General features: G+C 67.5%; 64 protein-coding genes (1 of these 64 running past the window's edge). 30 read left to right on the top strand and 34 right to left on the bottom strand.

Translation table 11 applies throughout. The annotated features are described in order from the left end of the window. Window positions 1-387, bottom strand: partial view of a glycosyltransferase family 2 protein gene (locus tag ACUVYZ_RS14670; RefSeq protein WP_439935187.1) — the 5' portion only. Its footprint begins 468 nt before the window's first position; the window shows 387 of its 855 coding nt (coding positions 1-387); its start codon is at window positions 385-387; its stop codon lies beyond the left edge, outside the window. Continuing rightward, window positions 384-1,640 (bottom strand): FAD-dependent oxidoreductase, encoded by a 1,257-nt coding sequence (locus ACUVYZ_RS14665; protein ID WP_439935186.1) that lies wholly within the window; start codon window positions 1,638-1,640, stop codon window positions 384-386. Before ACUVYZ_RS14665 ends, ACUVYZ_RS14670 begins: the two co-directional genes overlap by 4 nt. Before the next feature lie 267 nt (window positions 1,641-1,907). On the opposite strand from ACUVYZ_RS14665, the gene ACUVYZ_RS14660 reads away from it, so the two are divergent. Next, window positions 1,908-2,180, top strand: coding sequence for a hypothetical protein (locus tag ACUVYZ_RS14660; protein ID WP_439935185.1), 273 nt, complete (start codon window positions 1,908-1,910; stop codon window positions 2,178-2,180). On the opposite strand, the gene ACUVYZ_RS14655 is transcribed toward ACUVYZ_RS14660, so the two are convergent. After that, window positions 2,168-3,292, bottom strand: coding sequence for an FAD-dependent oxidoreductase (locus ACUVYZ_RS14655; RefSeq protein ID WP_439935184.1), 1,125 nt, complete (start codon window positions 3,290-3,292; stop codon window positions 2,168-2,170). The genes ACUVYZ_RS14660 and ACUVYZ_RS14655 overlap by 13 nt on opposite strands. Then, on the bottom strand, window positions 3,289-4,767 hold the full coding sequence (locus tag ACUVYZ_RS14650) for a phospholipase D-like domain-containing protein (protein ID WP_439935183.1): 1,479 nt from the start codon (window positions 4,765-4,767) through the stop codon (window positions 3,289-3,291). The genes ACUVYZ_RS14655 and ACUVYZ_RS14650 overlap by 4 nt, the downstream gene beginning before the upstream one ends. Before the next feature lie 74 nt (window positions 4,768-4,841). Here ACUVYZ_RS14650 and ACUVYZ_RS14645 point away from each other — a divergent pair, with 74 nt between their 5' ends. Continuing rightward, on the top strand, window positions 4,842-5,063 hold the full coding sequence (locus ACUVYZ_RS14645) for a hypothetical protein (RefSeq protein ID WP_439935182.1): 222 nt from the start codon (window positions 4,842-4,844) through the stop codon (window positions 5,061-5,063). Between the two features lie 172 nt (window positions 5,064-5,235). Here the strand turns inward: ACUVYZ_RS14645 and ACUVYZ_RS14640 are convergent, their stop codons facing one another. From ACUVYZ_RS14640 to ACUVYZ_RS14630, 3 genes are all read right to left on the bottom strand, one after another. Further along, window positions 5,236-5,907 carry a DUF6882 domain-containing protein gene (locus ACUVYZ_RS14640; RefSeq protein WP_439935181.1) on the bottom strand — a complete coding sequence of 224 codons (672 nt, stop codon included), beginning with the start codon at window positions 5,905-5,907 and terminating at the stop codon, window positions 5,236-5,238. 4 nt (window positions 5,908-5,911) lie between these two features. Further along, the gene (locus ACUVYZ_RS14635) at window positions 5,912-6,385 is read right to left on the bottom strand and encodes a GNAT family N-acetyltransferase (RefSeq protein WP_439935180.1); all 474 of its coding nucleotides are present in this window, start codon (window positions 6,383-6,385) and stop codon (window positions 5,912-5,914) included. 89 nt (window positions 6,386-6,474) lie between these two features. Beyond that, a complete protein-coding gene (locus tag ACUVYZ_RS14630; RefSeq protein ID WP_439935179.1) occupies window positions 6,475-6,945 on the bottom strand; it encodes a GNAT family N-acetyltransferase in 471 nt (156 codons plus the stop codon). A 174-nt stretch (window positions 6,946-7,119) separates the two neighbouring features. On the opposite strand from ACUVYZ_RS14630, the gene msrB reads away from it, so the two are divergent. Beyond that, window positions 7,120-7,686, top strand: coding sequence for a peptide-methionine (R)-S-oxide reductase MsrB (msrB, locus tag ACUVYZ_RS14625; RefSeq protein WP_439935178.1), 567 nt, complete (start codon window positions 7,120-7,122; stop codon window positions 7,684-7,686). Between the two features lie 143 nt (window positions 7,687-7,829). Here the strand turns inward: msrB and ACUVYZ_RS14620 are convergent, their stop codons facing one another. The 3 genes from ACUVYZ_RS14620 to ACUVYZ_RS14610 form a co-directional block, all read right to left on the bottom strand. Beyond that, the gene (locus tag ACUVYZ_RS14620) at window positions 7,830-8,117 is read right to left on the bottom strand and encodes a coiled coil domain-containing protein (protein WP_439935177.1); all 288 of its coding nucleotides are present in this window, start codon (window positions 8,115-8,117) and stop codon (window positions 7,830-7,832) included. A gap of 119 nt (window positions 8,118-8,236) precedes the next feature. Further along, window positions 8,237-9,463 (bottom strand): radical SAM family heme chaperone HemW, encoded by a 1,227-nt coding sequence (gene hemW / locus ACUVYZ_RS14615; protein ID WP_439935248.1) that lies wholly within the window; start codon window positions 9,461-9,463, stop codon window positions 8,237-8,239. A 76-nt stretch (window positions 9,464-9,539) separates the two neighbouring features. Next, on the bottom strand, window positions 9,540-9,860 hold the full coding sequence (locus ACUVYZ_RS14610) for a cupin domain-containing protein (protein WP_439935176.1): 321 nt from the start codon (window positions 9,858-9,860) through the stop codon (window positions 9,540-9,542). Window positions 9,861-9,893: 33 nt separating this feature from the next. On the opposite strand from ACUVYZ_RS14610, the gene ACUVYZ_RS14605 reads away from it, so the two are divergent. Next, entirely contained in the window at window positions 9,894-10,577 is a 684-nt protein-coding gene (locus ACUVYZ_RS14605) for a phosphoribosyltransferase (protein ID WP_439935175.1), read from the top strand. A 12-nt stretch (window positions 10,578-10,589) separates the two neighbouring features. On the opposite strand, the gene rdgB is transcribed toward ACUVYZ_RS14605, so the two are convergent. Continuing rightward, window positions 10,590-11,186 carry an RdgB/HAM1 family non-canonical purine NTP pyrophosphatase gene (gene rdgB, locus ACUVYZ_RS14600; RefSeq protein ID WP_439935174.1) on the bottom strand — a complete coding sequence of 199 codons (597 nt, stop codon included), beginning with the start codon at window positions 11,184-11,186 and terminating at the stop codon, window positions 10,590-10,592. A gap of 135 nt (window positions 11,187-11,321) precedes the next feature. Here rdgB and ACUVYZ_RS14595 point away from each other — a divergent pair, with 135 nt between their 5' ends. From ACUVYZ_RS14595 to ACUVYZ_RS14585, 3 genes are all read left to right on the top strand, one after another. Beyond that, complete coding sequence (locus tag ACUVYZ_RS14595; RefSeq protein WP_439935173.1) at window positions 11,322-12,101, top strand: TerC family protein; 780 nt, start codon at window positions 11,322-11,324, stop codon at window positions 12,099-12,101. Between the two features lie 24 nt (window positions 12,102-12,125). Then, entirely contained in the window at window positions 12,126-12,968 is an 843-nt protein-coding gene (locus ACUVYZ_RS14590; protein ID WP_439935172.1) for an EamA family transporter, read from the top strand. 128 nt (window positions 12,969-13,096) lie between these two features. Then, window positions 13,097-13,813: a DUF1045 domain-containing protein gene (locus tag ACUVYZ_RS14585; protein WP_439935171.1), complete on the top strand. Its 717-nt coding sequence runs from the start codon at window positions 13,097-13,099 to the stop codon at window positions 13,811-13,813. 17 nt (window positions 13,814-13,830) lie between these two features. Here ACUVYZ_RS14585 and rph read toward each other — a convergent pair whose 3' ends face one another. Beyond that, the gene (rph, locus tag ACUVYZ_RS14580) at window positions 13,831-14,550 is read right to left on the bottom strand and encodes a ribonuclease PH (RefSeq protein ID WP_439935170.1); all 720 of its coding nucleotides are present in this window, start codon (window positions 14,548-14,550) and stop codon (window positions 13,831-13,833) included. Window positions 14,551-14,652: 102 nt separating this feature from the next. Next, the gene (locus tag ACUVYZ_RS14575) at window positions 14,653-15,390 is read right to left on the bottom strand and encodes a PP2C family protein-serine/threonine phosphatase (RefSeq protein ID WP_439935169.1); all 738 of its coding nucleotides are present in this window, start codon (window positions 15,388-15,390) and stop codon (window positions 14,653-14,655) included. Between the two features lie 150 nt (window positions 15,391-15,540). Here ACUVYZ_RS14575 and ACUVYZ_RS14570 point away from each other — a divergent pair, with 150 nt between their 5' ends. The 5 genes from ACUVYZ_RS14570 (at window position 15,541) to ACUVYZ_RS14550 (ending at window position 20,048) form a co-directional block, all read left to right on the top strand. Continuing rightward, window positions 15,541-16,407, top strand: a complete 867-nt coding sequence (locus ACUVYZ_RS14570) for a YicC/YloC family endoribonuclease (RefSeq protein ID WP_439935168.1) — start codon at window positions 15,541-15,543, stop codon at window positions 16,405-16,407. Window positions 16,408-16,498: 91 nt separating this feature from the next. After that, entirely contained in the window at window positions 16,499-17,110 is a 612-nt protein-coding gene (gene gmk / locus ACUVYZ_RS14565) for a guanylate kinase (RefSeq protein WP_439935167.1), read from the top strand. A gap of 21 nt (window positions 17,111-17,131) precedes the next feature. After that, a complete protein-coding gene (gene rpoZ / locus ACUVYZ_RS14560; protein ID WP_333839540.1) occupies window positions 17,132-17,338 on the top strand; it encodes a DNA-directed RNA polymerase subunit omega in 207 nt (68 codons plus the stop codon). Between the two features lie 193 nt (window positions 17,339-17,531). Beyond that, a complete protein-coding gene (locus ACUVYZ_RS14555) occupies window positions 17,532-19,643 on the top strand; it encodes a RelA/SpoT family protein (protein ID WP_439935166.1) in 2,112 nt (703 codons plus the stop codon). A 123-nt stretch (window positions 19,644-19,766) separates the two neighbouring features. Then, complete coding sequence (locus tag ACUVYZ_RS14550; protein WP_439935165.1) at window positions 19,767-20,048, top strand: hypothetical protein; 282 nt, start codon at window positions 19,767-19,769, stop codon at window positions 20,046-20,048. 15 nt (window positions 20,049-20,063) lie between these two features. Here ACUVYZ_RS14550 and ACUVYZ_RS14545 read toward each other — a convergent pair whose 3' ends face one another. Next, the gene (locus tag ACUVYZ_RS14545) at window positions 20,064-20,336 is read right to left on the bottom strand and encodes a hypothetical protein (protein WP_439935164.1); all 273 of its coding nucleotides are present in this window, start codon (window positions 20,334-20,336) and stop codon (window positions 20,064-20,066) included. A 210-nt stretch (window positions 20,337-20,546) separates the two neighbouring features. On the opposite strand from ACUVYZ_RS14545, the gene ACUVYZ_RS14540 reads away from it, so the two are divergent. The 8 genes from ACUVYZ_RS14540 to ACUVYZ_RS14505 all read left to right on the top strand — a co-directional run bounded on the left by ACUVYZ_RS14540 (window position 20,547) and on the right by ACUVYZ_RS14505 (window position 27,342). After that, window positions 20,547-21,602, top strand: coding sequence for a tartrate dehydrogenase (locus ACUVYZ_RS14540; RefSeq protein WP_439935163.1), 1,056 nt, complete (start codon window positions 20,547-20,549; stop codon window positions 21,600-21,602). 104 nt (window positions 21,603-21,706) lie between these two features. After that, window positions 21,707-23,179 (top strand): sensor histidine kinase, encoded by a 1,473-nt coding sequence (locus ACUVYZ_RS14535; RefSeq protein ID WP_439935162.1) that lies wholly within the window; start codon window positions 21,707-21,709, stop codon window positions 23,177-23,179. 59 nt (window positions 23,180-23,238) lie between these two features. Further along, entirely contained in the window at window positions 23,239-23,730 is a 492-nt protein-coding gene (locus ACUVYZ_RS14530; protein ID WP_439935161.1) for a dihydrolipoamide acyltransferase, read from the top strand. Further along, a complete protein-coding gene (locus ACUVYZ_RS14525) occupies window positions 23,727-25,091 on the top strand; it encodes a sigma 54-interacting transcriptional regulator (RefSeq protein ID WP_439935160.1) in 1,365 nt (454 codons plus the stop codon). Before ACUVYZ_RS14530 ends, ACUVYZ_RS14525 begins: the two co-directional genes overlap by 4 nt. Window positions 25,092-25,378: 287 nt before the next feature. Next, window positions 25,379-25,600, top strand: coding sequence for a CsbD family protein (locus tag ACUVYZ_RS14520; RefSeq protein WP_333840819.1), 222 nt, complete (start codon window positions 25,379-25,381; stop codon window positions 25,598-25,600). Window positions 25,601-25,652: 52 nt separating this feature from the next. Further along, a complete protein-coding gene (locus tag ACUVYZ_RS14515) occupies window positions 25,653-26,222 on the top strand; it encodes a glycine zipper 2TM domain-containing protein (RefSeq protein ID WP_439935159.1) in 570 nt (189 codons plus the stop codon). A gap of 188 nt (window positions 26,223-26,410) precedes the next feature. Beyond that, window positions 26,411-26,659 carry a hypothetical protein gene (locus tag ACUVYZ_RS14510; protein ID WP_439935158.1) on the top strand — a complete coding sequence of 83 codons (249 nt, stop codon included), beginning with the start codon at window positions 26,411-26,413 and terminating at the stop codon, window positions 26,657-26,659. A gap of 71 nt (window positions 26,660-26,730) precedes the next feature. After that, window positions 26,731-27,342, top strand: a complete 612-nt coding sequence (locus ACUVYZ_RS14505) for a trimeric intracellular cation channel family protein (protein ID WP_439935157.1) — start codon at window positions 26,731-26,733, stop codon at window positions 27,340-27,342. Between the two features lie 41 nt (window positions 27,343-27,383). On the opposite strand, the gene ACUVYZ_RS14500 is transcribed toward ACUVYZ_RS14505, so the two are convergent. The 12 genes from ACUVYZ_RS14500 to ACUVYZ_RS14445 all read right to left on the bottom strand — a co-directional run bounded on the left by ACUVYZ_RS14500 (window position 27,384) and on the right by ACUVYZ_RS14445 (window position 36,648). Then, window positions 27,384-27,863 (bottom strand): DUF456 domain-containing protein, encoded by a 480-nt coding sequence (locus ACUVYZ_RS14500; RefSeq protein ID WP_439935156.1) that lies wholly within the window; start codon window positions 27,861-27,863, stop codon window positions 27,384-27,386. A 49-nt stretch (window positions 27,864-27,912) separates the two neighbouring features. Further along, complete coding sequence (locus ACUVYZ_RS14495) at window positions 27,913-28,683, bottom strand: tetratricopeptide repeat protein (protein ID WP_446033079.1); 771 nt, start codon at window positions 28,681-28,683, stop codon at window positions 27,913-27,915. Between the two features lie 174 nt (window positions 28,684-28,857). Beyond that, complete coding sequence (gene ehuA, locus ACUVYZ_RS14490; RefSeq protein WP_439935154.1) at window positions 28,858-29,634, bottom strand: ectoine/hydroxyectoine ABC transporter ATP-binding protein EhuA; 777 nt, start codon at window positions 29,632-29,634, stop codon at window positions 28,858-28,860. Beyond that, window positions 29,631-30,299, bottom strand: coding sequence for an ectoine/hydroxyectoine ABC transporter permease subunit EhuD (gene ehuD, locus ACUVYZ_RS14485; RefSeq protein WP_439935153.1), 669 nt, complete (start codon window positions 30,297-30,299; stop codon window positions 29,631-29,633). The genes ehuA and ehuD overlap by 4 nt, the downstream gene beginning before the upstream one ends. Then, window positions 30,296-30,958, bottom strand: a complete 663-nt coding sequence (gene ehuC, locus ACUVYZ_RS14480; RefSeq protein ID WP_439935152.1) for an ectoine/hydroxyectoine ABC transporter permease subunit EhuC — start codon at window positions 30,956-30,958, stop codon at window positions 30,296-30,298. Before ehuC ends, ehuD begins: the two co-directional genes overlap by 4 nt. A 28-nt stretch (window positions 30,959-30,986) precedes the next feature. Further along, window positions 30,987-31,865, bottom strand: a complete 879-nt coding sequence (ehuB, locus tag ACUVYZ_RS14475; protein ID WP_439935151.1) for an ectoine/hydroxyectoine ABC transporter substrate-binding protein EhuB — start codon at window positions 31,863-31,865, stop codon at window positions 30,987-30,989. 38 nt (window positions 31,866-31,903) lie between these two features. After that, window positions 31,904-32,836 carry an ectoine hydroxylase gene (gene thpD / locus ACUVYZ_RS14470; protein ID WP_439935150.1) on the bottom strand — a complete coding sequence of 311 codons (933 nt, stop codon included), beginning with the start codon at window positions 32,834-32,836 and terminating at the stop codon, window positions 31,904-31,906. An 88-nt stretch (window positions 32,837-32,924) separates the two neighbouring features. Next, window positions 32,925-33,323 (bottom strand): ectoine synthase, encoded by a 399-nt coding sequence (locus ACUVYZ_RS14465; RefSeq protein ID WP_439935149.1) that lies wholly within the window; start codon window positions 33,321-33,323, stop codon window positions 32,925-32,927. After that, on the bottom strand, window positions 33,320-34,633 hold the full coding sequence (gene ectB, locus ACUVYZ_RS14460; RefSeq protein ID WP_439935148.1) for a diaminobutyrate--2-oxoglutarate transaminase: 1,314 nt from the start codon (window positions 34,631-34,633) through the stop codon (window positions 33,320-33,322). The genes ACUVYZ_RS14465 and ectB overlap by 4 nt, the downstream gene beginning before the upstream one ends. Next, window positions 34,630-35,112 (bottom strand): diaminobutyrate acetyltransferase, encoded by a 483-nt coding sequence (gene ectA / locus ACUVYZ_RS14455; protein WP_439935247.1) that lies wholly within the window; start codon window positions 35,110-35,112, stop codon window positions 34,630-34,632. The genes ectB and ectA overlap by 4 nt, the downstream gene beginning before the upstream one ends. 150 nt (window positions 35,113-35,262) lie before the next feature. Then, entirely contained in the window at window positions 35,263-35,766 is a 504-nt protein-coding gene (locus tag ACUVYZ_RS14450) for a MarR family winged helix-turn-helix transcriptional regulator (RefSeq protein ID WP_439935246.1), read from the bottom strand. A 369-nt stretch (window positions 35,767-36,135) separates the two neighbouring features. Beyond that, window positions 36,136-36,648, bottom strand: a complete 513-nt coding sequence (locus ACUVYZ_RS14445; RefSeq protein ID WP_439935147.1) for a hypothetical protein — start codon at window positions 36,646-36,648, stop codon at window positions 36,136-36,138. 458 nt (window positions 36,649-37,106) lie between these two features. Here ACUVYZ_RS14445 and ACUVYZ_RS14440 point away from each other — a divergent pair, with 458 nt between their 5' ends. The 6 genes from ACUVYZ_RS14440 to ACUVYZ_RS14415 all read left to right on the top strand — a co-directional run bounded on the left by ACUVYZ_RS14440 (window position 37,107) and on the right by ACUVYZ_RS14415 (window position 43,701). Further along, window positions 37,107-39,188, top strand: a complete 2,082-nt coding sequence (locus ACUVYZ_RS14440) for an NAD(+) synthase (protein WP_439935146.1) — start codon at window positions 37,107-37,109, stop codon at window positions 39,186-39,188. 57 nt (window positions 39,189-39,245) lie between these two features. Continuing rightward, a complete protein-coding gene (locus tag ACUVYZ_RS14435) occupies window positions 39,246-39,701 on the top strand; it encodes a hypothetical protein (protein WP_439935145.1) in 456 nt (151 codons plus the stop codon). Window positions 39,702-39,872: 171 nt separating this feature from the next. After that, window positions 39,873-40,649, top strand: a complete 777-nt coding sequence (locus ACUVYZ_RS14430) for a sulfite exporter TauE/SafE family protein (RefSeq protein WP_439935144.1) — start codon at window positions 39,873-39,875, stop codon at window positions 40,647-40,649. A 15-nt stretch (window positions 40,650-40,664) separates the two neighbouring features. Continuing rightward, on the top strand, window positions 40,665-41,420 hold the full coding sequence (locus ACUVYZ_RS14425) for a phosphoadenylyl-sulfate reductase (RefSeq protein WP_439935143.1): 756 nt from the start codon (window positions 40,665-40,667) through the stop codon (window positions 41,418-41,420). Then, window positions 41,417-42,358, top strand: a complete 942-nt coding sequence (gene cysD, locus ACUVYZ_RS14420) for a sulfate adenylyltransferase subunit CysD (protein ID WP_439935142.1) — start codon at window positions 41,417-41,419, stop codon at window positions 42,356-42,358. The genes ACUVYZ_RS14425 and cysD overlap by 4 nt, the downstream gene beginning before the upstream one ends. Window positions 42,359-42,369: 11 nt before the next feature. After that, entirely contained in the window at window positions 42,370-43,701 is a 1,332-nt protein-coding gene (locus tag ACUVYZ_RS14415) for a sulfate adenylyltransferase subunit 1 (RefSeq protein ID WP_439935141.1), read from the top strand. A 3-nt stretch (window positions 43,702-43,704) separates the two neighbouring features. On the opposite strand, the gene ACUVYZ_RS14410 is transcribed toward ACUVYZ_RS14415, so the two are convergent. Beyond that, window positions 43,705-44,490: a DUF2460 domain-containing protein gene (locus ACUVYZ_RS14410; protein ID WP_439935140.1), complete on the bottom strand. Its 786-nt coding sequence runs from the start codon at window positions 44,488-44,490 to the stop codon at window positions 43,705-43,707. Further along, window positions 44,487-47,390, bottom strand: coding sequence for a tape measure protein (locus ACUVYZ_RS14405; protein ID WP_439935139.1), 2,904 nt, complete (start codon window positions 47,388-47,390; stop codon window positions 44,487-44,489). The genes ACUVYZ_RS14410 and ACUVYZ_RS14405 overlap by 4 nt, the downstream gene beginning before the upstream one ends. On the opposite strand from ACUVYZ_RS14405, the gene ACUVYZ_RS14400 reads away from it, so the two are divergent. Beyond that, entirely contained in the window at window positions 47,389-47,586 is a 198-nt protein-coding gene (locus tag ACUVYZ_RS14400; protein ID WP_439935138.1) for a hypothetical protein, read from the top strand. The two genes, ACUVYZ_RS14405 and ACUVYZ_RS14400, sit on opposite strands and share 2 nt — an antisense overlap. Window positions 47,587-47,726: 140 nt before the next feature. Here the strand turns inward: ACUVYZ_RS14400 and ACUVYZ_RS14395 are convergent, their stop codons facing one another. Genes ACUVYZ_RS14395 through ACUVYZ_RS14380 form a run of 4 tightly spaced genes read right to left on the bottom strand, consistent with a single transcriptional unit; the run spans window position 47,727 to window position 49,075 of the window. Further along, a complete protein-coding gene (locus ACUVYZ_RS14395; RefSeq protein WP_439935137.1) occupies window positions 47,727-48,083 on the bottom strand; it encodes a DUF2513 domain-containing protein in 357 nt (118 codons plus the stop codon). After that, window positions 48,073-48,222 carry a hypothetical protein gene (locus ACUVYZ_RS14390; RefSeq protein WP_439935136.1) on the bottom strand — a complete coding sequence of 50 codons (150 nt, stop codon included), beginning with the start codon at window positions 48,220-48,222 and terminating at the stop codon, window positions 48,073-48,075. Before ACUVYZ_RS14390 ends, ACUVYZ_RS14395 begins: the two co-directional genes overlap by 11 nt. Window positions 48,223-48,227: 5 nt before the next feature. Next, a complete protein-coding gene (locus ACUVYZ_RS14385; RefSeq protein ID WP_439935135.1) occupies window positions 48,228-48,611 on the bottom strand; it encodes a DUF6631 family protein in 384 nt (127 codons plus the stop codon). A gap of 20 nt (window positions 48,612-48,631) precedes the next feature. Beyond that, on the bottom strand, window positions 48,632-49,075 hold the full coding sequence (locus ACUVYZ_RS14380) for a phage tail tube protein (RefSeq protein ID WP_439935134.1): 444 nt from the start codon (window positions 49,073-49,075) through the stop codon (window positions 48,632-48,634). A 168-nt stretch (window positions 49,076-49,243) separates the two neighbouring features. Here ACUVYZ_RS14380 and ACUVYZ_RS14375 point away from each other — a divergent pair, with 168 nt between their 5' ends. The 3 genes from ACUVYZ_RS14375 (at window position 49,244) to ACUVYZ_RS14365 (ending at window position 51,325) form a co-directional block, all read left to right on the top strand. Beyond that, window positions 49,244-49,729, top strand: coding sequence for a hypothetical protein (locus tag ACUVYZ_RS14375; RefSeq protein WP_439935133.1), 486 nt, complete (start codon window positions 49,244-49,246; stop codon window positions 49,727-49,729). 200 nt (window positions 49,730-49,929) lie between these two features. Continuing rightward, window positions 49,930-50,373, top strand: coding sequence for a DUF6932 family protein (locus tag ACUVYZ_RS14370; protein WP_439935132.1), 444 nt, complete (start codon window positions 49,930-49,932; stop codon window positions 50,371-50,373). A 10-nt stretch (window positions 50,374-50,383) separates the two neighbouring features. Then, window positions 50,384-51,325, top strand: a complete 942-nt coding sequence (locus ACUVYZ_RS14365) for a hypothetical protein (protein WP_439935131.1) — start codon at window positions 50,384-50,386, stop codon at window positions 51,323-51,325. A gap of 92 nt (window positions 51,326-51,417) precedes the next feature. Here the strand turns inward: ACUVYZ_RS14365 and ACUVYZ_RS14360 are convergent, their stop codons facing one another. Both ACUVYZ_RS14360 and ACUVYZ_RS14355 read right to left on the bottom strand, forming a co-directional pair. Next, window positions 51,418-51,696 (bottom strand): BrnA antitoxin family protein, encoded by a 279-nt coding sequence (locus ACUVYZ_RS14360; protein ID WP_439935130.1) that lies wholly within the window; start codon window positions 51,694-51,696, stop codon window positions 51,418-51,420. Further along, on the bottom strand, window positions 51,671-51,949 hold the full coding sequence (locus tag ACUVYZ_RS14355) for a BrnT family toxin (RefSeq protein WP_439935129.1): 279 nt from the start codon (window positions 51,947-51,949) through the stop codon (window positions 51,671-51,673). The genes ACUVYZ_RS14360 and ACUVYZ_RS14355 overlap by 26 nt, the downstream gene beginning before the upstream one ends. Window positions 51,950-52,277 lie beyond the last annotated feature (328 nt).

Raw genomic sequence — 52,277 nt, 5'->3', positions numbered from 1 at the left:
GATCTCCACATCGGAGAAGGCGAGGACCGCCCGCGGGTTGCTCTCCAGGGCATCCACCAGCCGCGCCACGTACGCGGGTTGCAGCGGATCGTCGTGAAAGGCGAAGAACAGGTACTTCCCGTCCGCTGCGGCGAGAAGCTGGTTGACGTTGCCGATCCAGCCCCTTCGCCGCGGCTGCCGCAGCAGGCGAAAGCGCCGGTCGGCCGCGGCGAAACGGGCGCAGATCTCTGGAGTGCGATCGATGGAAGCGTCGTCCGAGACGAGGATTTCCAGGTTCGGATACGTCTGGGCGGCGAGGGACGCAAGGGTGCGCTCGATGAAGCGCTCGGCGTTCCACGCCGGAAGGCAAGCCACCACGGGCGGAGCGCCTGGGCCGGGGCGGCTCATGACTCCGCCTCGGTGCCCAGAATCCGCTCCGCCGCGAGGCTGGCGAAAAACGGCGCCGTGGTGAGCTTGCCCGGATCGACGCTGTGGTAGCCATCCATCGAGGTCACGCCGATGCGGGAGCGGTCGTGGAGCCGGCTGGCGGGATCGTCCACGTCGGTGGCGCCGTAGGCGACGATCGCCCCGGCATCCACCAGCAGGGGCTCCGATCGCCCGATGCCGGGATACCACGCGTCGATGGCAGCGAGCAGGCCTCGGGCCAGGGCGTCGCGCTCCTCAGCCGAGACTTCCCCCCGGCACGGGCCGTCCCAGTCGGCGGGCGGCGCCAGGGCGTGGCTCCAGCCGCGCAGCCCCAGGGGATACCAGGAGAGATAGGCGGTGCCGTCGGGGCGCACCACCACGTCGCCATATCGGCCCAGGACCATGGTAGCGGAAGGTGCGCCGTGGAGCGACCCGGGAAGGCGGGCGATCACCCGGTACTTGAGCCGGTGGACCCATCCCGGTTCCGCCGCAAGCCCCACGGTACGATCGATGGCCAGCCGGTTCTCCCACAGGGCGTTGACCACCTGGTCGGCCTCCAGACGCCACCGGCCGCCGGGATGTTCGCCCTCGATCCGCAAGCCCCCGTTGGCGCGGCCCACGGCCAGCACCCGATGCCGCGGTAGGAAGCGAATCCGGGGGGAGGCCTTCACTGCCTCCCGCAGCAGGGCGGCGAGCTCCCCGGTGTCGATGGCGCGCTCCTCGGTGCGGAAGGCGCCGGCGAAGCGCCCGGCGTCGAACCACCGCCCGAGCCGGTCGAGGGGACAAGGCGCGTAGAGGGTCTCGGGCCGCTCGCCCAAGTAGTCGTGCTCGGGCGCCTGGGCCAATCCTTCCCGGTAAAGGGACTGCACCGCGGCGTAGTGGTGATCCAGCGCCTCTACCGACAGCAGGGAATCGCGGGCGACCAGGTAGACAAAGGGGGTAGATCGGCGCAGCCGATCGGCGCGGCTGCCGATCCAGCGGGAAAGCAGGGCGCGAAAGCGCAGCGCCCCCATGAGCTGTAGCCGGGCGGTGGACAGGGTTTTGTCGGCGGCATAAATGAAACCCAGGTGGATCTTGCCCTCGTTGCGCAAGCTGGCCCGATTCATGGGCCACGGGTCTTGATCCACCAGGGTCACCGCTACGCGGCGGCGGGCCAGTTCCAGGGCGACGCCCACGCCCGTGAGCCCTGCGCCCAGCACCACGACCCGGGGACATCCCAGCGATCCGCCTGGCATGCCGATCCTCCCTTTTTTCCGGCGGGGAGCCGATCCCACCACTCCCACCCGCCGTTGCGGCGGCCCGTCCTCGCGGCCCGCCGGTCGGGGCTCGCCGCCGCCGCTCGGAAAGTCTTACCGGAACGGCGCGTTTCGGCTTCCGCCTTCACACTTGTTAACAGATTCTTCCCTGAAACCCGCCCGCTTTTGAGCTATCTAAAAATTACCAAGGTGTTTTTTCTACAGTTTCGGGAAATCCCATCGCCGCGCCTCGGGCGCCAGGAACCCATGTACGACGGCGACACCCGCGAAAAAACGGCGATCGAGCCACGGCGGCTCCTGGTGGAGATCGCCCGCCTGCAGGCCGCTTCCGCCCGGGTGCTGGCCCGGCGCCTGTCCATGCCCCTGGAGGCCGTGGGCGAGGCCTTGACCCGGCTGGAGGTGGCGGGCCTCATCCACGCGTCCTACCTGGACGGGGCCGACGACCAGTACAGCCTGAGTCCCGCGGGCCATGCGTGGCTTAAAAGACAGAAAGAGCCCGCCACTCCTCAACGGGCATAACGCCTGTACCGTTCCACGAAGCGGCGATCCAGCCACTCCTTCCAGCCCATACACCATCGCCCTTTCCAGTAAAAGGGACCCCAGGCGGTGAGGGCTTCCCCGTCCCCCAGGTTGAGGATGGAGAGGGCGAAGGCCTGGGGGCGGTAGCGGCGGAGCCCGCCGCCCGCCGCCCGCGCCAGAAGGTTTTCCAGCAGCACGCGGCCCTGGCGCACGCCGTACACGCCCAGTTTGGGCAGCCGGTGGTTTTCCAGGGCGGCGCAATCGCCCGCGGCGAACACCCGCCCATCGGCGACCGAGGAAAGGGTGGCGGAGACTTGAAGTCCCCCGTCTTCCGCCACCGGAAGCCCGAGCTGGGAAACCAGACCGGCGGGTTTCAGGCCGGTGGCCACCACCAGCACGTCCCATTTCGCGATGTGGCCGTCCTCGGACTCCAGCTCGCCTTGGCGCACGGCACGGGCACGGAAGTGAAACAGTACCTCGATGCCCCGCCGCTGCAGCGCCCGGAGCAACACCCGTCCGGCGCCGGCGGGATAGCCCGGGAGGAGGCGCCCGCCCTGCTCCACCAGGGTGATCTGCACCCGCCCGCCGCGGCGCCGCGCCAGGGCGTCCACGTTGGCGGTCACCTCGCCGCCAGTGGCGCCGCCGCCGATCACCGCCACCCGGACGAGTCGAGAGGGCCGGGCGCGGAAAGTCTCCTCCAGCCGCCGCCTGAGCCGCACCAGCCCCAAGATGGGCTTCACCGGCCAGACGTCGTGGAGACCCATCCAGGCGGGATCGGCCGCCACTTCGCTCCCCACGTTGAAGGACACGCAATCGTAGGCGAGACGCGCGCCGGAGGCGAGGATCACCTCCCGGCCTGTCCGGTCCAGGCCCACCGCCCGGTCCAGCACGAACCGGCCGCCGTTCGCCTCGATCACCGGGCAGGGATCGATCTGGTCGTCGTCCGGCTCGTACTGGCCGCCCAGCATGCCGGTGGCCATGCCGGAATACCACAGCCGGCCGGGATCCACCAGGACGAGCTCCGCGCCTCGGGCGCGGAAGGCCTGGGCGTTAAGCGCCACGTGCAGGTGCGCGTGGCCGGCGCCCACCAGCACCACCCGGCACCGGCTCACGGGTTTCCCGCCCGCCGGGAGGCAACCCCATCCGCGTCGCCGCGCCCGGCCTCGGAGCGGCGGCGCCAGAGCAGGTTCACAGAGCGCGCCGCGGCGGTGAGGCCGACCCAGAAGAGCGCCACCACCGCGGGCGCGGCGATGACATAGGGATAGCGCCAGGCGAGGAAGGATGCGGCCATCAGGACGGCGCCGATGGCAGCGAGGGCCCGGGCCTCGGCCGCGTCCAGGGGACGGCGCCCGCGCACCGCCGCGGCCGCCGCGCCCCCCAAGTGAGCCGCGTAGCGCACCGCCCCCCGGGCGCTGGAGCGGGCCCGCTCCCGCATGGCCTTGAGCCGCTGGCGGGGACTGGACAGCACCACCCGCTGCCGGGGCGAGAGGACGATCTCCGTCGAGCGGCGCAGGTCCTGCAGGAAGCGCGCTTCCATCTCTTGCGCCACGCCCGCGTCCTCGATGGCCACGTCCAGCTCCCAGTTGCCGAACCAACTGGAAAGGTTCAGGTTGGTGGAGCCCACCCGCGCCCAGCGCCCGTCGGCCACCGCGGTCTTGGCGTGGATCATGGGGCCGTCCCACTCGAAAACGCGGATGCCCGCTTCCAGCAGCGGGCGGTACTGGGTGCGGGACAGGGTGGCGATGACCGGCACGTCGCTCGAGCGGGGCACCAGCAGCCGCACATCGACCCCGTCCGAGGCGGCCTCCCGTAGGGCTTCCAGGTACACGGGAGTGGCCATGAAGTAGGCGTCGGTGAGCCACAGGCTGTGGCGGGCGAGGGCCGCCACCAGGAGATCCAACCGGTAGAGGTTGGCGGTGGCGGGGGTGGCGCCGATCACCCGCAGGGCCACCTCGCCCCGGGCCGGAATCGATTCCCGCGCCGGGATGAGGGACTCGGGGATGCTGCCGCCTGCGTCCTCCCAGGCTTCGGCGAAAGTCCAGAGGAGGTCGGCCACGGCGGGCCCGCGGATTTCCACGCCCGTGTCGCGCCAGGGCTCCCGGCCCCGGGCGGGATCGCCCATCCACGAGTCGCCGATGCAAAGACCGGAAACGAAAGCCACCTCGGTGTCCGTCACCAGAAGCTTGCGGTGATCCCTGGACAGGACGCTGAAGGCCGCGGTGAGCCGGGGTGGATTGCAGGGACGCGCCTCGCCCCCCGCTTCCACTAGGGGTTGAAACAGGCGGCTCCAGCCGGCGCGCAGGGACCCGAACCAGTCGTAGAGCACCCGCACCGCCACCCCCTCCCGGGCTTTGCGCGCGAGTAGCTCCACAAACCGGCGGCCGGTGCGGTCGTCATCGATGATGTACATCTCCAAGCACACCTGGCGGCGGGCGGCCTCGATGGCCGCCTCCCACGCCGGGTAGTTCTCCGTCGCGTCGCAGAGCACGCGCACGCGGTTGCCGGCGACGAGGGGCGCCCCCGCGGAGCGGGAGAACGCCTGGTCGGCGAGGACGCGGATGACGTCGAGGGATTCGGGGAGCGGCATAGAGGCCCGTACCGGGAAAGGGCATTATACTGGTCGCCGTGCGCCGCCCCGGGGCGCGCAGACGCCCCACGCACGTGCCCCTCGAGTCCCTCCCGCTGATGATGCTGGTGATCTTCGCCGGCTACGTGGTCTTCGGCATGAGGGGCTTCGGTGCGTCCCCCATCACCGTCCCGGTCCTGCCCCACTTCCTTTCGCTGCCCTTCGTGCTCGCCTTGTGCAGCGCGCTCGACCTGGCCCCGCCGCCCTGCTTCTCGGCTACCACACCCGCCGGGACGCCGACGGCAGGGAGCTGCTAGCGCTCCTCCCGTTCACCCTGGCGGGTCTCGCCCTGGGGGGTCACCCTGCTGGTGAATCTGCCTCGGGATGCCACCCTCGCCGGGCTCGGGCTCTTCGTCAGCGGGTACGCGCTCTATGCAGCCGCCCGCCGGCCCCTTGCCCGCACGCTAAGCCGCGCCTGGGCCGCGCCGCTCAATGGGATTCGCCGGCCGGCGCCTCGATGTCCGAGATGCGGCCTCCCTCGTCGAAGCGCACCAGGAGGAAGGGCCGCCCCTCCTGGCGGGCGAGCATGCGCGAGGGCAGTTCCTCCACCTCCAGGGACAGGTTGCGCATCCATGCGCGGGTGACGGCGCGATGATCCACCTCGAAGAGCTGGACCGCGCGCCTCAAGCACGACACGATCAGGTCGGGGCGCCCGGTGAAATCCAGGTCGAGGGGCGCCTCGTGGAGTAAGAAATAGACGGCGCCGCCCGCGCTAGGGGCGCGGTAATAGGCGTCCGCCCCGCACACGCCGGAAGCCGCCAGAGCCAGGGCGTGGCCGGCGATGTCCGCCAGGGGCAGCCGGGGCTCGATCAGCATGGGGATGTCTTGCCGCAGGCCGTATTCCCGCAATCGTTCCGCGTCGAGCAGAATCTCCTCGGGAAATTCCCCGAGGGGATCGGCCCAAGCCCAGATCCAGGTGTTGTCCTTTTCCACCTCGGTCCCCAGGAGCTGCAGCGGAAACACCCGGCAGCGGCCGAAATCCACCACGCCACGCTCCAGGCGGAGCCGCCCGCGGTGGTCTCCCAGGTACTCGGCCAGGGCCTGCTGCTTGGCCAGGGACAGGGCCAGGTGGCGGGCCAGAAGGTCCTTGAAGGTTTCCATCGGGCTAGCGATCGGGGGCGACCTCGCAAACCAGGTCATGGGCCATGCGGATTGCCATCTCCCGCCCCCCGTAGTAGCGGGGCGCGCGGGCGATCTCCCGGTAGCCCAGGGACTGGTAGAACTGCCGCGCCCCCCGGTTCACCGCCCTCAGCTCCAGGTAAACCACCTGGATACCGGCGGTGCGGCAGGAGGCTTCCAGCCACTCCACCAGGCGGCGCGCGACGCCTTGGCGCTGGAACCTGGGCCGCACGGCCAGCAGGTTCAAGTGGGCCGTTTCGTCGCCGAACTCCATGATGGCGAACCCCGCCACCCGGCCCTGGGCCTCCGCCACCAGGGCCATGGTCTCCCGGTGACGGATGCTGGCGGCGACCCGGGCCGGCGTCCAGGACCAGGTGAGCCCCGTTTCGATCAAGTCGCGGGACATAGCGGCAATCTCCGCGCTGTCCTTGGGCGCCGCGGGTCTGAGGAGCACGTCCATGGGTCAATCCAGGCCGCAGCGGTCGCGGCCGTTCGGATATGTTACACCTTCCTCCTGCACCCGGCCGGCCGCGCCTCGGGGCCCCCTTTTCACCCCAGCCGGAGGACGAAATTGGCCATCTCGGGGCGCTCCATCCAGCCGCGCTTCGCGTAGAAGCCGCGCCGGTACGCTTCCCGGTCCCGACCGACGAGCAGCATCAGGCGTGCGCAGCCCCGCCCGTGGGCTTCGGCGACGATGACCTCCACCAGGGAGCGTCCTACGCCACGGCCCCGGTACGCCTCTTCCACGAAGAGCTCGGAGATGTAGCCCTCCGGTCCGGGCAGAAACAGGTAGGGCAGCCAGTGCACCGAGCTATAGCCGACGACCCGTTCTTCCGCCTCGGCCACGTAAACCGAGTGGCTGTTGTCCGCCAGACAGGCCGAGAGGTGGCGGCGTACCCGCCGCTCGGTGGCCTCCCGCGGCTCCTCCCCGAGGTCGCCGAACCATTCCAGCGCTCGCAGGAGCACGGCGATGGACGGCGCATCTTCCAGCTTGGCTGCTCGAATACGGACTGCGCTCATCTGCACCTCCCCTTCTCGTTCCTGTTGCCGAACGGAAAACTCCATCGTCTCGCCCCCATCACCCGTGGGACACGGGGCCGCAAGCCCGGGCCCGCGCCCGCCGACCAAGGGGCATGGACCGGGAATTCGCCCGCTCGGCAGGCGGTCTTATTCGCAAAGCCCAACGGAGGAATCATGAAACGGCGTATGATGCTTAAGGCCTTGGCGGCCGCCCCTTGGACGCTCTGGCTGGCGCGTCCCGGGCTGGCGGCGCCGCAAGGGAGCGTCACCATGGGCGTGGAAGAGCTGCAGAGGAACTGGAAGGCCCTGCTGGCGGACGGGGCGGACGTGGCCCTCACGACCGAGCCGTTGCGACGCTCCGATGAGGAGTGGAAAAAGATTCTCACGTCGGAGCAATTCCGCGTACTGCGCCGGGAAGGCACCGAGCGACCCTTCACGAGCCCCCTGAACCAGGAAAAGCGCCCCGGCGTTTACGTGTGCGCCGGCTGCCGCCTCCCCCTGTTCACCTCGGCGATGAAGTACGACAGCGGCACCGGCTGGCCCAGTTTCTTCACCACGATCCCCGGAGTCTTCGCCACCAAGCGGGACTACAAGCTGCTGCTGCCGCGCATCGAATACCACTGCGCGCGCTGCGGCGGGCATCATGGCCATGTCTTCAACGACGGCCCGCCGCCCACCGGGGAGCGCTGGTGCAACAACGGCGTGGCGCTGCGCTTCATTCCCAAGATCGGGAAGGCCTGACTCCGTCCCAGCCGCTACCGTCATCGTCCCTCGGGACACGGTCTGACGGCGGCCAGCGGCAGCTCGGAAAGGGGCCTGAACCCCAGGGCGAGGGCCTCCTCCAGGCGATTTGCCAGGACGTGGCAGAGGGTGGATGGCGCCGGCTATTTCAACTTGGATAGGGCCGACTTGAGGGCCTCGTGGAACTCATTCCACGCCTTGTCCATGCCGGCCTTCAGCTCTTGCCAAGCGCCCTCGCTCGCCCGGCGCAGTTCGTCCAGCTTCTGGCGGGCCGCGTCCTGGCGGGCGCGCAGGGCCTGGATCTGCTGGTGATACTCGCTGCGCAGGCTCGCTTCGGCCTGTTCGGCCTTGGCCTTGAGCCGGTCGATCTCGGCCTTCCACTGGTCCAACTGGGTCTGAAGCCGCTTGATGTAGTCTTCCTTGGTTTCCATGGGTGCCTCCTCTCCATCTATTGAGCCTCCGGTAAATGGTTGACTAACCATTTACCGCTGTCCCCCCTCTCTCCCTCTGGGAGAGAGGGGGGAGAGGGCCGAGCGTCGTCAAGCATTTTTTAGGATGCTCGGTAAAAGGGCTCATGGGCCTGCCGCCCGGGCGCCTGGCCAGGGAGAAACAGGGCCAGTAAGTCGTTCAGGAACCGGCGGCCCAGGAGCGTCGGGGCGACGCGGCGATGGTCCCGCACCACCAACCCCTTCGTTTCGGCCAGATCCAGTGTAGGGATCACCGCGGCGAGGGGCAGCCCCGTGCGCTCCTCGAACAGGGCCAGCTCGAAGCCCTGGTTCAAGCGCAGGGCGTTCATCATGAACTCGAAGGGCAGCTCCTCCACCGACACTTCCTGGACCGCCTCGACCGGCGCGCCCTGCTCCACCCGCGCCATGTAGGTTTTGGGCTGCTTGTAGCGCCGGCTGCGCACGATGCGGTCGAGAAACGAGACCTTGGAGTGGGCGCCGGCGCCGATGCCCAGATAGTCCCCGAAGCGCCAGTAGTTGAGGTTGTGGCGGCACTCCCGGCCGGGCCGGGCGAAGGCGGAGGTTTCGTAATGGACGTAGCCCCGGGCGGCCAGGATCTCCTCCACCCCTTCCTCCATGGCCGCAGCGGCGTCCTCGTCGGGGACCACGGGCGGGTAACGGTGGAAATAGGTGTTAGGCTCGATGGTCAGGTGGTACGCCGAGACATGGGGCGCACCCGAGGCCGCCGCCGTCTCGACGTCGCGCCGGCACGCTTCCAGCGTCTGCCCGGGCAGCCCATACATGAGGTCCAGGTTCACGTGCTCGAAGGCGGCGAGGGCCAGCTCCAGGGCCCGGCGGGCCTGAGCCCCGTCGTGCACCCGCCCGATGGCCCGGAGCATCCGGTCGTCGAAGCTCTGGATGCCCAGGGAGAGCCGGTTCACGCCCGCGGCGCGGAAGCCCGCGAACTTCGCCGCCTCCACCGTGCCCGGGTTGGCCTCCAGGGTGATCTCGGCGTAAACGTCCAGGGGCACGCGGGCCCGAACGGCGGACAGGATCGCGTCCACCGCCTCGGGGGAGAGCAAGCTCGGTGTCCCGCCGCCGAAGAATACGCTATGGACGCGCCGGCCCCAGATCTCGGGCAGCGCCAGCTCCAGGTCCCGGATGAGGGCCTCGATATAGCGTTCCTCCGGAATCCCGCCGCGCACCTCATGGGAGTTGAAATCGCAGTAGGGGCACTTGCGCGCGCACCAGGGCACGTGAATATAGAGGGCGAGGGGCGGCAGCGCCTTAAGTTGCGGCCGGCGGGGAAGGGCCGGACCACGGGCGGTCATGGAAACCACGGCGGACACGGGGAAGATTCCTGGGGAAGAAACGCCCCCATTATAGGGCAGGCCCCCGAAGCCCCGGTCAGCCCTTCATCCCGTCCAGGCTCACCACCGGTTCGTCTCCCACCACTTCGGCATCGTGCAGCACGCCCCGGGGTACGGGCAGCAGGTCGCCTGGTCCCAGTACCACTTCGCGCCCCTGGACCGTCAGGCGGAAGCGGCCCGCGAGGACCGCGTCCATCTTGTCCACCTCGTGGGTATGGGGTGGAAAATAGGTCCCCGGAGGATAGACGTACCGGGTCACCCGGTAGCCCCGGGCCTCGATCTTGGCCCGCAGCCGCTCCTCGGTGAGGGGACCGTCCCGGGCCTCGTCCCAGCGTTCCACTTCGAGCGCCTTGGCCAATACACCTTCCGATCTCTTTGGAGACGTTCGATTATGACCGCCCCCATCGTCGACCTGGAACCCCTGCGCAACCGGGCGCCGGTGTTCGCCGACCGGGCCGAGGCGGGGCGGGTGCTGGCCAGCATGCTGGAAGCGTACCGGGGAAGCGACGCCCTGGTGCTCGCCATCCCCGCCGGGGGCGTTCCCGTGGCGGCGGAGGCGGCTCGCGCCCTGGGGCTCCCTCTGGACGTGGCGGTGGTGTCCAAGATCCTGCTCCCCTGGACCACCGAGGCGGGCTACGGGGCCGTGGCCTTCGACGGCACCGTTCGCCTGAACCAGGCCCTGGTGGACCAGTTGGGGTTGCCGGCGGAAGAGGTGGCCCGGGGCATCGCCGAGACCCGGGCCAAGGTGGAGCGCAGGCTCGCGCGCCTGCGGGCCGGGCGGCCTTTCCCGCCCCTCGCCGGACGGCCGGCGATCCTGGTGGACGACGGGCTCGCCTCCGGGCTCACCATGATGACCGCCGCGGAGGCCCTGCGGCGCGCCGGGGCGGCCGAGATCGCGGTGGCGGTGCCCACGGGGCATTCCCAGGCAGCCCTGCGAGTGGCGCCCTCCGTGGACCGCCTCTACTGCGCCAACCTACGAAGCGGCCACCGCTTCGCCGTGGCGGACGCCTATCGCCGCTGGTACGACGTCCCGGAAGAGGAGGCGCTGGCGTTGCTGCGGGAGGCGGCTTCGTGAACCAACCGGGCCTCAATCCGGCCTTTCCCGGTTGAGCCTCTCCACCAGCCGCGCCAAGGCCTTGCCCCGGTGGCTCACCCGGTTTTTTTCCTCGAGGGGCAGCTCCGCCCCCGTGCGGCCGAGGCGGGGGTCCAGGAACAAGGGATCGTAGCCGAATCCTCCCGTGCCCCGGGGGGCATGGACGATCTCCCCGTGCCATTCCCCCTCGGCGATGAGGGGCTGGGGGTCGTCGGCGTGGTCGAGTAGCACCATGACGCAGTAATAGTGGGCGCGGCGATCGGCCGCCCCTTCCAGCAGCGCCAGGAGCTTTTCGTTGTTGCGCACGTCGGAGCGGGGATCGCCCGCGAAGCGGGCCGAGTGCACCCCCGGCGCGCCGTTCAAGGCGTTCACGCAGATGCCGGAGTCGTCGGCGAGCGCCGGCAGCTCCGCCGCGCGGCTCGCGTGCCGGGCCTTCGCCAGGGCGTTCTCGATGAAAGTGACGTGGGGCTCCTCCGCCTCGGGGATGCCCAGGTCGGATTGGGACAGGATCTCGAAGCCCAGGGGCTCAAGGCAGCGGCGGATCTCCCGGATCTTGCCCGGATTGTTGCTGGCGAGAACGATCTTTTTCATGCGTCTCCGATTCGATCGAGAGGGCCGCCGCAAGGCGGTCGCCGGGCGGCTATGATACCCTCTCGGCCCGTGCCTCCGGGCAGCCGCTGGCCCGCCGCATCGAATCTCGCAGCAGAGAAAGGGGAACACGCCACCATGTTCGAATGGATCACCGACCCGCAGGCCTGGATCGCCCTGGGGACCTTGACCGCCCTGGAGATCGTCCTGGGCATCGACAACATCATCTTCATCTCCATCCTGGTGGGCCGACTTCCCCCCGAGCAACGGGGCAAGGCGCGGTTCCTGGGCCTGGCCCTGGCCATGGGCATGCGCATCGGGCTGCTCCTCTCCCTCGCCTGGATCATGTCCCTCACCGCGCCGCTCTTCACGGTTCTCGAGGAGGAGATCTCGGGCCGGGACTTGATCCTGGTGGGCGGGGGGCTGTTCCTGCTGTGGAAGAGCGTGCACGAGATCCATAACGCCCTGGAAGGGCCGGAGGAGGGAGAGAAAAGGGTCGCGGCGGCCACCTTCGGCGGCGTGCTCCTGCAGATCGCCCTGATCGACATCGTGTTCTCCCTCGACTCGGTGATCACGGCCGTGGGCATGGCGAGCCACGTGCCGGTGATGGTGATCGCCATCGTGCTGGCGGTGCTGGTGATGATGCTGGCCGCCGGGCCCATCAGCGACTTCGTCGACCGGCACCCCACCATCAAGATGCTGGCCCTGTCCTTCCTGGTGCTGGTGGGAGTGGCCTTGATCGCCGAGGGCTTCGAGTTCCACATCCCCAAGGGCTACATCTATTTCGCCATGGCCTTCTCAGTGGCCGTGGAGATGCTGAACCTGCGCTTGCGGGCACGCCGAGGAAAACCGGTGAAGCTGCACAAGGCCGCTTCGCCGGGAGGCGCCGGCGCGGAGCAAGCGGGCGGGAAAAACTGACCGCCTGCGCCGAGGCCGCGGCAAATGTCGTTAAGCGTCATGCTGGCCGTGCTCTTCGCCGCTTTGCTGCACGCGGCGTGGAATGCGCGCCTCAAGGCGAGCCCCGACCCGTTGCCGGAAGCCCTGGCGGTGGTCATGGGGGCGGGGCTCCTGGCGCTGCCGGCGGTCGTCGGGCTGCCCCCGCCTCGACCGGAGAGCTGGCCTCCCCTTGCCGCCTCCACCGCCCTGCACGTGGCCTATTTCGTCCTGGTGGCCCTGGCCTACCGCTCGGGGGCGCTCAGCATCGCCTATCCCCTCATGCGGGGCGTGCCGCCCGCGGTGGTGGCGGCAGGGGCGGCCCTACTCTTCGGCGAGACCCTGTCGGCACCCGGCTGGGCGGCGGTGCTCGCCATCGTGCTGGGCGTGCTCATGCTGAGCGGCGAGGGACTGCGGGCGCGGGCCACATCGGGCCGGGGCCTGGCGATGGTGGGAGCCAACGTGGCGGTGATCGTGGCCTACACCCTGGTGGACGGGGCCGGCGTGCGCGTCTCGGGAAACGCCATGAGCTACGCCGCCTGGCTCTTCGCCTTGACCGGCGTGGCGCTGGTCCCCCTATACGTAGGGCTGGTCCGGGGCCGCCTACCGGCCAAGCCAGGGCCCCGTTGGGGGCGGGTGCTGCTGGGCTCCGCCTGCACCCTGGGAGCCTACGGGATCGCCCTGTGGGCCATGACCCGGGCCCCCATCGCCCTGGTGGCGGCCCTGCGGGAAACCTCCATCCTGTTCGGGGCGGCGATGGCCGCCCGCTGGCTGCGGGAGCCGTTCACGCCCCGGCGCTGGATGGGGGTGGGTCTGGTGGCGGCCGGCGCCATGGCCACGCGCCTCGCCTGAAACTCGCGCACCGAGCGCTCCTTCGAGGGCCGCCTGAGACACCACGGACCGCGCGCATCCATCCTGCGGGAAGCGGATTAGCTTAAAAAGCTTGTATAAGGTGACGGCAAGCGGGATCATGGAATCCCATGAACCTGGTCCGCTACGCTATCTATTTCGCACCGGCCTTCGACAGTCCATGGTGGGAGTTTGGCTGCCGCTGGCTTGGCCGCGATCCCGTGACAGGGCAACGCCTTGCGCCACCCGATTTCGCTGGCCAGCTTCCGGACTGGGAAGCCATCACGGAAGTGCCCAGACGTTACGGGTTCCATGGGACCCTCAAGGCGCCCTTTGTCCTGGCGCCCGAAAGCAGCGAACGGGAGCTCTACGCCGTGGCTCGGGTCGTAGCAGGCAGCCGAAAACCCTTTCGCCTGCCGCCCTTGCGAGTGGAATGCCTGTCGGATTTCGTCGCGCTGCGGCCGAGTCATGCCTCGGTGGCCTTGGAGCTCCTGGCCGAGGAATGCGTGATTCACTTCGACCGGTGCCGGGCGCCCCTTTCGGAGGAAGAGCGGGAGCGATGGCGGGAGGTGGGGCTCACTTCCTGGCAGGAGAAGCTCTTTACCCGCTGGGGTTACCCTTATGTGTTCGACCAATACCGCTTCCACATGACCCTCACCGGGCCTTTGCCGGAATCTCGGCGGCAGTCGATCGTCGATCTGCTGCAGCCGGAGGTCGAGCGCCTGAACGCCGACCCCCCGTGGGTAGATGCGATCTGCGTGTTCCGCCAGTCGCAAGAGAGAACGCCGTTCCGGATGGCGGCCCGACTCGGTTTCGACGGAAGTGTGGAATTCTTTGAGGGCGGCTGAAGCCCGAGACAGCCTCGTCAGCTCCGCCGCAGAACCTCTTTCTGAATAGCCACAAGCCGCTCGATGCCCGACTGGGCGAGATCCAGCAGCTCGTTCAGTTGCCCCCGGGTGAAGGGCTCCCCCTCCGCGGTGCCCTGCACTTCCACCAGCTTCAATGCCCCTGTCATGACGACGTTCATATCGGTGTCGCAGGCGGAGTCCTCCAGATAGTCCAAATCCAGGATCGGCACCCCCTCGTAGATGCCCACCGATACCGCCGCCACGTGGTCCTTGATGGGCCAGGCGTCGATCATCTGCTTGGCCAGCATGTATTCCACCGCGTCCCACAGGGCGACGAAGGCTCCCGTGATGCTGGCCGTGCGGGTGCCGCCGTCGGCCTGGATCACGTCGCAGTCGATCTGGAGGGTGCGCTCCCCGAGCCGGGAAAGATCCACCACCGCCCGCAGCGCCCGACCGATGAGCCGCTGGATCTCCTGGGTCCGCCCTGACTGGCGGCCCCGGGCCGCCTCCCGGTCAGTGCGGGTGCCGGTGGAGCGGGGCAGCATCCCGTACTCGGCGGTGAGCCACCCCTGGCCCTGCCCCTTGAGGAAGGCGGGCACTTTTTCGTCGATGCTGGCGGTGCACACCACCTTGGTGTCGCCGCATTCGATCAGCACCGACCCTTCGGCGTGCTTGGTGAAGCGGCGGGTGATACGCACCGGGCGCAGCTCATCGGGTCGGCGCTGGCTGGGTCGCATGGAGGAAATGTTCGAGAGCTGTCCGATAGCGCTAGGGCAAAGCGCCGGGATTGGACGGCGCGGAGCCGGCAAAATTCGCATTATAGTTCCGTGCCGAGCCCTCTATCCCAGCCAGCGGGCGGCGAGGAGGGTCACGTTGTCCGAAGCGGCGCCCCCTTCCATCTCGGCGGCCTGGGCCACCGCCGCCACCGCCTCCTCCAGGGGGTAGTTGCACAGGGCCGCGGCGAACTCCTCCTCTGGGAGCTGGCCCCACAGCCCGTCGCTGCAGAGAAGCACCACGTCCCCCGACCGGAGGGCGACGGGAGCGCCGATTTCCACGTATGGGGCCTCCCAACCGCCGAGGCAGTTGGTGAGGACCCCCCGCTCGGCAAGGAACACGGGGTCGGCGGCGGGAAGGACTCCCTGGTCGAGCAGCTCCTGGACCAAGGAGTGGTCCCGGGTGCGCGCCACCACCGAGCCCTCCCGCAGCAGGTAACCGCGGGAATCCCCCGCGTGGGCCCAGTAGGTCGTGCCCTCCTGCACCAGGCACGCTACGCAGGTGGTTCCCGGAGGGTTCCACAGGAGATGCTCTCTGGCATAGGCCTGGATGTCCTCGTGGGCTGCGGTCATGGCCTGGCGGAAGAACTCGGCCGGGTCGGCCAGCCGGGGAGCGGCAGCGGCCCGGTAGGCGCCGAGGAGGCGGTCCACCGCCAGCTGGGCTGCCACTTCGCCCCGGGGCGTTCCTCCCATCCCGTCGGCTAGGACCAGCAGGAGGGAGCCGTCGCTACGGGTATAGGCGGCCCGATCCTGGTTGATCCGGCGCCCGCCGAGGAGGCTTGCCTGGGCGACTTCCACGTTCATCGGGGCGTTCTCATCTTGGGATCGGACCGCAAGGTGGAAGGGAGCAAAGGCGGACGTCGGTGGGAGGCCGAAGTTATGGTATCGTTGCGCTCTGAAAATTCTGAATTTTTCCGTCCCTCGAGTAAAGCGCGAAGCGCCAGCGGCAAAAGCATGATCGCCAGCATGACGGGGTTCGCCGTCGCCTCCCGGGAGCTGCCCGAAGCGACCCTCAACGTGGAAGTGCGCTCGGTCAATCACCGCTTCCTCGACATCCAGACCCGGCTTCCGGACGAGCTGCGCAGCTTGGAGTCGGAGGTCCGGGAGCTGCTGGCCGGCCGGCTCACCCGGGGCAAGGTGGACTGCCGGATCGGCCTGGTTCCCAAGCCTGCGCTCCAGCACGGCGCGGCCCTCAACGCCGAGGCGCTGGAGCGGTTGAAAAGCCTGGAGCTTTCGGTGCGCTCCGCCTTTCCCCAGGCTCCCGGGCTCACCGTGAGCGACGTGCTGCGCTGGCCCGGCGTCTTCGACCAGGCGACCCTCTCCGCGGACACGGTGCGGGAGCCGTGCCTGGCCCTGCTCGAGCAGGCGCTCAACGACCTGGTGGCGGCCCGGCGCCGGGAGGGGGAGAGGCTCAAAGAGCTCCTGCGCGAGCGGGTCGCCCGGATGGAGGCGCTGGTGGAGGAGGTGACGCCCCGCATCCCGGCCCTCATCGCTGCCTACCAGGAGCGGCTGTCCAACCGGCTTCGGGAAGCGATGCTGAACCTGGAGGACGAGCGCATCCGCCAGGAGTTCATGCTGTTCGCCAGCAAGATCGACGTGGACGAAGAGCTCAGCCGGCTCACCGCCCATCTCCAGGAAGTGAAGCGGGTGCTGGCGAGCGGCGGCCCGGCGGGCAAGCGCCTAGACTTCCTCATGCAGGAGCTGAACCGGGAGGCCAACACCCTGGGGGCGAAGTCGGTGGACGCCGAAGTCTCCCGCATCGCCATGGAGCTCAAGGTGCTGATCGAGCAGATGCGCGAGCAGATCCAGAACATCGAGTGAGCGTAAAGACGTAAGCCGTGAAGCCCATGCCGTCGACCCCCTTTAACCCCGGCGCCTTCGACCTCCGCCGGCGCCCCCTGCCCCGCGCCCGATGAGCGGCATCCTCTTCATCGTCGCCGCCCCCTCCGGAGCCGGTAAGACCAGCCTCGTCGCCGCGTTGCTGGAGCGGGACCGAAACCTGCGCCTCTCGGTGTCTTACACCACGCGCCCGCCCCGGGAAGGGGAGGTGGACGGCCGCCATTACCACTTCGTCGACCCGTCCACGTTCCAGGAGATGCTGGAGCGGGGGGAGTTCCTGGAAAGCGCCGAGGTCTACGGCAACCGCTACGGCACTTCCCAGGCCTGGGTGCGCCGCCAGCTCGAAGCCGGGACGGACGTGCTGCTGGAGATCGACTGCCAGGGGGCAGCCCAGGTGCGGCGACTGATGCCGGAGGCGGTAGGTGTCTTCATCCTCCCGCCCTCGATGGAGGTGCTCAAGCGCCGGCTGGAAAAGCGGGGCACGGAACCCCCCGAGGCGATCGCCCGGCGGCTGGCAGCCGCCCGGGCGGAAATGGGCCGTGTCGGAGAATTTGACTATGTTATTATCAATAACCGGTTTGACGAGGCGCTCGATGACCTGGCCTCGGTGGTACGGGCCGAGCGGCTGAAGGTGGCACGGCAGCTCGAGCGCCACCGCCCGCTGATCGAGTCGCTCACGAAATAAGGCTTTGAGGATAAAAGGGAAATGGCTCGTATCACGGTCGACGACTGCTTGAAGCACATTCCGAACCGTTTCGAATTGACGCTGGCCGCCACCTATCGGGCGCGCCAGATCGCCCATGGCGCCGCCCCTCTGATCGAGGGGCTCAAGGATAAGCCGACGGTCATCGCCCTGCGGGAGATCGCCGCCGGCAAGGTGGGGCTGGAGGTCCTCAACAAGGGGCAGTTGTAGCGCCAGCGCAGCGGTTCGACGTTCCCCGCTCCCCTCTCTCGCGCTCAAGGATCGACCGACTCCCGGCTGGGTCCCATGGAAGGTTCGTTGCAGCTCCCACGTTCCGGCGGCTGCCGCGGACTGCCGGGCCGCATCGGCGGCACTGCGGAACCGTCCGGCGGGCGGCGATTGAAAACGACGGGCGAGCGTTGACATGGCGGAAGCGGAACTCCTGTTCAAGGAACTCTCCGGATATCTCAAGCCGGAGGACGTGGTTCAGCTCGAATCCGCCTACCACTTCAGCAAGGCCGCCCATCACGGCCAGTTCAGAAAGAGCGGCGACCCGTACATCTCCCATCCCCTCGCGGTGACCCAGATCCTGGCGCAGATGCGCTTGGACGCCCAGGCGCTCACCGCGGCGCTGCTGCACGACGTGATGGAGGACACCAAGGTCACCAAGGCCGAGATCGCTTCCATCTTCGGCAACCCGGTGGCCGAGCTGGTAGACGGGGTCTCCAAGCTCGACCGCATCGAGTTCCAGAGCGCGGAGGACGCCCAGGCGGAGAACTTCCGCAAGATGCTACTCGCCGTCTCCCGGGACGTGCGCGTCATCCTCATCAAGCTGGCCGACCGGCTGCACAACATGCGCACCCTGAAGTCGGTGGAGCCCGAAAAGCGCCGCCGCATCGCCCGGGAAACCCTGGAGATCTACGCCCCCATCGCCAACCGCCTGGGGCTCAACGCCATCTACCAGGAGCTGCAGGATCTCGCCTTCCGCCACCTCTATCCCAATCGCTACAAAGTGCTCGCCAAGGCGGTGAAGGCGGCCCGGGGCAACCGGCGCGAAGTGGTGCACAAGATCCAGGCCACCCTCCAGCACAAGCTCAAGGAGGCCGGCATCGATGCCGAGGTGCACGGGCGGGAAAAGCACGTCTACAGCATCTACAAGAAGATGCGGGAGAAGTCCCTCTCCTTCGGCCAGGTGCTGGACATCCTCGGCCTTCGGATCATCGTCAAGGACATCCCCTCCTGCTACCTCGCCCTGGGCGTGCTGCACGGGCTCTACAAGCCCATTCCCGGAAAATTCAAGGACTATATCGCCATCCCCAAGGCGAACGGTTACCAGTCGCTGCACACCACGGTCTTCAGCCCCCTGGGCACCCCCATCGAGGTGCAGATCCGCACCCGCACCATGCACCGCATCGCCGAGAGCGGCGTGGCCTCCCACTGGCTGTACAAGACCTCGGACGCCGAGTTCAAGGAGCTGCACCAGAAGACCCACCAGTGGCTGCAAAGCCTGCTGGAATCCCTCTCCGAGTCCCGGGACTCGGTGGAATTCCTCGAGCACCTGAAGGTGGACCTCTTCCCGGACGAGGTGTACGTGTTCACCCCCAAGGGCAAGATCCTGGCGCTGCCGCGGGGGGCCACGGCGGTGGATTTCGCCTACGCCGTACACACCGACATCGGCAACCGCTGCGTCGCGGCCAAGATCAACTACGAGCTGATGCCCCTCAGGACCGAGCTCAAGAACGGGGATCAGGTGGAGATCATCACCGCGAGCCACGCCAAGCCCAATCCCTCCTGGCTCAACTACGTAGTGACCAGCAAAGCCCGTTTCGAGATCCGCCACTTCCTGCGCACCATGCAGTACGAGGAGTCGGCCGAGCTGGGCGAGCGGCTGCTGGCCCAGGCCGTGACTGCCCTGGGCGGCAAGCTGGAGGACATTAGCGACCAGCAGTGGGACAAGCTGGTACGGGAGACCAGCGCCAAGTCCAGGCAGGAGATCCTGGCCGACATCGGCCTCGGCAAGCGGCTGGCGGTGGTGGTAGCGCGCATGCTGGTCGCTCCCGGCGGCGAGGCCCAGCGGGGGGAGATGCCTTCCGCTGGCGCCATCACGCTCCTCGGCACCGAGGGCATGGCGGTGCAATACGCCCGCTGCTGCCGGCCCATTCCCGGCGACCCGATCATCGGCCTGATCAAGAAGGGCCAGGGCCTGGTCATCCACACCCACGACTGCCCGATGATCGGCAAGACCAAGGGCGACCCGGAGAAGTGGCTGGACGTGCAATGGGACCCGGGCATCACCCGCTCCTTCGGCGTCACCATCCGGCTGGTGGTGGCCAATCAGCGCGGGGTGCTGGCCAAGGTGGCGGCGGAGATCGCCGAAGCGGGCAGCAACATCGAGAACGTGAGCATGGACGGGGAAGGAGCCTACACCACCATGAACTTCACCCTGCAGGTGAAAAACCGCATCCACCTGGCCAGGGTGATGCGCAGCCTGCGCCGCATCCCCGAAGTGGCCCGCATCACCCGGGTCAAAGGCTAATCCCCTCCTCTGCCACTTCCCACCTGACTTAGGTCAATGACGGCCGCCCAACGTGCGGGTATTGTCGCCGGCGCTCGCGGGGTGGCTTGCGCCCCGGGGCAATCCCCATTCGAGGAGGAGACCATGCAAAAACCGTTGATTGCGATGATGTTCGCGGGCGCCCTGAGCCTTGCCGGATGCGCTGGCTTCGTGCCCCAGGATAAACCCGCGCTTTCCGTGGAGGCCCAGACGGCCCTGCTCCAGGCGGAGCAGGACATCAAGTTCGCCGAAAGCCGCAAGGGGGACACGACCGCCGCCCGCAAGTCCTACCAGCAGGCCCAGGAAGCCGCGGCCAAGGGAGACGAGGCGGCGGCCATCAAGCACGCCTGGGAGGCCAGCCAGGCGGCCGTCAAGTCGGTCAAATAGGCCGTCGGCCCCGCTTCAGCGCGCCTCCCGCTCGATCCGCTCGCGCATGCCGCGCTCGCGCTCTTCCAGGGCGGGCGCGGCTTCTTTCGCCCGCTCCAGCGCCCGGCGCTCTTCGCGGAAAATCTTCCGCTGGACGTCCTCGGACTCCATCCGGGGGACCGGGGGACCGCTGGGGGGCCGGGGCTTGTCCTCGCACCCGGCAAGCGCCGCGGCGAGCACGAGCATCGCCCCCAGCGCCCGGCGCGTGAGGGCGCTCCTCGGGCCGGCTTCGGTGCGGTGCGTTTCCATGATTTTCATTATAGAGGCCCGGACCCGGCGTCCCGACCCGCGCCGCGCCGGCTATAATACGCGATCACGAACCGGCCCGCGGGGCTCAGGTGCGAGCCGCGCGGCCTTTTCCCCGATGGTACCCCAACCCGACGGCTCCGGCGGTCCCGGTGCGGCCCCTGCGACCCGAACCTCGCCCCGTTCGCAGCCCGATCAAGCGAGAGAGGAACCATGCCCAAATACAAGATCGCCACGATCCCCGGCGACGGCATCGGCAAGGAAGTGGTGCCGGAAGGCATCCGCGTGCTGGAGGCCGCCGGGCGCAAGTTCGGCATCGAGTTCCAGTGGGATCACTTCCCCTGGAGCTGTGAGTACTACACCCGTCACGGGCGCATGATGCCCGAGGACGGACTGGAGACGATCCGCCGCCACGACGCCATCTATCTCGGCGCGGTAGGCTTTCCCGGCGTTCCCGACCACGTGTCCTTGTGGGGCCTGCTGATCCCGATCCGCCGGGGCTTCCAGCAGTACGTGAACCTGCGCCCGGTGCGGCTCATGCCCGGCGTGCCCTGCCCCTTGAAGGACAAGAAGCCCGGCGACATCGATTTCTGGGTGGTGCGGGAAAACAACGAAGGGGAATATTCTTCGATCGGGGGCCGCATCTACGAGGGCACCGAGCACGAGGTCGTGGTGCAACAGAGCACTTTCACCCGCCGGGGAGTGGACCGCATCCTGCGCTATGCCTTCGAGCTCGCCCGCCGCCGGCCAGCGAAGCACGTGACTTCCGCCACCAAGTCCAACGGCATCTCCATCACCATGCCCTACTGGGACGAGCGCTTCAAGGCCATGGCGGCCCAGTACCCGGACGTGCGCGCCGACCAGTATCACATCGACATCCTGAGCGCCCACTTCGTGCTGCACCCGGAATGGTTCGACGTGGTGGTGGGCTCCAACCTCTTCGGCGACATCCTGTCCGACCTGGGGCCCGCGGTGACCGGCACCATCGGCATCGCGCCGTCGGCGAACCTCAACCCCGAGCGGGAATTCCCTTCCTGCTTCGAGCCGGTGCACGGCTCCGCCCCGGACATCTACGGCAAGAACATCGCCAACCCCATCGGCCAGATCTGGTCCGGTGCCATGATGCTGGAACACCTGGGCCACGCGGAAGCGGCACAAGCGATCGAGCGCGCCATCGAAACGGTGGTCGCGGAAGGACCGCGCACCCGCGACATGGGAGGCACCGCCTCCACCGCCGAGGTGGGCCAGGCCATCGCTTCCGCGCTTTGAAAAGCCGCGCCCTCCCGTTGGCGCTGAACGGCGGCGCTGCTACCATTTGAGCGCCCTTCCGCTTCCGAGCGGGAGGGCGTTCTTGCCCCTCTATATCCTTGCCCATGCGGGTCCGCTACCCCAAGTCGTTCCTCGCCCTGCTGTTCGTCGGGCTCACCCTGGTCGCGCTGCCCCTCATCTTCGCCCTGGTCAACAACGCGGTGGCGATCGACCGCCTCACCAACCAGGGACAGAAGGCGGTCTACGAGGCGACGCGCCTCATCCAGGAGAGCCGGGCGCTCTCCGAGTCGGTGACCGGCATGGAGCGGGTCGCGCGCCAGTACCTGGTGCTGCGCGACCGGTCGCTGCTCGACGGCTATGGGAACTTGCGGGAAGGATTCCTGAGAAGCGCTCGCCTGCTCCAGCATTCCCGGCTGGCCGAGGGGCAGCGGGCGTTGCTCGCCGAGATGGTCGAGCGGGAGGAAGCCATTCACCGCCAGCTCGCGGCGCTGTCGCCGGCCAACCCGGAAGCAGCGGCCAAGGACCAGGAAGCGCAGCAGCTCCAATGGATCGCCGTGGCGTTCGAATCCCTGTCCCAGGGGGCGCAGAAGCTGGTGATCCACAGCAACGAGGTGATCGACCGGGAAGTGGAAACGCTGCGCCAGATGTCGCAGAAGGCCTACGAGATCATGATGCTACAGATGCTGGCGCTGGTGCCGGTGGCGATCTTCCTGGTGGTGGGCTTTCCCCTGCTCATCGTGCCCCCCATCCGGCAGCTCGCCCAGGGCATACGCACCCTGGGCGAGGGACGGTTCGATCTGGAAATCCGGGTCGACGGCCCTCAAGATCTGCGCTACCTGGGCCAGCAGCTCGACTGGCTGCGGCTGCGGCTGATGGAGCTGGAGGAACAGAAGAAAAAGTTCCTGAGCCACGTGTCCCACGAGCTGAAGACCCCGCTCACGGCGCTGCGGGAGGGCTCCGACCTGCTGGCGGATGAAGTGGTGGGCAAGCTCAATCCCGAACAGAAGGAGATCGCCCGCATCCTGCGCCAGAGCAGCCTCCAACTCGGCCGGCTGATCGAGGACCTGCTCGCCTACAGCGCGTCCCAGTTCCGGAAGGGAAAGCTCAACATCAAACAGGTTAAAATGAGCGACGTGGTAAAGAGCGTCGTCAACGATCATAAACTGGCGCTGCGCGCCCGCTCGATCCAACTGGAACTCGACTGCGAGGCCGTGTACGTGTCCGGCGACGAGGAGAAGCTGCGGACCGTGGTGGACAACCTGGTTTCCAACGCCATCAAGTTCACGCCCGAGGGCGGCCGCGTGCGCGTCGAACTGCGCCGCGACGACGACGCGGCAGTACTGGACGTGATCGACGACGGGCCCGGCATCCCGCCCGAGGAGCGGGAGCGGGTGTTCGCGCCGTTTTTCCAGGGCCGCGCCCAGCAATCGGCGGCGGTCAAGGGATCGGGGCTGGGGCTGTCCATCGTCAAGGAGCACGTGCTGGCCCATGGCGGACGGGTGGAAGTGGTGGACCGCGCCGCGCCGGGGGCTCATTTCCGGGTCACCTTGCCCCTCAACCCATGGGTCGGCGCGTGAAGCCGGGGTCGCGGCTTTTCCTGTTGGCGGCGGCGCTCGCTCTTGTCGCAGGCTGCGCCGTGCCTCCGCTCGGCGAGGGCGAGCGGCCGGAGCCGGTCATCCCCGGCCTCACCCGCCCCGTCAGCGACGTGGAGGCGTTGCTCGACTACTACGAGCGCTTGACGAAACTCCAGGGACAGGAGCTGGCCAAAGAGTACGAGCGGGTCCGGCAAACCTACGCCAGGGCCCGCAGCGACTATAACCGGCTCCAGCTCGCGCTCCACGGCGCGCTGCCCGGAGCGGGCCCGGAAGATCAGATCCAGAGCCTGAACCTCCTGGAGCCCCTGGTGAAGTCGAACGACCAGAGAAACGGCGACCTGCGGCGGCTCGCCCTGCTGCTGCACGGCCTGATCCAGGAGCACCGGCGGCTCGCGGAAGGCTTGAACGCGGCCAGCCAGAAGGCCAAGGAAGAACAAAAGCGCGCCGAGGACCTGCAGCAGAAGCTCGACGCCATCAAGAGCATCGAAAAGAACCTGATCGAGCGCGAACAGCAGATGCGCAAGCAGCGATGACCAGCATTCCCCAGCGCATCCTGGTGGTGGACGACGATCCCGGCATCCTGCGGCTGCTCACCCTGCGGCTGCAGTCGGCAGGCTACGCCGTCACCTCGGTGGAGAGCGCCGAAAAAGCCCTCTCGGCCATCGAGGCGGCCCGGCCCAATCTGGTGATCACCGACCTGCGCATGGGCGGCATGGACGGCATGGCCCTGTTCGACGCCTTACACCGGGCGCACCCGACCCTGCCGGTGATCATTCTCACCGCCCACGGCACCATTCCCGACGCGGTGGCGGCCACCAAGCGCGGTGTGTTCGGCTACCTCACCAAGCCGTTCGAGGCCCAAGAGCTGCTGGAGCAGGTGGCGAAAGCGATCAGCGTCTCCGGCGGTGTTTCCGCCGGTACCTCCGCCCTGGGCGATCGGGAGTGGCGCAGCGAAATCATCACCTGCAGCCCCCTGATGGAGGACCTGCTGGCCCAGGCCCGACTGGTGGCGGCGGGAGATGCCAGCGTGTTCATCCAGGGCGAGTCCGGCAGCGGCAAGGAACTGCTCGCCCGGGCCATCCACAAGGCCAGCGCCCGGGCCCAGGCGCCCTTCGTCGCGGTCAACTGCGGCGCGATTCCCGAACAACTCCTGGAATCCGAGCTGTTCGGCCACGTGAAGGGCGCCTTCACCGGCGCCACCCGCGACCACAGCGGACTGTTCCAGGCGGCCCACCAGGGCACCCTGTTCCTGGACGAGATCGGCGACATGCCCCTCACCCTGCAGGTGAAGCTGCTGCGGGTGCTGGAAGACAAGCAGGTGCGCCCGGTGGGGTCCACCCGCAGCATCCCGGTGGACGTGCGCATCATTTCCGCCACCCATCGGGATCTGGAGGCCCTCAAGAACACGGGCAACTTCCGTCAGGACCTGTACTACCGGCTGAACGTGGTTTCCCTCACGGTCCCTTCGCTCGCGCAACGGCGCGAAGACATCCCGCTCCTTGCCACCTACTTCCTGCACCGCCTGGCGAACAAGTACCGCAAGGCGGTGGCCGCTTTCGCCCCCGAGGCGATGGAGCTCTTGGCCCAGGCCTCCTGGCCCGGCAACGTGCGGCAATTGCAGAACGTGGTGGAGCAGACGGTGGCCCTCGCCACCAGCCCCATCATACCCGCCACCCTGGTGCAGAACGCCATTCAGCACGAGCAGGACGAAATCACCTCTTTCGAGGTGGCGCGCACCCGTTTCGAGCGGGAATACCTGGCGCGGCTGCTCAAGATCACCGGCGGCAACGTGAGCCAGGCGGCCAAGCTGGCGAAGCGCAACCGCACGGAGTTCTACAAGCTGTTGCAACGCCTGCAGCTCGACCCGGCCCTGTTCAAGCGGCCCAGGGACTGAGCCGTCCACCCCGTCCGGCGATTCCGGGAAGGACTCTTTGCGTCCGGCCCGTCGTTGGCCGGCGACTTTAAAAACATGCTCTAAGTCAGCGTGTTACAAGAGATTTGCGGTTGCGCTGTCGCCGATCGACGACAGTTCTCCGCTTTGGTCCCGCCAGAAAATTCCGCCCTTTTAAAACTAACTCAATGATTGTTAAAAAAATGCTCCCCCTTGGCACGCCCCTTGCCATAGCTTGGTGGCTGGAGGCCTGCGAGGCGCCAGCGACTGAGATCAGGGAGCACCAAAAAATGGCCATCGACGTCCTAAACAGCAATTGGAAAGAAATCCGCGCCCACGCCAAACAGTGGTGGGGCGAGCTGACCGAAGACGACCTGGATGAGGTGGAAGGCCGGCGCGACCGGCTGATCGATCTGCTGCAGCAGCGTTACGGCCATACCCGCGAGGAAGCGGAGGTGGACGTGGAACGCTTCCTGGTGCGCGCCAGCAGCTTCATTCGACCCAATCACTGAAAAGTCGCGGCAAGGCACGGCTTCCGGAGGCAAGAGGGACAGTGGGGGCGACATGGTGAACAACAACAGCAGCCTGCTTTACCCATTGATGATCATCGCGGCGATGGCGGTGATCCTGTTCAGCATCGTGGGCATCGCCACCATGACGGGTCACCTACCCGCGGCCTTCTCGGAAGTCCAGGAAGGGCAGGCGACGAGCAGGACGAATGCGGCGGCGAGGCCGGACGCGCCGAAGCCGGCCGCCGCCAGGACGGCGGCGCCTGCGCCCGTCGCGAGGGCGGCCCCCTGCCCGGACTGCGGCGTGGTCGAGTCCGTCACGGCTTCCGAGGTCAAGGGACAGCCGTCCGGGGTGGGCATGGTGGCCGGCGGTGTCACCGGCGGGGTGATCGGTAACCAGATCGGCGGCGGCAGCGGCCGTACCATCGCCACTATCGTGGGCGCGGCGGGAGGCGCTTACGTGGGCAACGAAATCGAGAAAAACGCGAAGAAAACCACAGTTTACCGGATCACGGTGCGCATGGACGACGGTACCACCCGCACCTTGACTCAAGAGACGCCGCCTGGATTCGGTATCGGCGAAAAGGTGCGCATCGTGGATGGGCGCCTGGTGGCAAGAGGTTGAGGCTACTTAGGTAAAAGGCACCTGCAGGGAACTCAAGGCAAGCGAAAGGAATCCCAGCACGCAGAAGCGATTCTTCGGCGAAGACAAGGAACCCCCAAGTTGGCCCGCTATTTTCTCCTCCGGCGGGCTTTTTTTTGGAGCGTCAATGGACGCCCGCGCGGTGCGCGGGTGCTAACCCGGAGTCACCCATGAAAGCCTTGCGCTTTTTCATTCTCGTGAACGTCGCCCTGCTCGCCGCCGGGTGCGCCGCGACCCAGCCGAGTCGTCCCAATGTGAACTTGTCCGGCTATCCGCCGGCCTTCCAGGAAGGTTATGCCGACGGCTGCCACAGCGCCCGAACCCTGATCGGCGTGCGCAAGGACGAGGCCCGTTTCAAGAACGACAGCCTCTACGCCCAGGGCTGGCGGGACGGCTACGACATCTGCAGTAAGCGCTGATTTTCACCCAGGAGTCTTTCCACCACCGGGACCGGCCAGGCCGTACAATCTCGGCCCTGGGGGTAAAAACCGTGAACGAGGGGCTCTACGCCATCGGGCTGTGCGCGGTGGCAGTCAACGCGGCCACCGGCGTGCTGGAAGCCGGAAGGAAGCCCATCGACCTTTTCGGCATGGTGGTGGTGGCGCTCGCCGCGGCCCTGGGCGGAGGCACGCTCCGGGACCTGCTGCTGGATCGCCCGGTGTTCTGGATCGCCGATGTCTCATACCTGTGGACCGCCGTGGCCGCCGGGCTCGCCACGTTCGTCCTGGTGAGGCGCCTGCGGCTGCCCCTCAACCTGTTCCTCATTCCCGACGCGCTGGGGCTCGCCTTGTTCACCGTGCTCGGCACTCAGATCGCCCTGGCCATGGAGATGGACGGGTTCGTGGCCAGCTTGATGGGGGTCATCACCGGTGTCTTCGGCGGGGTGCTGCGGGACGTCCTGTGCAACGAGGTGCCGTTGGTGTTCGGCGGCGAGCTTTACGCGACGGCGGCCTGGGCCGGCGCTCTGCTGCTGGTGGCCTTGAACCACTTCGGCATAGACGCCAACGCTTCCGCGGCCCTGGCCACCGCAGCCGTTCTGGCCCTGCGCCTGGCGGCGATCCGCTGGCGCATCCGGCTGCCCATCTTCGTCGCCAGGCGCTAGCTGTGACGGTTCGAGGGCCGCTCCACCCTGTGCCGGATCTTCTATATCAAGTAAGCGGTCACGAACACGCCCACCATGGTGAACGCCAGGGCGAGCTTCGCCAGGGTGCCGAGCAGGAGCCCTACCCAGGTTCCGATTCCGGCGCGGGCGGCCCGGCTCCAGTCGCTGCGGGTGAGATATTCGCCGATCACCGCGCCGACGAAGGGTCCCAGCAACAGACCGGGCAGGCCGAAGAACACGCCCACCACGGTGCCGACGGCGGCGCCCGCCACCGCCCGGGCGCTCGCGCCGACCCGCTCCGCCCCCAAGGCGCTCGCCACCAGGTCCACGAGGACCGCCGCCAGGGTGAGTGCCGCCAGGACGGCCACGGTGACGACGCTGACATGCTGAAAATCGTCCATCCAGGCGGCGAGCAGCAGGGCGGCAAAGACCAGGGGAACGCCCGGCAGCCCGGGGAGCACGGTGCCGAGAAGGCCTGCCACCACCAGGGCGATCACCAGAAGCCAGAGCCAGACGTTCACCGCAGGACGCCCCGACTCACGACGCTGCGCTCAATCCATGCAGCGGGAATCACCACCCGTACGGATAGCCCCAGGGATAGGGGCCGAAACCGATCCCGTAGGACCACCCCCGATGCCATGGCCGGTCGTGACGGTCCAACCAGACGTGGGTGCCCCAATAATCCTGCCATGCGCGCCGGTACGCCTCGGCCTGGGCTTCCGCTTCACGCCGCGCTTGTTCCGCCGCCTGGAAGCGGCGCTCCTCCTGGAGGACGCCCTCGGCGCGCCGGCGCCACTCAGCGGCGCGCTCCGGATCCCGGGGGACACCGAAGCCTTCTTCGTAGATCCTCGCGAGCCGCTGCTGCGCTTCGAGCAGTCCTGCCTCGGCGGCGCGCCGGTACCAGCCCAGGGCTTGCTCCATGTGCCCCTCCCGCTCCCTGAGGCGGGCGAGGGCGAGGGCCGCGTTGGGGTGCCCCTGCTCTGCGGCGCGCTCGAACCAGCGGGCCGCCCGATCCGGGTCGAGGGGGGCGCCGCGGCCCTGGGCGTACATCTCGCCCACGGCGAACTGGGCAGCCACGTCGCCCAATTCCGCAGCCCGCTCTTTCCACTCCAGCGCCCGCGCCGGGTCCGGCGCCACGCCACGTCCCCGGGCGTACAGGTCTCCCAGCAGCCAGGCCGCGCGGGCATCGCCTCTCTCCGCCGCCGCCGCAAACCCGCGTTCCGCCGCAGCGTAGTCTCCGCCCACGTAAGCACGCCAGGCGTCTTCGAAGGCCGCTGCCGCCGGCGCCGTAATGGCAAATCCGACTACCAAGAGAAGTGCTTTCGCGTACCTCGTGCTCATTGCTGCACCCGCCTTGCGCCGGTTCTGGACCCTGCCGCAGTCCATGTTCCGGCGTTTTCAGTCTAGCACAGGCGCGCTCGCCCCTTGCCCGATCCGCCGCCCGCTCTGCTCTTCGCCGAATGGCAACCGCCCATGACCTTTCGCGCTGCCGCGGCTCGCGCATATCGGATGCTTCTAGCCTTCCGAAGAAAGGATCGAATCCAGGAACTGCCGGGTGCGCGGCTCCTGGGGATCGCGGAAGATCCGCTCTGGCGAGCCGTCTTCCAGGATGCGGCCCTGATCGAAGAACAGCACCCGGTCGGACGAGCGCTCGGCGAATTTCATGTGATGGGTGACGATCAGCATGGTCATGCGCCTTCCCCGGGCGAGCTCGTCCAGGAGCCGCAGAATCCCGCCCACCAGCTCGGGATCGAGGGCCGAGGTGATCTCGTCGAACAGCATGATCTCGGGCTCCATCGCCAGCGCCCGGGCGATCGCGACCCGCTGCTTCTGGCCGCCGGAAAGCTCTGCCGGATAGGCGTTGCGCTTGTCGGCGAGGCCCACCCGTTCGAGCTGCGCGACTCCCAGGGCTTCGGCCTCGGCGCGACTCAAACGCCGCACGCGCATCGGCGCCTCGATCACGTTGGCGAGCGCCGTCATGTGGGGAAACAGATTGAAGTGCTGGAACACCATGCCCACCTTGCCCCGCAGGCGGCGCACGTGGCGCTCGTCGGCCTGCACCTCGCGGCTGTTGCACACCGTGGTCCATAACGGCTCGCCCATGATCTCGATGCGCCCAGCGTCGGGCCGGTCCAGGGCCATCAGCAGCCGCAGCAACGTGGACTTGCCCGAACCGCTGGGGCCGATGACGGCCACCGTCTGGCCGGTCGGCATCTCCAAGTCCACGCCCCGGAGCACCTCCAACTCGCCGTAGCGCTTCCTCACGCCCTCGAGGCGAACCGCCACCCTCATCCCGTTCTCCCCAGGGCAGCGGCAAGCTGTCGTTCCAGGGCGCGAACGCCCGCCGCCGCGACAAGGCTGACCGCCAGAAACAGCACGCCCACCAGGGTGAGCGGCTCCGTATAGCGGAACGTCTCGGCGCCGATCACCTTAGCGGTTTGCAGCAGCTCTAGCACAGTGATGGCGGAGAGCAGGGGCGTATCCTTGAACATGGCGATGAGGTAGTTGCCCAAGGCCGGCACCACCGGCGGAATCGCCTGGGGGATCACGACCCGGATGTACGTCTGCATTCGGCTCATGTTCAGCGCCGCCGCCGCTTCCCACTGGCCCCGGGGCACCCCGTCGAGCCCGGCCCGGTAGACTTCGGAACAGTAAGCGCCGTAATGCAAGCCGAGGGCCAGTACCCCGGTGGCGAAGGCCGAGAGCTGCACGCCAAAGCCGGGCAGCACGTAGAAGAGGAAATAGATCTGAACCAGCAGGGGCGTGCTGCGCACGAACTCCACGAAACCGACAACAGGAAGCCGCACCACCGGCAGCCGCGCGCGGCGGGCGATCGCCAGAAGGAGCCCGAGGGTAAGGGCGATCAGCATGCCCCCGAGGGTCGCCTGGACCGTGACCACCAGCGCCCGGGCGAGCCGGGGCACGATTTCCAGGGCGAAGGCCCAGTCGAAGATCACCGCACGCCCCCCCGCTCCAGACCCCGTGAGGCGAGAAACTCGAGCCCGCGCAGAAGCGCGGTGATCACCAGCGCGGCGCCGAAGTACATCGCCAGCACCAGGCTGAAGATCATTTCGGTCTGCAGCGTCTCGGAGCGCAGCGTCTGGGCCCGGAACGTGAGATCGGTGATGGTGATCAAGGACACCAGCGCCGTGTTCTTGAGGAGCTCGATCAGGAGGTTGCCGGCCGGGGGCAGCATGGCCGGGATTGCCTGGGGCAGGACCACGCGCGCGAGCGTCTGCCAGGGGGTGAAGCTCAACGCCGCCGCAGCCTCCCGCTGGCCTCGCGGCACCGCGAGAATGGCGCCCCGAACGACCTCGGCGCCGTACGCGCCGGTGTTCAGGGCGAGGACCAAGATTCCGACCGCCATGGCGGGCAGATTCAAGCCGAAGAGGGGCAGCACGAAATAGAACCAGAAGAGCTGCACCAGAGCGGAGGTGCCGCGGAACACTTCCACGTATGCCGTGGCCGGCCAGCGCACGGCTCGCCAGGGCGAGAGGCGCGCCAGCCCGGCGGCGAGCGCGATGGGCACAGACAACAGCGCTGCGCCCGCGGTGAGGCGCAGTGTCACCGCGAGCCCGTCCAGCAGAGGCGGGACCAGGTCCAGCACGGACGCCATCGTTACTCGCCAGCGTGCAGGTCCTGACCTAGCCTTGGCACAGCTCTGCCGCCGTGACCTCGCCCGGCAGGTCCGCTTGCGTGAAGCCGAAACGCGCAACTAATTGCAGGTGCTCCTGGGTTCCGATGAACGTTTCGAGCTCGCGATTGAACGCCTCGACCAGGTCCCGATCGCTTTTGCGAAATCCGAACCCGCCGTAGCCGATCGCCGGCTTGCCGTCGATCACCGGCTGTCGGAACGGATCGGCCCGCTCGACCCAGGTATTTCCGACCTCGGCCTTTCCCAGCAGGTCGCGCACGGTGAGGGCCGTCGCCGCGTACGCGTCCACGCGCCCGGCCTCGACGCCCGCCAGCGCGTTGGCCGCGCTAGGGAACACGACGACGCGCTCGTCGGGAATGCCCAATGCCCGGGCGTACCCTCGCTCCACCGCGCCCGCAACGACGCCGAGCTTCGCCTCCGGGTGGCGCGCCATGTCCTCGTAGCTGTGCAGTCCGAGGGGATTTCCCTGCTTGACGATGAACGCCTGGCCAATGGCGTAGGTCGGGTTCGAGAAGGCGATGCGTTCGCACCGCCGCGGCAGGATGTACATCCCGGTGGCGATGATGTCGAACCGCCCGGCCTGCAATCCCGGGATCAGGGATCCGAACTGGGTGAGCACGCCCTCCACCTTCTCTATCCCTAAGCGGCGCAGGATGACCCGCGCCACCTCCGGCGCCTCGCCGGTCGCGCGATTGCGCTGGGTGTCGAGATAGGCAAAGGGCGCCTCGTCCGCGAAACCGATGCGGATGCTTTCTTCCCGCCGAGCCCGTTCGAGGGTCGATCCGTCTCCCAAAGCGGACGGATCCGAGCAGCCGGCCAGCAGCAGGACCGCCGCAACCGCGGCGGCCAGAAGCGACCGGAGCGTCATCCATTCCTCCCGATGAGGCGCCCGTCCAGCGAATGCGGTCATACGCCTCTCTTTACCGCCTGCGGAACCACCGGCTCAATGGGCGAGAAGTCGCTGCGGGTAGCGATGAACTCGGGCCGGGGAGTCAGACCGTGCAGCGGAGCGCCCAGCGCGTTCTCCACGCTGTTGTAGACGAAGAACAGGTTGCTGCGGGGATCGGGGGTGATGTTGCTATTGGACCCGTGCATGGCGTTGCAGTCGAAAAACACCACCGATCCGGCCGGCCCCTTCATCGACTCGATCCCGCCCCGGTCCACCAGGAAGCGCAGGCTGGCCTCGTCCGGCACGCCGTACTCCTGCTTCCTGAGGGACTGCTTGTAGTGCTCATCGGGCGTCTCGCCCACGCACTGGATATAGTGCATGTGGGAGCCAGGGATGATCATCAGCGGGCCGTTGTGCTCGTCGTTGTCGGTGAGCAGGATCGAGCAGGAAACCGCCCGCATGCGCGGCATGCCGTCTTCCACGTGCCAGGTCTCGAAGTCGCTGTGCCAGTAGAACTCTTTGCCCTTGAAGCCGGGCTTGCGGTTGGCGCGTGACTGGTGGATGTAGACCTGGCTGCCTAGGATCTGGCGGGCGATGTTCACCAGCCGGATATCGCGCGCGAGCTGGTCGAGCACGGGGCTCAGGCGATGTACCATGAAGACCGAGCGCACCTCGCCGCTGCCCGGCTCGGCGATCACCTCGTCGCGGCCCTCGAGCTTCGGATCGTGGGCCAATCTCTCCACCTCGCTCAGGAATCGCGCAACCTCCTCCGGGCTGAAAAGCTGCTTCAGGAGAATGAAGCCCTTTTTGGCGTAGCGGGCGAGCTGGTGTTGCGACAGGTCCGTCGGGCCCTGTTCCTTCCAGCCATCATAGACCACGGGATCTTGGCGCAGGATGATCGCGGCTTCGCTGTCGGATCGCGATTTATAGACGTCGGTCACGGTAATCATGTTTCCGCTGCCTCCAATACTCGGTTGCGGAAGCGGCCAGCCGGGCGCCGGTGCCACGGCCTCACGCACGCCTCAGCGCGCTCGCCACCTAGCCGGCGGCCGCCTCCTCGGTGATCGGATAGACGCCCTCTTCGTCGTGCACTTCGGCGCCGGTGAGGGGCGGATTGAACACGCACACCAGGCGCATGTCGGTGCGGGCGCGAAGGACGTGCTTGTCGTGCCGGTCCAGGGCGTACAGGGTTCCCGGCGTGATGGAGTGGATCGCGCCGTCCGCCAGCGTCTCCACTTCGCCTTCGCCCTCGACGCAGAACACCGCCTCCAGGTGATGGCGGTACCACATGGACGTCTCGGTGCCGGCATGGATGATGGTCTCGTGCAGCGAAAAGCCCATGCCGTCCCGCTTGAGTAGCAGCCTGCGGCTCACCCAGTTGGGCGCGTGCACGTCGCGCTCGGTGCCGAGCACGTCGGATACCCTGCGCACGATCATCGGCCGCCCCCCGCCGCCTTCTTCAGGGTGCGGACGTTGGAGCTGGTGGCGAGGCGAACGCCCAGCGTCTCGGCGACGCATTGCTCCAGGAGGTACAGCCCGTCGGCCAGCAGCTCGGTATCGATGGTCAGGGGCGGTAGCAGCTTGATCACGTCGTCTTCTGCGCCCGACGTTTCCATCACGAGGCCGCGCTTGAACGCGGCCGCCGTGATCCGGTTGGGCAGCCCCGGGACCTGCGACGCCAGCCCCTGGATCATCCCGCGCCCTCGGGCTTCGAACTGGCCGCCGGGATAAGCGTCGGCGATGTGCTCGAGCCACAGGCGCATGATCTTGCCCTTGCGCTCCACCTCCCGGGTGAGATCGCCGCTGCTCCAGTAGCGCAGCAGCGCCTCGCGGGCAGTGACGAATGCCAGGTTGTTGCCGCGGAACGTGCCGTTGTGGGCGCTCGGGCGCCAGACGTCCAGCTCGGGCTTCATCAGGACCAGGGACATGGGCAGCCCGAAGCCCGAGAGGGACTTGGACAGGGTGACGATATCTGGGCTGATGCCGACGCCTTCGAAGCTGAAGAAGGTACCGGTGCGCCCGCAACCCACCTGGATGTCGTCCACGATCAGCAATACGTCGTGGCGCCGGCACACCTGCTCCAGACGCCGCAACCACTCGAAGCGGGCCGCGTTCACGCCACCCTCGCCCTGCACGGTCTCGACGATCACCGCGGCGGGGACATCGATGCCGCTCGATTTGTCCGCCAGCAGGCGGTCGAGCAGCTCCGTGGTATCGACCCCGTCGATGTAACCGTCGTAGGGCATGAACTGCACGTTGGGCAGCGGCTGGCCCGCAGCGGAGCGGAACTTCTCGTTGCCGGTCGCCGCGAGGGACCCGCCGGTGACCCCGTGAAAGGCGTTGGTGAAGGCGATGATGCCGGTGCGGCCTTTCGCCTGGCGCGCGAGCTTGAGGGCCGCCTCGACCGCGTTGGTGCCGGTGGGTCCAGGGAACTGGACCTTGTAGTGCATGCCCCGCGGTTGCAAGATCACGCGCTCGAAGGTCTCCAGAAACTCCTTCTTGGCGGTCGTGGCCATGTCGAGGCCGTGGACGACGCCGTCGTGCTCCAGGTAGTCCAGCAGCCGGGCCTTCATTCCCGGCTCGTTATGGCCGTAGTTGAGCGTTCCCGCCCCGGCGAAGAAATCGATGTAGCGGTTGCCGTCCTCGTCCCACAGGATGGGGCCCTGCGCCTTGGTGAAGACCGCGGGGAACGAACGGACGTAGCCCCGCACCTCCGATTCCAGTCGATTGAAAATTCTCAGGTTCATGCCATCTCTCCTTTCTCGGCTGGTTTCTGGATCGGGCCGATCACAAGCAAGCGTTCTTCCTCGTGATCCTCGGTCCCGAACATTTGCGGCGTGAACAGGGGGCGTTCCTCGATCCGCGCATCGAGCGCCCGGGCGAGGGCGGCGAACATGGCCCGCGACGCCCCGTTGCCGGGCGAAACGGTGGTCTCGATCCGGGTGATGCGAGAAAGGGCTTTTCGCTTCAGCAGTGCGAGCAGCATGCGCTTGCCAAGGCCCCGGCCGCGCGCATCCGGACGCACCGCCACCTGCCAGACGAACAGGGTGTCCTCCCGGCGCGGAGGGACGTAGGCGGATACGAACCCGACCGCCCGCCCGTCCTCCCGCGCCAAGATGCAGGTCTCGGCGAAATGGTGGGCCAGCAACAGGTAGGCGTAAGTGGAGTTGACGTCGAGGGGCGGGCAGGCGCGGATGAGCCTGCGGATCTCGTCGCCGTGCTCGATCGTCGGCGGTGCCAGTTGGATGGGCCGCTGGTCGGCCTGGGAATATTCCGTGCTGATCGCGATAAGCCTGCCTCCTCGTCCATACGATAGAGATGATCCAGGGGAAAAGCCCCGTGCCGCGGACCCGACACCCGCTTCAGCGCAGTTCCCTCAGGGTCGGCTGAGGGGCCCGGTTTCGAGAATCGGCGCGGAATCGATGTGCTGGGCCTCCATGAGCTGCACGATGCGCTCCAGCGCCAGGGCGATGGCGGCCTGCTCCAGTTCCGGCAGGCGGTTGAGACCTTGAGCTAGCCGCTCCTGTAGCGGCGAAGGCGCCTGGGCGGCTAGGGCCGCCCCTCGTTCGGTCGCGCTGACCCGAACGATGCGCCGGTCCTCCACCCCGCGGCTGCGGGTCACCAGGCCCTTCTCCTCCAGCCGGTCCAGGATGCCCACCACGGTGCTCGGGGAAAGGTGCACTTCTTTGGCCAACGCGGTGGCGGTCATCGGCCCGCCGTTCACCACCGCCAGCAGGCACACGAGCTGCGGCGCGGTGATGTGGCTCTGGGACTCCAACTGCTTGGAGTACATGTCCACGCAGCGGATGATGCGCCGGATGGCGCGCAAGACTCGCAAATCGTATCGGACACTCGCCCGGCCATCCTCCACCTCCGGGATCGCCTCGAGCCGGGGAGGAGGTTGGGCGCCGGTAGCCGTCTCCTCGACCAGGGGGAGCGGCTCGATCCTAGGGTCGACGCTGGTTACCATGAGCGGCCTCGCCATGAAATTTCGACAGAAATCATCCTGAATATTATTATTTCTTCTGAAATGATGTTAATCATAATCAATTTCCACGGCCTGTCAACCCTAGGGGCTTTCGAATGGTGAAACACAGATCAGGCAGCGGCGAGTCGCCCGGGGGTTTCCGCGCTTCGGCAGCGTGGTCTTCCCGGCCGAAGCCTCGCCGTAGCGAGGCGTGAAAGAGCTCGGTGGGTGGCGGTAGACCCCGAGAATCGCCGCAGAGGCGGCCCGCGCCCCTGGGGAGTCTCAGGGCGCTTTGGGAGGCGGCCCGCCCGCGAGTTGCTTGAGGAGGTGGGACTCCCGCTTGTAGAAACCCTCCGTGTGAAAGGTTTCCGGCAGCCGGTAGAGCTCGTAGTCCAGGTGATGGCACAGCTCGTGTAGTACCGTGCGCAGGAAGGTGCGGAACTTCACCACCTGCCCCCGCTGGGCAGTGCGCATCCAGACCGAGATCTTGGGCGGCGTTGCGTCCCCGGTGGGCTCGTACAGGCCATGGAGCTCGCCGCCCGCCACCTGGGGCCGGGTCTTGTACACCTTGATGCGCACCGGCGGCACGCCCAGCCGTCGGGCAAGCTCGTCCAGCAACCGCTGACAGGCCAGCTCCGTGGCGCCGGGATGCTCGGCGGCCAGGGCCTGGGCGATGAGGTCCACCAGGGGATGCAGGTCCTCCACGCCGGGCACGGGCACCGCCTCGATCCTGTCGCTCGCGTCGTAGACGCGCTTGCGGCGGGGGCTCAAACGGTCGTAGAAGGCAAAAGGCATGGCGTCGAGGAAGCGCGGGGCGATTCTAACCGCCCGCTTCCCTAGGTGGAAAGGGCGAAGGGAAAAGGGGCTGACGCCCGACCTTCTCTCTCCGTGTCGCGCTGCGGGCTTTGCAAAGGCTCGAGACAAGCGCTTGACGATTTCTAACAAATCGGCGCGCTGAACTTAAGCCCGATCTCTTCGAACCTCCGTCCTGCCAAGTGAGTGCTAGCTTGCGCGGAAAGGAAGGCCGGAGCTTGTCCGATGTCCTGATGGCAGCCGCACCCCAAGCGCCCAGTTTCATCCCGAGTGAGGTGGAGCGAGGGGCCTAGGTGTTTCAGGAACGAGTCCGCCTTAAGGCATGCTGAAGGGTTCGCCAGGGCGCCGGGGAAACCCGCTTAGCGGCGGCCGAAGCCCCGCGTCCCGCGGCCAGGCATTAGAATGCCAAAGCTAAGCCGGGCCTCCCTTTCCTTCAACCCATGACCGAACCGAGCGATTTCTTCAATCCCTACCGCCACCATTTCGTGCGGGTCGCCGTGGCCGTCCCCGAGGTGCGGGTGGCGGACCCGGACTTCAACGCCGCCCAGACCGTCGCCCTCATGGGCCGGGCAGCGGAGGAGCGGGTGGCGCTTGTGGTCTTTCCCGAGCTGGGGCTGTCCGCTTATTCCTGCGAAGACCTGTTCCACCAGCAGGCTCTGCTCACGGGCTGCCGCGAGGCCCTGGCCCGGGTGCTCAAGGAGACGGCGGAGCTTCCCCTGTTGGCCGCGGTAGGGCTGCCCCTGGAGATCGACGGGCGGCTCTATAACTGTGCCGCCCTGATCCACCGGGGGCGGGTGCTGGGGGTAGTGCCCAAGACCTACCTGCCCAATTACCGGGAATTCTACGAACGGCGCCAGTTCACCCCGGGCGATTGTACTGCCCGGGATAGGATCGCCCTCTGCGGCCAGGAGGTCCCTTTCGGGGCCCGGCTGCTGTTCCAGGCTGAGGACCAGCCGCGCTTCGTGGTACACACGGAGATCTGCGAGGACCTGTGGGTGCCGGTGCCCCCCTCGTCCTATGGGGCGCTCGCCGGAGCCACGGTGCTCGTGAACCTTTCCGCCTCCAACGTGACCCTGGGCAAGGACGACTACCGCCGTCAGCTCGTGGCCAACCAATCGGGCCGCTGCCTGGCGGCCTATCTCTACTCGGCCTGCGGGCCGGGAGAGTCCACCACCGACCTCGCCTGGGACGCCCACGCCCTCATCTATGAAAACGGCTCCCGGCTCGCCGAGTCGGAGCGCTTCGCCTACCGGTCCCAGCTCGTCGCCGCTGACATCGACCTGGAGCGGCTCGTCCAGGACCGCCTGCGCCAGGGCACCTTCGCCGACTCGGCCCGGATCCACCGGGACGCGGTGGCCGCTTTCCGCACCGTGCCCTTCCGGCTGGAAACCCTCGCCCAGGGATTCCTGCCCTTGAAGCGCCCCCTAGAGCGCTTCCCCTACGTGCCCGCCGATCTCTCGCGACGGGACGAGCGCTGCCGGGAGGTCTACGAGATCCAGGTGCAGGGGCTGGTGACGCGCCTCAAGGCTACCGGTATCGACAAGGTGGTGATCGGCGTCTCCGGCGGGCTCGACTCCACCCAGGCCCTGCTGGTGTGCGCCCGGGCCATGGACGTGCTGAACCTTCCCCGCACCCACATCCTCGCCTACAGCCTGCCCGGGTTCGCCACCTCCCCCCGCACCCGCCGCCAGGCCCAGCGGCTGATGGCGGCCCTGGGGACGAGCGCCCGGGAGCTGGACATCCGCCCCGCCGCGGAAGCCCTGCTGCGGGCGATCGGCCATCCCCACCGCGAGGACAGGCCCGTCTTCGACGTTACCTTCGAGAACGTGCAGGCGGGCGAACGCACGAGCCATCTGTTCCGCCTCGCCAACCTGCACGGGGCCATGGTGGTGGGCACCAGCGACCTCTCGGAGCTAGCCCTGGGCTGGTGCACCTACGGGGTGGGCGACCACATGGCCCACTACCACGTGAACGCGAGCGTGCCCAAGACCCTGATCCAATACCTGATCCGCTGGGTCGCGGCCACCGGCCGCTTCGGTACCGAGGCGAGCCAGGTCCTCTTAGAGGTGCTGGAGACCGAGATCAGCCCGGAGCTGGTGCCGGGCGCCGACGGCGACCAGCCCGGGCAGCGCACCGAGGAGATCATCGGACCCTACGAGCTAGTGGATTTCTTCCTCTACTATGTGCTGCGCTTCGGCTATTGCCCGGAGAAGGTGGCCTACCTGGCCTGGTGCGCCTGGCACACCAAGGCAACCGGCACCTGGCCCGACATTCCCGAGGCGAAACGCCACCAGTACACCATCGCCGAGATCAAACGCTGGCTCGGGGTGTTCCTGGACCGCTTTTTCCGCCTGAGCCAGTACAAGCGCAGCGCCCTGCCCAACGCCCCCAAGGTGGGTTCCGGCGGCTCCCTTTCCCCCCGAGGCGACTGGCGCGCCCCGAGCGACGGGAACGCCCGCGCCTGGCTCGCCCGCCTCGCCGCCATCCCTGACCGAGAAAGCCCGCCCCGGAACGGGCCTTGACCGGCCTGCCTCCCGATTCAAGAATGGACCGGCAACCTCCCCGCCCAGGCTGACCGGTTGAAGGACTCCTTCGTCGAATTGGACGGTGCCCTGGTGGGCACCCTCACCCAGCGGCCGACCCACGTGGCCGTTTGCTTCCCCCGGGTGCCCCTGCACCTGCGAGGGCGCAGCGCTGGCGAAGTCACCCCTATGGTGGAGGCCGAGCTCCGCCTGTGGGGCGCCACGGTGGAACAGGCGCCGCGCCGGCTGCCGCGGCGGCTTTCGAAATGGGAAATCCGCTGCCGCAGCATTTTCCTGACCCGTGAGCTGCCTCTGGGATTCGCCGCCTCGGGCCGCGTGCACCTGGTGATCGAATTCGACCGGGACCAGGCGCTGGCGGTCACCGCCACTCGGGCGAGCCTGCGCATCCTGAAGCGGGTCTCCCAGCTCGCGCCGCCTTCCGCCAGGGCGCGGACCCGGGAGCGCCGCCGTCCCCGCCCGGCTTCGGCCCGGCGGCGGCTCGCCAACCCCTGAAAAAAGCCCCTGAGCATCCTTCCCGGATTTGCCTTCCAGGGCCACCCCATGGATCCCGTTTTAAATAAATTTTAGGAATAAATATCTGGCTTTAAATTTCTTTGAGAATATATGTCCCAGGAATAGGATAAGAGCCATTAATGTGTGCATAAAAATTTCTGACCTCTTCCCATGGACGGTTTCGATCCCTCGACTTCCCTGGCGGGATTCCTGGTGGGCGTGCTGGTGGGCTTGACCGGCATCGGCGGCGGCGCCCTCATGACGCCGCTGCTCATTCTGGTGCTGGGGGTGGCGCCCGCCGCCGCGGTGGGGACCGACCTACTCTACGCCGCCCTTACCAAGGTGGGCGCCACTCGGTGGAATCACCGGGAGCGGGTGGTGGACTGGCGCACCGTGGGGTTGCTCGCCCTCGGAAGCCTGCCTGCCAGCCTCCTGGCGCTGGCCTGGCTGGGGCAAGTCGGCAGCCCCGAGGGACTGGATAGGGCGGTGCGTGCCGTCCTGGCCGGGGCCCTCATCCTCACCGGCCTGGCACTCCTCTTCGGGCGGCGGGCCCAGGCCTTGGCTGCCCGCGCCCGGCTCGTGGAGCGGCTCGGGGGTGAGGCTCGCGCGACCATCGCTATGGGGGCGGCCATGGGGGTGCTGGTTACCGTCTCGTCGGTGGGCGCCGGCGCCCTGGGGGTGGCCTTTCTCTCCATGGTGTACCCCGAGTGGGCCGCCCGGCGCATCGTGGCGACCGACATCGCCCACGCCGTGCCCCTCACCCTGGTGGCCGGCCTCGGCCATGCGGCCCTGGGCACGGTGCAGTGGGGGCTGCTCGCTGGCCTGCTCCTCGGGTCGATCCCCGGCGTCTGGGTGGGAACGCGGCTCTGCGGCGCGCTCCCGGAGCCGGTGCTGCGCCGGATCATGGGCACGGCGCTGTTGGCGGTCGCCGGCAAACTCGCTTGGTAAGAAAAGGAAAAACCCATGGGCAAGTCCAGCCTTTCCCACCGTTTCCCAGGCCCCGGGCCCCGGGCGCAGAAGCTCGCCCGGCTGGAGGACACGGTGCGCCACATCGCCCGGGATTTCAGCCCCGCAGCCCTCGCCTCCAGCCTGGGCGCCGAGGATATGGTGCTGACCGACGCCATCCTGCGCCTAGGTGCCTGCATCGAGATCTTCACCCTCGACACGGGAAAGCTCCATCCGGAGACGCTGTCGCTAATGGAAGCGGTCGAGAGCCGCTACGGCTATCGCATGCGCACCTTCGAGCCCGATCCCCGGGCCGTCCTGGCGTTCCACGAGGCCCACGGCGACGACGGCATCTATCGCAGCATCGCGATACGCAAACGCTGCTGCGAAATCCGCAAGCTCGCACCTTTGAAGCTCGCCCTGGCGGGCAAGCGGGCCTGGATCACGGGGCTGCGCCGGGAGCAGTCCATTACCCGGGCGGATATCGCAGAACGGGAGTTCGACGTCCAGCACGGGCTCGTCAAATTCAACCCCCTCGCCGACTGGAGCGAGGAGGAGGTGTGGAACTACCTCCGGGCCTTCGACGTCCCCTACAACCCTCTCCACGACCGGGGCTTCCGCAGCATCGGCTGCGCGCCCTGCACCCGGCCGGTGGCTCCGGGGGAGGACCCGCGGGCGGGCCGCTGGTGGTGGGAGGAGCCCGCCACCCGGGAATGCGGCCTGCACGTGGGGCCCGACGGAAAGCTTGTTCGATCGAGACAGGTGCAACCATGAACGATGCCTTTCACCAGCATGCCTTCGCCGGCGCCCCGACAAAGACGCTGGACCCCCTCGACTGGCTCGAGGCGGAAGCGGTCTTCGTCCTGCGGGAAGTCGCCGCGGAGTGCGCCAATCCCGCTCTGCTCTTCTCCGGCGGCAAGGATTCGGTGGTGTTGTTCCGGCTGGCCCAGAAGGCCTTCTACCCCGGCAGCCTGCCTTTTCCCCTGCTGCACATCGACACCGGGCACAACTTTCCCGAAGTGCTGGAATTCCGCGACCGGCTCGTTCGGGAAACGGGAGTGCGGCTCATTGTGCGCTCGGTGGAGGATTCCATCCGCCGCGGCACGGTGCGCCTACGGGCCGAGGACGAGTCGCGAAACGCCGCCCAGACGGTCACCCTGCTGGAGGCGGTGCGGGAATTCGGCTTCGACGCCTTGATCGGTGGCGCCCGCCGGGACGAAGAGAGAGCCCGGGCCAAGGAACGGGTGTTCTCCTTTCGGGACCGCTTCGGCCAGTGGGACCCAAAGGGCCAGCGGCCGGAGCTTTGGACTCTCTATAACTCGCGGGTGCTCGAAGGAGAGCACCTGCGGGTGTTCCCCTTGAGCGACTGGACCGAGCTGGACGTGTGGCAGTACATCGCCCGGGAGGGCCTCAACCTGCCGTCCCTCTATTTCGCTCACCGGCGCCCGGTCGTCCGCCATCGCGGGCTGCTCGTCCCCGTGACGCCCCTGCGGCCGCCCCGGGACGGGGAAGCCGTGGAAGAACTCTCGGTGCGCTTCAGGACCGTGGGGGACATGAGCTGCACCTGCCCGGTGGAATCCTCCGCCACGACCGTGGAGGAGGTGATCGAGGAAACCCGGCGGGCGGCGGTCACGGAGCGGGGCGCAACGAGGCTCGACGACTACACGGCGGAAGCTTCCATGGAGCGGCGCAAACGGGAAGGCTATTTCTGAGGAGCCATGCCATGACCACACCGGCAGAGATCATCCCGCTCAAGCGGGACATCACCCTCAACCCCGAGCGCGGCCTGCTGCGCTTCATGACCGCGGGGGACGTGGACGACGGCAAGAGCACTCTGATCGGGCGGCTCCTCCTCGAGACCGGCGCCATCTACAGCGACCAGATGGCGGCCCTGGTGCGCGCCTCCCGGCGCCGGGGGGAGGCGACCATCGATCTGTCGCTGCTCACCGACGGGCTGGAGGCCGAGCGGGAGCAGGGCATCACCATCGACGTCGCCTACCGCTACTTCAGCCACGGCGAACGCAAGTACATCATCGCTGACGCCCCCGGGCACGAGGAGTACACCCGCAACATGGCCACCGCCGCGAGCCGGGCGGACGCGGCGGTGATCCTGGTGGACGCGACCAAGGGAGTCACGCGCCAGACCGCCCGGCACTTCGCCTTGGCGCGGCTGCTGGGGGTGCGCCATTTCATCGTGGCCGTCAACAAGATGGACCTGGCGGCCTTCAGCCGCCGGGCGTTCGTCGAGCGGGCCCGGGAAGTGGCGGCCCTCGCCGGGAAGCTCGGGTTGGTTGACACCGTCAGCGTCCCCGTCTCGGCGACCGCCGGCGAGCACGTGGCGGCGCGCCGAGGCGCCATGCCCTGGTACGAGGGCCCCACCGTGCTCGATGCGCTGGAGCGCCTGGACCCCGCCCGCGACCTAGGACCGCAGCCTTTTCGCTTTTTCGTGCAACTGGTAGGCCGCCCGCTGCAACCGGGCCAAGGCCGGCGGCTCATGGGGCGCGTGGAGTCGGGGGCGGTAGCGCCCGGCATGGAGGTCTGGATTTACCCCGGCGCGCGCTCGGCCCAGGTGCGCACCGTGCTGGGCCTCGACGGCCCGGTGGAGCGGGCCCAAGCCGGCGACGCGGTCACCCTGGTGCTGGACCGGGAGCTGGACGTCTCCCGGGGCAGCCTGATCGCCAGTCCCGCCTCACCCCCCACGGTCAACACCGTCGCCCAGGCCACCCTGTGCTGGTTCGATCGCGAGCCCCTGCGGGAGGGTGCCCCCTACGCGTTGAAGCTGGGCACCCGCACCGTGAAGGCCCGGGTGCTGGAAGTGGAATCCCGGCTGGACATGGACACCCTGGCCGACGGGCCCGTCGGTGAGGCGCTGCAAGCCAACGACATCGCCCGGGTGACGCTCCTTTTCCAGGAGCCCCTCGCCTTCGACCCGTACACGCGCCGCCGGGGCACCGGGAGCTTCATCCTGATCGACGAATGGAGCGCCCGCACGGTGGCGGCCGGCATGGTGCTGGACTCCGCGCCGACGCTTGGCGCCCACGACTGGGCGGCGTAGAGGCTACAAACCCCGCAAGCCGCTGCGTTCCAGAACCTCGAGCGCCCGCCGGGCGGGCATGTAATCGGGATCGTACTCGAGCGCCCGCTCGAACGCGTGCCTGGCTTCCTCGATCCGCCCCTGGGCGAGCCATACCCGCCCCAGGTTGAAATGGGGAAACTGGTAGCAGCAATAGCGCTTGGCCTTGGTGGCCTTTCCCAGCCAGGGAACCGCCTCCTCCAGCCGCCCGAGGTCGATGAGATAAACCCCGATGTCGTTGTACGGGTTGCCGAAGTCCGGATCGAGCCGGATCGCGATCTCGCACTGGGCGATGGCCTCCTCGAGCTTGCCAAGACGGCTCAACGACCAGCCGAGAAAGGTATGGGCCTCGGCTGTGGGATGGATAGAAATGGACTCGCGGTAGCGCTCGATGGCACGCTCGTACTCGCCGTAGAGGTGGAGGAGATAGCCCAACTGCCAGGCCGCCCGGGCCCGCTCCTCGGGGGATTCGGTCTCCTGGGCGGTGCCGAGCCGGCCGTTGGCGGTAGAGACCGAATAGTCCGCCCAGTCCTTGAAGCGGAAGCCACAGGCCCGGCCCTTGACTGCGCGGAAGAAGGCGATCAGGGCCTCCAGCTCTGCGCGGCGCACGCGCCGCTCCCCCAGCTCCCAACGGCCGCGGGAGGCGGCCCAATTAACATTGCGCTTCTCGAAGCCCGACTGCACTTCGATCACGTCTGTGGAGTATTCCGGGCCGCCCACCGTGTCGTAGACGATGAGGCCGTCGTTCAAGCGGATCTCGACGAAGCTCATAGGTTGCGGCGGGCCCGCTCCAGGGCGAGCCGCATCTCTGCTGCAATCTGGCCTTGGGAACGCCTAAAGCTCGAAGCGTCCGGGGTCTGGATCGTCATTTGCACCACCACGGGAGGCTCGCCGGCGCCGACCGACGGCACCAGACCGCCCGAGGCAAACGCCAGCCGCCCGGAGACGACGGGCGGGGGCACGCGCAGGCCGTTAATGGCGTCCAGAAACGCTACACCCAGCTGCCGCACGGCGGCGGCCCGCACCACGTACTCGCCGGCGGACAGCCGTGCGGGGATCGAATCCGAGGTGGAGGTGCCCGGGCCGGAGACGTAGCCTCCGGCCGCGAAGAACTTGAAGCCCTTAAAGAAGTCGGCGATGAAGCCGCCGATACCACCGCCTTTTCCTCCGAAGCCTGCAAAGAGCTGCTCGGCGAACTTCTGGGCGATAATGCGGTTGATGGTGGCGAGGATCGAGCGGCCAAAGTCGAGGAAGGCCTGCTTGGCCGACTTGGCGCCTTGCCCGATGGACACGAACATGTCCTCGAAGGCCTGCTTCACGCTGGTGTTGAGGCTCTCGGCGATGGGGTCGACCACCTGCTTGACGGAGGCCAGCTCGTTCTTCCACGCCTGCACCCGCGCCACGGCCTCTGGTCCAAGCGCCTGCGCGGCAGCCTCCATCTTCGGCAGCAACTCATCGAGCGCAGCGGCGGCCTGCCGGTGCGCCTCGGCGATCCGCGACTGCGCGTCCGCCGTGGTGATCAGGCCTTGGCTCTGCTGGATATTGATCGACTGCTCGGCGTTGCGCATGGTCTCCAGCGCCAGCCGCCAGGACTGCTCCAGCGCCTGGAGGTTGGCCTGCGCGGCCTTGACGTCAATCAGCCGGTCGATGAGCGAGACGCCCTGTGTGTCGCCCTCTGCGGCGAGACGGGCGCGAAGATCCCTGTATTGCCGCTCGATCGCAGCGCGGCGGTCTGCATCCGTTGCTTGGCCTGTGATGTTCGCCAGCTCCTCCCGCGCTTGCGCCAGCGCATCAGCCAAGTCGCGCTCGGCCTGGGCCGCCTTGCGGGCGTTCGCCTGCTCGATGTCGGCGCGGCGGTCGTTGAGCGTGATGAGTTCCGCTTCGAGCTTGGCCACCTCGCCCCTGGCGCGAATGCGATCTGCCTCCGTCTTGCCAGAGGACGCCAGCCGTTGCTGCTCGGCCAGCATCTGCCGCGTCCTGGCGATCTCGGCGTCGATCTCACTGGTTTCGATCGCCGTCTTGGCGGCGTAGAAGTCCCGGATCGAAATCAGCCGATCCTCGAGCGCAGCCTCATAAGCGGCCTGGGCGCGCGCAAGGCCACTTTTGAGGAGGGTAAGCTCGGCCTCGGCGGCGTCCTTGGCAGCAGCAAGTCTCGCCGCGGCCGTATCTTCTGCGAACTTCGCGCGGATTGCCGCCTCGGCGCGCTTGAATTCCTGACTCATTTCGCTGATGCCCGCGGCCTTGGCCTTCTCGCGCAGCTCCGTCAGCGCATCCTTAAGTTGTTGGGATTTGTCGCGGAACTGCTTGAGGTAGTCATCCCATTGTCTACGCATCAGCTCGCGGCCAAAATCGGACGGCGCCCCTGGCGCCGCCGTTTCAGACTCCGGCTTGGCGGTCAGTCGCGCGATCCTTTGCTCGTCGGCGGCGATCCTGGCCTGGGCCTCAGACGCGGTGATGAGCCCGGCCGCGGCGGCTTGTCGCGTCTCCTCGATGCGGCGCTTGAGCCGGGCGACGGCGGCCTCCACATCCATGACTCGCTTTTCGTCCTCGCCGGAGGCAGTGTCTTCCGGCAGGAGTGAGGCGGCGCCCAAGCCCCCTGCCACCGCACCGATGCCCGCGCCGATCGCCGCGCCCTTCGGCCCGAACAGGCGTCCCGCCATGGCGCCCGTGCGCGCGCCGGCCAGCACGCCGCCGAGCACGACGAGCTTGTCGCCGTGCTCGACCACGAAGCGCGTGAGATTCCCGATGAGCGCGCCGAACTCGCGCACCGACTGTCGAAAGCCCTGATTCTGGAAGGCTGCGGTCAACTGCTTGGCGGCATCGACCAGCGCCTCCATGAAGCCGGAGCGGGCGAATTCCAGCTTGAGCTCAAGTAGCGCGTTCTCCAGCCGGGCGAAGGCCGCGCGGGCCGTGTTGCTGGCATCCGCCACGCCCTGGCCGAATTCCTGCCGCAGTTGCCGCGCGAAGGCCGGCAGGAAACGGTCGGCAGGAATCATGCCGCGCTCGAGCAGGTCAGAAAACGCCTGCGTGGTGATTCCCAGCGAGCGCGCCGCGATTTGCATCGCGCCATAGAGCCGTTCGCCCAGTTGCTGGCGCAGCTCCTCGCTCGAGACCGTGCCTTTGCTGATCATCTGCTGCACAGCGAGCAGCGCGCCCTGCAGCTGATCCTGCGAAAGCCCAAGCACGGCTGAGGCTTCGGCCAGCGCCGTGAACACTTCGCGCGCTTGGGCGCCCTCCAGCGCCGTGCCGCGCGCGGCGGCGGCGAAGGCGAGCCAGGAGCGCGCCAGCGTCTCCAGCGGTACGCCCAGGCGCTCGGATTCGGCTCGCAGTCGATCCATTTCGCTGGAGGCGGCCTCTGCCGAGCCGAAGACGACGCGCATGGCCGCCTCCAGCGACTCGAACTCGGCGGCCGTGCGGGCGATGCCGCCCACGAGCCCTGCGCCCTGGAAGATCAGGAACGCGCTCTGCGCCAGGCGCTGCATGCTGGCCAACTGTCGGGAGATCGAATCCATCCCTTCGCCAAGCCTTTGCCTGACAGTACGGCCGGAATCGGCGAGCTTGTCCACCTCGCGGCGCAGGCCGACGATGGAGGCAGCCGCGCGGGCGACCTTGGCCTGCACGCCGTCATCCTGTAGACTGAGCTTGAGCGAGATCGACAGGTTGTTGGCCATGGATCGTAAAAACCTACTTCAGGTGTTCGGCAGCTTGTTCTGGCTGATGGCCATCTTCGCGTTCGTTGGCGGGCAGACGTGGGCCGTGTGGGCGATGACGGCAGCCGCCATTGGCTGGCTTGCGGTCTGGCTGACGCTGCCAGGCGCCGCGAAAGGCGCTCTGCTGGGCATCATCGCCGCCATCATTGGTCGCTGACCTCCTTCACCCACCGCTTTCAGTCCTTTTCTTCCGCTTGCACCGCGCGTCTGGGCCGGCACGATGCTAGGGATCAGTCTCGTGACCTGGCTCGCCTTCGCCGCCGCCGCGACACCATCGCGCATCTCGGCTGACCGCAATCACCCGTCCGCCACGATTCTCCGCGCGCAGGCAAGCACCGCATCGAGCGACAAATCCACAACCCGCTCGGCTAGACGCGCCTTGATCCGGTGCCATGCCATATCGTCTCTGACAGCGGCGAGGAACTCCTGTCCCGCCCAGGTAAGCGCCACGCCGTAACAAACGAACCCTGGGCGCGGCGCATCGGCGTTGCACTGGCCGGCAATCAACCCGGACTGGATAAGCAGCCACAGGTGGTAATTCACCGCGTCCGCCGGCCACTCTGGAAACCGGTCGGCAAAGTACCGGCCGGAAAGATCCGGTGCGGTCTCGATGCGCAAGAGGATCATGCGGATCAGTTCCCAATCACGTTTCACGGGTCAACTCCCTCACCCATGCCTTCCAGCCCTTCTCCTCCGCCTGAGCGGCTCGGGCCGCGATGGCCTGCGCAAGCTGCGCCTCACGGTCGAGCCGGGCCGCGGCCTCGGAAAAGTCCCGCGCGAGCGTCCAGGGCATGTCCATCACGTCCCGGTAGCCGAAGCCGGCCCGGACGAGCCGGGCGACCCATGCGTGCCACCAGAGCCGATCGCGGCGGCGATGCGGCTGGTGGCCGTCTCGAGGGCGGGCATCACCCGCCGCACGAAAAAATCCGCATTCGCCTCTATTACCGCCGCCGCCAGCTCGACGAGCTCGTCAGCCTCGCGCGCTTCCAACCACGCGCGCTCGACGCCTGCGCCGATGGCGGTCGCCTCGATCACGCGGTCGGCCTGGCGCATGAGCGCGCCCAGGATGTCTCCCCCGGCCAGCTCGCGCGCGATCGGCTCGACGGCCGCGAGGAACGCCGGCAGGTCGCGCACCTTGACGGGCTGGAGATCGAGGGTCCTGTCAGCAATCGTGATCCGCATGTCCCTGTCCGCCCGCCACGTCAGATCAGCACCACGCGGCCGAACTGACCGAGGAGTGAATCGCCCACCTTGGTCTCGTCATAGAGGGCGGATCCCTCGAGCTGCATCCGGGCGATCTCCTCGCCGATGAGCGAGAGTTCGTTGAGTGGATTCGGCGCGCACTTGTAGAGCTCCACCAGCACGGGCTTGTTGGCATCCGCGCTATTCAGGCCCTCGAAGCGCAGCCACACCTGAGGCTGGGCCTGGGTGAACAGGTTGACGTGGGTGACCTGCGCGTAGGTGTAGTCCGCCTTGAAGGGCTGAACGTAAGTGCCCACGTTCAGGATCTTGATCGTGCCGTGGTCGGCGCTCGCGATCTCATAGTCGGTGTCCTGCACCAGAGTCGCCGGCGTGGCGGCGGAATCCTTGATCACCACCGAAGAGACCTTCTGCTTGGCAAGCCGCACGTAGTCGCCAGGCGCCACTGACTTACCAATGGCGCCGGCACTCCGATGGCCCCAGCCAATGCGCGTGCGCTGTTATTACGCAGGTATTCGTCGAGAGTCATGCGGCGAAATTAGCGAATCGTTATTGCTGTGTCAATAGTGCCGCACGAATTCACAACATTAGCATTCTGCTATCTAATTGATCTAGTGAAAGTCATCGAAGAAATCCGACTGGAAAACCTGCGTACTCTGGTCGCGGCAGCCGGCAGCATTGCGCGATTCGCTGCCATGGTAGGAAAGCAGCCAGCTCAAATTAGCCAGCTGCTTAACCAAGCACGGGATTCAAAGACGGGAAAACCGAAAGCGATCGGCTCTCGACAAGCTCGCGAATTCGAGGCTGCAGCCGGGAAAGAGGTCGGCTGGATGGACCACGACCATTCAGCCGCTCTGATCGGCCCTGCCCGTAAATCTCTGCCACCTCTCCCCGCCGACGAGCAGCAGCTCCTGGCGGCCTACCGGGCCGCCAGGCAGGCAGGAGAGGAGGTCGAGCTCGCGCGGGCGGAAGAAGCATGGATCGTACGCGCCTATCGGGCGGCGCCGGAGGACGCGCGCCGCATGCTCCTCGCGGCGGCTAAGAGCATCAGCATCGCCCCGCACGCTCGTGCATGGGATTTGCGGCGCAAGAAGCGCTAATGCCCCGTGGAGCGCCGCGAACTGCCGGTCTTGCTGTAAGCGACGCCGCGGGAATGCGAATTCGTCCATTTGTTTCGTCTCCTCACCCCGACGCAACAGCACATGCTCCGCAGCATGCTGGTCGAGCTCCTGCGCGGTGCGGAAAGCCAAAACCTGGCCAACGTGTCGGCGCTCACGCGTGCTGAAGACCTGGCAGATCCATGATCCCGGATTTCGATCCCCGCGGCCTTCTGCTCCCTGGTATTCATGAGGCCAGCCTCGATGAGCTGATCCGCCGCTTCGGCGGAAAAGACTGCCGCAACAACCTACTGCGGCTGCTGCGCCAGTTCATCGAAACTGAACTCCTCCCTTGGGCGTCCGGTCTGTACCTGGACATTGCTGGCTCGCTGCTTTCCGACAAGCCCTGCCCAGAAGACACCGACTGCACGCTGCGGGTGCCACTTGAGCGCGCTCCCTCATTGCAAGGCGATTTGCACCGAGTCGGAAGCATGCATGCCCATTCGCGCCTGACAGCGCAATATCGGGTAGACTTCTACATCACGTTTGTCGGCTACGGCAGCGATTTCTCGAGTTTTTTCAATACGTCGGAGAAAAAACCGGCGCCATCAAGCACTTGGCCGCATCCGACCGGCGCGGAATCGTGAGGATCGCGCTATGACCTGGGAAGAGCAGACCAAAACCAAGATCGAGCTGATTCTAGAGCAGATCATGGCCTGGGGCGCCGCCATGGCGCACGAGGACCGGTTGCCGCCGCTCCCGGCCCAGGCGCAGCTCCTCGATGAACTGTACGAGCGCGGCCTGCCGCTTGCACGCCTCCTGGACCGCGCGCATCTCGTGCTGCATGCGGAAGGGCCGGGAGCAGCCAGTGATGGACCCAGGCTTTCCGCGCTCAATTGGCTCGCCTCCACCTCGGAGAGAGTGATGAGAGCGCTGTCGGCCGCATGGATCGAGCTTCAAGGCGCCGATAGCAAACGTCTCATCAAGCGCCTGGATCTGCGACTGGCCGGAATGGCGCCGGGCAGCCTATGGATGGGCTTCCGCATCGAGCCGCCCGCGGGCGATCTGCTGCCGGAAGATACCGAACTCGTGGCGCAGCTCGCGCAGCGCATCGGCCTGCTACCGGAGGCGGCGCGTTTCATTGACGACGAGGGTCTGCGCCCAGGCATTGAGGAAGCCATGCCCGATCCCGCCGAGCGCGATGTGCTGCTGGAAAGCCTCCTGCGCCTCGCCCCGACAGGGCGCGCCGGCATTCATACCCTGGAGGTCGCATCGGGGACGCATGGATCTGCCGCCTTAAGCAACCGCGAGCGCGTCGTGCTGCGTGAGGCGCTGGCGAAACCCTACGGGCGCGATCTGCGCGAAGTGACCCTGCAGGGCGAAGTGCGCGCGGCCGATCTGGATAAAACCCGGATCGTGCTGCGGACTACGGAAGGCGCGCTGCGCTGCGTGCTAACTGAACTGACCGCCCAGCAAGCCAAGACGCTCATTGGCGAGCAGGCGCATGTCAGCGGGCGCGCTGCTCATGACCGGCACGGCAGGCCGCGACTGCTTTTCGTTGAACGCATCGAGCCGATCGCAACGCAAAACCTGTTGTAACACAGATCGCCGGAGCCACCGGGGCCGCCCCCTCACGCCGCCTTGCGCAAAGGCTTGCCCGCCACGATCTCCACCTCCCATGCGTCTCCGCCCTATCTCAAGCGCGGATGCGTCTTGAGGTAGTCCCGCAACGCCGCGTCGATCCTCGTCTGCCAGCCCTCGCCGGTCGCGCGGAAGCGCTCCACCACGTCCCGGGAGAGCCGTATCGTGATGCGCTCCTTGGTGGGCGCCTTCTGCGGCCCGCGCACCCCGAGCTTCTTTCTCAGCGAGGGCGGCAGCGCTTCTTGAGCCGGTTTGAATTTCTTCAGGTCCTCTAGGGTCAATTCGCGCACTTCGCCTTTGGCATCAATCAAGGGTTTGCGCCTTGCCATATCGTCTTGCCTCTCTTGCGTTCGCCTTGCGAAAACTGATGACCCGAATCCCAGTCTCGGTCTCGGTGAAGCAAAGGACGTGCAACCGCTTGTCCAAATAGCATAGCGTGAGGTAGCGCGTCTCGCCGTAGTCCCTGCGGGTGTCCGGGTAAATCAGGGCCGTGTTGAAATCCACCTCCGCCACCCGCTCGAAGGAAAGCCCCCGCTCCCGGATGTTGCGGGCGTTCTTGGCAGGGTCGAAGGTAATTTCCACGGAGCAAATTGTACATACACTTCATTTCCGCGCCAAGCTTTTTGTATGTACGTAGTGGGCGGATAGTTGGGCTTAATTAACGATACGCTATTGACATTTAGTTAGCGTTTCGTTATTGCCGGCAAAAGCCTGAGCGCCGGCGGCTTCGGCGCCAGAAAAATGGGAAGCGTGATGAATCTAGAACCTATCTCAAAATTGTTATCTGCGCGCGTATGAGTTTCTAGAATTGGGTTCATGCTGCGTTTGAGCGACGAACGATGGGAGCGAATTCGGGAGCATTTCCCCGAGGAGAACATCCCCGAAGGTCGCGCAGAGCGCAAGCCCGTGC

It is taken from the genome of Pelomicrobium sp. P1, from assembly GCF_052805615.1.
The sequence above is the reverse complement of the archived record's forward strand: the minus strand, read 5'-3'. Positions and strand labels throughout refer to the sequence as shown.

Coding starts and splice junctions, on each gene's coding strand:
- ehuB (WP_439935151.1), bottom strand. CDS start 31,865: ATGACGCTCCGGTCGCTTCTGGCCGCCGCGGTTGCGGCGGTCCTGCTG.
- hemW (WP_439935248.1), bottom strand. CDS start 9,463: ATGACCGCCCGTGGTCCGGCCCTTCCCCGCCGGCCGCAACTTAAGGCG.
- ACUVYZ_RS14365 (WP_439935131.1), top strand. CDS start 50,384: ATGACCTGGGAAGAGCAGACCAAAACCAAGATCGAGCTGATTCTAGAG.
- ACUVYZ_RS14545 (WP_439935164.1), bottom strand. CDS start 20,336: ATGGAAACGCACCGCACCGAAGCCGGCCCGAGGAGCGCCCTCACGCGC.
- ACUVYZ_RS14550 (WP_439935165.1), top strand. CDS start 19,767: ATGCAAAAACCGTTGATTGCGATGATGTTCGCGGGCGCCCTGAGCCTT.
- ACUVYZ_RS14425 (WP_439935143.1), top strand. CDS start 40,665: ATGGGCAAGTCCAGCCTTTCCCACCGTTTCCCAGGCCCCGGGCCCCGG.
- ACUVYZ_RS14650 (WP_439935183.1), bottom strand. CDS start 4,767: ATGCCGCTCCCCGAATCCCTCGACGTCATCCGCGTCCTCGCCGACCAG.
- ACUVYZ_RS14540 (WP_439935163.1), top strand. CDS start 20,547: ATGCCCAAATACAAGATCGCCACGATCCCCGGCGACGGCATCGGCAAG.
- ACUVYZ_RS14405 (WP_439935139.1), bottom strand. CDS start 47,390: ATGGCCAACAACCTGTCGATCTCGCTCAAGCTCAGTCTACAGGATGAC.
- cysD (WP_439935142.1), top strand. CDS start 41,417: ATGAACGATGCCTTTCACCAGCATGCCTTCGCCGGCGCCCCGACAAAG.
- ACUVYZ_RS14465 (WP_439935149.1), bottom strand. CDS start 33,323: ATGATCGTGCGCAGGGTATCCGACGTGCTCGGCACCGAGCGCGACGTG.
- ACUVYZ_RS14525 (WP_439935160.1), top strand. CDS start 23,727: ATGACCAGCATTCCCCAGCGCATCCTGGTGGTGGACGACGATCCCGGC.
- ACUVYZ_RS14520 (WP_333840819.1), top strand. CDS start 25,379: ATGGCCATCGACGTCCTAAACAGCAATTGGAAAGAAATCCGCGCCCAC.
- ACUVYZ_RS14510 (WP_439935158.1), top strand. CDS start 26,411: ATGAAAGCCTTGCGCTTTTTCATTCTCGTGAACGTCGCCCTGCTCGCC.
- ACUVYZ_RS14630 (WP_439935179.1), bottom strand. CDS start 6,945: ATGAGCGCAGTCCGTATTCGAGCAGCCAAGCTGGAAGATGCGCCGTCC.
- ACUVYZ_RS14410 (WP_439935140.1), bottom strand. CDS start 44,490: ATGAGCTTCGTCGAGATCCGCTTGAACGACGGCCTCATCGTCTACGAC.
- ACUVYZ_RS14415 (WP_439935141.1), top strand. CDS start 42,370: ATGACCACACCGGCAGAGATCATCCCGCTCAAGCGGGACATCACCCTC.
- ACUVYZ_RS14495 (WP_446033079.1), bottom strand. CDS start 28,683: ATGAGCACGAGGTACGCGAAAGCACTTCTCTTGGTAGTCGGATTTGCC.
- ACUVYZ_RS14445 (WP_439935147.1), bottom strand. CDS start 36,648: ATGCCTTTTGCCTTCTACGACCGTTTGAGCCCCCGCCGCAAGCGCGTC.
- ACUVYZ_RS14400 (WP_439935138.1), top strand. CDS start 47,389: ATGGATCGTAAAAACCTACTTCAGGTGTTCGGCAGCTTGTTCTGGCTG.
- ACUVYZ_RS14620 (WP_439935177.1), bottom strand. CDS start 8,117: ATGGAAACCAAGGAAGACTACATCAAGCGGCTTCAGACCCAGTTGGAC.
- ectB (WP_439935148.1), bottom strand. CDS start 34,633: ATGAACCTGAGAATTTTCAATCGACTGGAATCGGAGGTGCGGGGCTAC.
- ACUVYZ_RS14605 (WP_439935175.1), top strand. CDS start 9,894: ATGACCGCCCCCATCGTCGACCTGGAACCCCTGCGCAACCGGGCGCCG.
- ehuC (WP_439935152.1), bottom strand. CDS start 30,958: ATGGCGTCCGTGCTGGACCTGGTCCCGCCTCTGCTGGACGGGCTCGCG.
- gmk (WP_439935167.1), top strand. CDS start 16,499: ATGAGCGGCATCCTCTTCATCGTCGCCGCCCCCTCCGGAGCCGGTAAG.
- ACUVYZ_RS14665 (WP_439935186.1), bottom strand. CDS start 1,640: ATGCCAGGCGGATCGCTGGGATGTCCCCGGGTCGTGGTGCTGGGCGCA.
- ACUVYZ_RS14360 (WP_439935130.1), bottom strand. CDS start 51,696: ATGGCAAGGCGCAAACCCTTGATTGATGCCAAAGGCGAAGTGCGCGAA.
- thpD (WP_439935150.1), bottom strand. CDS start 32,836: ATGATTACCGTGACCGACGTCTATAAATCGCGATCCGACAGCGAAGCC.
- ACUVYZ_RS14570 (WP_439935168.1), top strand. CDS start 15,541: ATGATCGCCAGCATGACGGGGTTCGCCGTCGCCTCCCGGGAGCTGCCC.
- ACUVYZ_RS14635 (WP_439935180.1), bottom strand. CDS start 6,385: ATGGACGTGCTCCTCAGACCCGCGGCGCCCAAGGACAGCGCGGAGATT.
- ACUVYZ_RS14390 (WP_439935136.1), bottom strand. CDS start 48,222: ATGCCCTGGACGCTCGCGCGGGACTTTTCCGAGGCCGCGGCCCGGCTC.
- rpoZ (WP_333839540.1), top strand. CDS start 17,132: ATGGCTCGTATCACGGTCGACGACTGCTTGAAGCACATTCCGAACCGT.
- ACUVYZ_RS14595 (WP_439935173.1), top strand. CDS start 11,322: ATGTTCGAATGGATCACCGACCCGCAGGCCTGGATCGCCCTGGGGACC.
- rdgB (WP_439935174.1), bottom strand. CDS start 11,186: ATGAAAAAGATCGTTCTCGCCAGCAACAATCCGGGCAAGATCCGGGAG.
- ACUVYZ_RS14515 (WP_439935159.1), top strand. CDS start 25,653: ATGGTGAACAACAACAGCAGCCTGCTTTACCCATTGATGATCATCGCG.
- ACUVYZ_RS14430 (WP_439935144.1), top strand. CDS start 39,873: ATGGACGGTTTCGATCCCTCGACTTCCCTGGCGGGATTCCTGGTGGGC.
- ACUVYZ_RS14585 (WP_439935171.1), top strand. CDS start 13,097: ATGAACCTGGTCCGCTACGCTATCTATTTCGCACCGGCCTTCGACAGT.
- ACUVYZ_RS14575 (WP_439935169.1), bottom strand. CDS start 15,390: ATGAACGTGGAAGTCGCCCAGGCAAGCCTCCTCGGCGGGCGCCGGATC.
- ACUVYZ_RS14385 (WP_439935135.1), bottom strand. CDS start 48,611: ATGCGGATCACGATTGCTGACAGGACCCTCGATCTCCAGCCCGTCAAG.
- ehuA (WP_439935154.1), bottom strand. CDS start 29,634: ATGAGGGTGGCGGTTCGCCTCGAGGGCGTGAGGAAGCGCTACGGCGAG.
- msrB (WP_439935178.1), top strand. CDS start 7,120: ATGAAACGGCGTATGATGCTTAAGGCCTTGGCGGCCGCCCCTTGGACG.
- rph (WP_439935170.1), bottom strand. CDS start 14,550: ATGCGACCCAGCCAGCGCCGACCCGATGAGCTGCGCCCGGTGCGTATC.
- ACUVYZ_RS14440 (WP_439935146.1), top strand. CDS start 37,107: ATGACCGAACCGAGCGATTTCTTCAATCCCTACCGCCACCATTTCGTG.
- ACUVYZ_RS14535 (WP_439935162.1), top strand. CDS start 21,707: ATGCGGGTCCGCTACCCCAAGTCGTTCCTCGCCCTGCTGTTCGTCGGG.
- ACUVYZ_RS14660 (WP_439935185.1), top strand. CDS start 1,908: ATGTACGACGGCGACACCCGCGAAAAAACGGCGATCGAGCCACGGCGG.
- ACUVYZ_RS14590 (WP_439935172.1), top strand. CDS start 12,126: ATGTCGTTAAGCGTCATGCTGGCCGTGCTCTTCGCCGCTTTGCTGCAC.
- ACUVYZ_RS14370 (WP_439935132.1), top strand. CDS start 49,930: ATGATCCCGGATTTCGATCCCCGCGGCCTTCTGCTCCCTGGTATTCAT.
- ACUVYZ_RS14640 (WP_439935181.1), bottom strand. CDS start 5,907: ATGGAAACCTTCAAGGACCTTCTGGCCCGCCACCTGGCCCTGTCCCTG.
- ACUVYZ_RS14555 (WP_439935166.1), top strand. CDS start 17,532: ATGGCGGAAGCGGAACTCCTGTTCAAGGAACTCTCCGGATATCTCAAG.